Here is a 55,772-nt window from a genome sequence, read left to right as displayed (position 1 = left end):
GGATTCCTCGACCGCGCCAAGGAGCAGGCACAGCGAGGCCTCACCCAGGGCAAGCAGAAACTGGACGAAGTACAGGCGCAGCGCGCCGGGCACGACCTCCTCAGGAGACTGGGCGCGGCTTACTACGCGGAGCAGCGCGGCAACGGTGACCCGCGGGCCACTCTGCAGGCGCTGCAGGCCGTCGAGAACCACATCGCCACGCATGGGGACGGGTGCCTGCGCGGCTGACGCGCCGCCAGACAGCGCCAGGGCAGCGGGGGATGACCGGGTCGGCTTGTTCAGTGTCCGAACAGGATGTACCGGACGTCTGCATTCCGGGTACAAGCAGCGGTACGAGGCGGTCCGCGTTCGGCGGCCGTCGCGCCCCGCAAAGGAGACGGCCATGGCCCCACCCATGTCCGCCGGCAGATTCCTCGACGTACTCCGTGACGAAGGACTGACCGTCGTCCAGGTCGGTGAATGGCGTACCCACAACCGCAATCACAAGGGGCCCTGGGGCCCGGTGCACGGCGTGATGATCCATCACACGGTCACCAAAGGAACAGCGAACACCGTCCGTATCTGCCGGGACGGTTATGCCTCCCTGCCCGGGCCGCTGTGCCACGGGGTGATTGCCAAGGACGGCAGAGTCCATCTCGTCGGCTACGGACGCGCCAACCACGCGGGGCTGGGCGACGACGACGTACTGCGCGCCGTCATCGCCGAGAAGGCTCTCCCCCCGGACAACGAGGCCAACACCGACGGAAACCGCCACTTCTACGGCTTCGAGTGCGAGAACCTCGGCGACGGCAAGGACCCGTGGCCCACTGCCCAGCTCGAAGCGATCGAGAAGGCATCGGCAGCGATCTGCCGCCACCACGGCTGGACCGCGAGGTCGGTCATCGGCCATCTCGAATGGCAGCCGGGCAAGATCGACCCGCGCGGCTTCACGATGAATTCGATGCGCGCGCGCATCCACGAGCGCCTGAAGTGACGGCTGAAGTGACAACGACAGGGTGACGCCCCGGAAAGCGCCCGGCCTCGCCGCGCTGCGGCCGCGACTGCCCCGCGCCGCCACAGCCGGCCGAGGACGAGCGCTTCACCGCCCGGTTCGCCCCTGTTGCGCTCACGCCGCCAGGGCGGCGGCACAGGTCCGAACGGTTCGGGAGCTGGCCGGGAGCTGTGGAGCCCTGCCCTTCCGGTGGCGACAATGGACGGGTGAACGACCCCGCAGCTCTCGCCACCGCGCTTGCGCCCCGTCCGCCGTCCCCCCTGCAGGAGGTCCGGGACGAGCGCTTCGCCCGCCGGGGCGTGCGGCTGCTGCTCAAGCGGGACGACCTCATTCATTCGTCCCTGCCGCGGGACACCGATGCGCTCGGACCGGCCGAGCTGTTCCCTCTCGGCAACAAGTGGCGCAAGCTGGCACCGAATCTGCGGGCCGCCGCCGAGGCGGGCGCGCGCACCCTCCTGACGTTCGGCGGGGCCTATTCCAACCACCTGCGGGCAACCGCCGCCGCGGGCCGGCTGCTGGGCTTCGCGACGATCGGCGTCGTACGCGGCGACGAACTGGCGGACCGTCCGCCGAACCCGTCGCTGGCTCAGTGCGTGGCGAACGGCATGCGTATGCACTTCATCACCCGCACGGCCTACCGCCGCAAGGCGGAACCGGAGGTTCTGTCCCGCATCCTCCGTGCGGCCACCGCCGGGGAGGCCGGCGAACTTCACCTCATACCCGAGGGCGGGAGCAATGTGCCGGCCGTGCAGGGCTGCGCCGAGCTCGGCCGCGAACTGAGCGGGCTGGCGGAAGTCGTCGCCGTCGCCTGCGGTACCGGCGGCACGCTGGCCGGCCTGGCCGCGGGCCTGGCACCGGGCCAGCGGGCAATCGGCGTCCCTGTCCTGAAGGGCGGCTTCCTCGGCGCCGGGATACGTACGCTCCAGGACGCCGCATTCGGTGCCCCCACCGGCGACTGGTCCCTCGACGAACGCTTCCACTTCGGCGGCTACGCCCGCACGACACCCGAACTCGCAAGCTTTGCCGCGGACTTCGAGGCCCGGCACGGGCTCCGCGTCGAGCGTGTGTACGTCGCCAAGATGCTGTACGCGCTCACCACCCTCACCGAGGAGGGCGCCTTCCCCCGCGGTGCCACCGTTGCCGCGGTGATCACAGGTCAGCCGGAGCCGGGCGCTTCCCGGTAGGCCGACGCCTCCTCCAGGTCCAGCCGGCGCAGCAGCGTCCGCAGCATTTCGTCGTCGATCCGCCGCTGGTCCCGCAGGTCCACGAAGACCGCGCGCTCGGCGCCGATCATCTCCGCCGACAGCCGCCGGTAGGTGTCGTCGGCCGACTCCCCCGTCACCTCGTTGACCGGGCCGAGCCGTTCCCACACCGAGTTGCGCCGCCTCTCCAGCACCGTGCGCAGCCGGTCCGCGAGCGGCTGCGGCAGCGCGTTGCGTTCATCGGCCAGCAGCTCCTCCAGCCGCTGCTCCGAGGCCCGCGAGGCCTCGCTCTGCGCCTGCGCCTCGACCAGTGTCTCGGCGCGCTCGTCACGCCCGGACAGCTTCAGCAGCCGGATCAGAGACGGCAGCGTGAGTCCCTGCACGACCAGGGTGCCGATGACGGTCGTGAAGGTCAGGAAGAGGATCAGATTGCGCTGGGGGAACTCCTCGCCGTTCACGATCGTCGGGATCGAGAAAGCGATCGCCAGCGACACCACCCCACGCATCCCGGCCCAGCCGACGATGATGGGGGCGGTCCAGTCGACATCCGGTTCCCGCTGCCCGATCCGGTTGGAGAGGACTTGGGGCAGGAAGGCGGCCGGGAACACCCAGACGAACCGCGACACCACCACGGCCAGGAAAACGGCGACCGCGTACCAGGCCGCTTCCAGGCCCTCGTACGCGCCGAGCCCGTCCAGCACCACCGGCAGCTGGAGTCCGATCAGCGCGAACACGACCGACTCCAGGACGAAGGCGACCATTCTCCAGACCGCCGCCTCCTGCAGCCGGGTCGCGAAGTCGACCTGCCAGGCCCGGTGCCCGAGGTACAGGGCGACGACGACCACGGCGAGTACTCCGGAGGCATGCACTCGCTCTGCCGCCGCGTACGCGACAAAGGGGATCAGCAGCGAGAGGGTGTTCTGGAGCAGTGGCTCCTTCAGATGCGTACGCAGCCAGTGCAGCGGCACCATCAGCAGCAGCCCGACCGCTACCCCGCCGACCGCCGCGATCAGGAACTCCGAGATCGCGCCGCCCCAGCCTGCGCTCTCCCCGACCGCGGCGGCCACGGCGACCTTGAACGCGGTGATCGCGGTCGCGTCGTTCACCAGGGACTCACCCTGGAGGATCGTGGTGATGCGCGACGGCAGCCCGAGTTTGCGCGCGATCGCGGTGGCGGCCACGGCGTCGGGCGGGGCGATCACCGCGCCCAGCACCAGCGCCGCCGTGAGCGGCAGCCCAGGGATGATCAGGTGCGCCGCGTACCCGACGACCAGGGTCGCGAAGAGCACATAGCCGATCGACAGCAGGGCGACGGGCCGCATATTGGCCCGCAGGTCCAGGTACGAGCTGTCGACCGCGGCGGTGTAGAGCAGGGGCGGCAGCAACAGCGGCAGCACGATATGAGGCTCGAGCGCGTACTCCGGAACGCCCGGCACGTACGAGGCCAGCAGCCCGGCGGCGACCAGCAGCAGCGGTGCCGGCACCGGCGTCCTGCGGGCCGCTCCGGCGATGGCGGCGCTCCCCGCCACCAACGCCACCAGGTGCAATACGTCCATCGGCCGAGCCCCGTCCTTCTCCACAGGTCCGTCGTAACCTGGCCATCATGAGCGAGTGCATGCATGTTCCCGAACTGCCGCGCCCCGAACCGGTGCCGCTCGGCGACACCTGTCTCGAGTGCGCGAAGGCCGGTAGCCACCCCGTCCACCTGCGGCTCTGTCTGGTCTGCGGGCATGTGGGATGCTGCGACTCCTCGCCCATGCGGCATGCGAGCGGCCATTTCCGGGAGACCGGGCATCCCGTCATTCGGAGCTTCGAGCCGGGAGAGGAATGGCGCTGGTGTTTTGTGGACGGTTCGATCGTCTGACGCCTGGGTACGTCAACCCTCCGCCTGTTCTTCGCAATTGGGCCCGCAGACCCCTAGCCACTGTCCGTACCCGTAGACTTACCATGAGTGACAGCGGCAGGGCCCGGCGACAACGGGGCCCGCGACAGGACGGCTCGGATCGCGATAGCGTCACCGGCGAACATCGTGCTGTACCGGCCCGGGGGGCGACTCCTGGGCCCGGAAAAGAGCTTGTACCACCTTGGAGGTGAGGGTGTCCCAGATCGCAGGCGAGCCCGGGACCCAGGACTTCGTGGAAGTCCGGCTGCCCGCTGCGGGTGCCTACCTGTCGGTGCTGCGTACGGCCACGGCCGGCCTCGCGGCGCGTTTGGACTTCACCCTCGACGAGATCGAGGACTTGCGCATCGCCGTCGACGAGGCCTGCGCGATCCTGCTCCAGCAGGCCGTTCCCGGCTCCGTACTCAGCTGTGTCTTCCGTCTCGTCGACGACTCGCTCGAGGTGACGGTCTCGGCCCCGACGACGGACGGCCGCGCGCCGGAGCGTGACACCTTCGCCTGGACGGTGCTCTCCGCCCTGGCGGGCAAGGTCGACTCGACGGTCGCCGAAGACCGTACGGTCAGCATCAGCCTCTACAAACAGCGCGGCGCGGGACCCGGGCCGGCGTGAGGGACGGGGAAGGTCCGGTGCGGAACGACGAACGCATCCCACGGGTGCTACACGCCCCGGAGGGCATCCCGGAGCAGCAGGCCCGGCCGCACCCGGTAGACGGCTTTTCGGACTCGGCGGAGCAGGCAGAGCGGGCGGGCCCCATGAGCGAGCACCAGCATCACAACGAGCAGCAGCACGATCCGCGCGACCGCAGCGGAGCGCGTGCGATGTTCATCGAGCTGCGCAAGCTGCCCGACGGTTCGCCCGAGCGGGCCCAGCTGCGCAACCAGCTGGTGCGCATGCACCTTCCGCTCGTCGAGCACCTCGCGCGCCGGTTCCGCAACCGTGGTGAGCCGCTGGACGACCTCACCCAGGTCGCCACGATCGGCCTGATCAAGTCGGTGGACCGCTTCGATCCGGAGCGGGGCGTCGAGTTCTCGACGTACGCCACCCCGACCGTCGTCGGTGAGATCAAGCGGCACTTCCGCGACAAGGGCTGGGCGGTGCGGGTGCCGCGCCGGCTCCAGGAGCTGCGGCTCGCCCTGACGACGGCCACGGCGGAGCTCTCCCAGCAGCACGGCCGGTCCCCGACGGTCCACGAGCTGGCCGAGCGCCTGGGTATCTCCGAGGAAGAGGTCCTGGAGGGCCTGGAGTCCGCGAACGCGTACAGCACGCTCTCGCTGGACGTGCCGGACACGGACGACGAGTCGCCGGCGGTGGCGGACACACTGGGCGCCGAGGACGAGGCGCTGGAGGGCGTCGAGTACCGCGAGTCGCTGAAGCCTCTCCTGGAGGATCTCCCGCCACGGGAGAAGCGGATCCTGTTGCTCCGGTTCTTCGGCAACATGACCCAGTCACAGATCGCTCAGGAGGTCGGCATCTCCCAGATGCACGTCTCGCGCCTCCTGGCCCGCACTCTCGCGCAGCTGCGCGAGAAGCTGCTGGTCGAGGAGTAGCCGAGCAGCGGACCGGACCTACGCGCCCCGGGGGTCCCGGGGGCCGATGCCCAGTGCCCGCGTGGCCGTCGGGTTCACGAGCAGCGCCAGCACGGCCGCCGCGACCACGCCGAGGGCGATCCCGGCGGCGGTCATCACGCCGCCGGTCTGGACCAGCGTCCAGACGACCGGGACCGCGATCAGCTGCATGATCAGCGCCGGACCGCGGCTCCAGCGCCGGCACAGTCGCAGCCCTCGCGCGGCGGCCAGCGGGATCACGGCGAGGGCGATCAGCGTCAGGCCGCCCGTCTCGGCCTGCTGCGCCGAGTCGGGATCGCCGAGCAGTCCCATGACCAGGAGGTACACCCCCACGGCTGCGAGGGCGATGCCCTCGAGCGCGGTGAGCGCGGCCGCGGCGGTCAGCCGGGCGGGCGGGGTACCGCCAGGACGGAGCCCGGGGGACGGTCCGGTGGGGGCGGGGGTCTGCTCAGTACTCACCCCAGAAGCGTAGCCGCGGCACGCGGCCCGAGAGGGGTCCGGTCCCTGGACCGGGCTGGGCCAGGTACCCGACGGTAGGTAGTCTGACGCGCATGCGTGCACTCCTCGTGGTCAATCCGGCGGCAACCACCACCAGCGCGCGCACGCGTGACGTACTCATCCACGCCCTGGCCAGCGAGATGAAGCTGGAGGTCGTGACCACCGAGTACCGGGGCCATGCCCGCGATCTGGGCCGGCGGGCGGCGGAAAGCGCGGACACCGAGCTGGTCGTCGCTCTCGGTGGCGACGGGACGGTCAACGAGGTCGTGAACGGGCTGCTGCACGACGGCCCGGATCCGGAACGGCTCCCCGGGCTCGCGGTCGTCCCGGGCGGTTCTACCAATGTCTTCGCTCGCGCACTGGGGCTGCCCAACGACGCGGTGGAGGCGACCGGCGCGCTCCTGGACGCGCTGCGTGAGCGTCGCGAGCAGACGGTAGGACTGGGCCTGGCCGCCGGCACGCCGGGCACGGAGGACGAATCGGTCCCGGCGCGCTGGTTCACCTTCTGCGCGGGCTTCGGATTCGACGCGGGCGTGGTCGGCCGGGTCGAACAGCAGCGGGAGCGCGGGAAGAGATCCACGCACGCCCTGTACGTGCGCCAGGTGGTACGCCAGTTCCTCGAGGACCCCCACCGGCGACACGGCGCGATCACGCTGGAGCGGCCCGGTTCGGACCCGGTGGCCGACCTCGTGCTGTCCATAATCTGCAACACCTCCCCCTGGACCTACCTGGGCAATCGCCCGGTGTACGCGTCCCCGGAGGCCTCCTTCGACACTGCCCTGGACGTGCTCGCGCTGAGCAGACTGTCCACCCCCGCGGGGGCGCGTTACGCCACCCAGCTGCTCACTTCGAGCCCCGAGCGCGGCCCGCACGGCAAGCACGCCCTCTCTCTGCACGATCAGACGGACTTCACCTTGAATTCCAAGGTGCCGCTTCCGTTCCAGATGGATGGTGACCACCTCGGACTGCGTACGAGCGTGACGTTCACAGGCGTTCGCCGTGCACTGCGTGTGATTGTGTGAGTAGAAGGGCCAGACGGCCTTTCACTCGAACGTTTAGGCTGGCATCCACCCCATAGAAGTACGGCTGTGACCTAGCCGACACCGAGGAATCAAAAAAAACTTTCCGCAAGGGGTTGTATCCGCCGCCGAGGTTTGCGAATCTCTACATGGCGCTCGGGACGGCCCGCAACATCGGCCCCACAGAGCGCCAGAACCCCACCTCAAAACCCAGGACCACGCCAGGCGACTGGTCAGTCGGCCCTTCCGTTGCGGGGGGATTCGTGAAAGCGTTCACATTCACAAGCAATCTGCATGTAATACCAAGGAGAGGTAGCAGCCATGGACTGGCGTCACAACGCCGTTTGTCGTGAGGAAGACCCCGAGCTGTTCTTCCCCATCGGCAACACCGGTCCTGCGCTGCTGCAGATCGAGGAAGCCAAGGCCGTCTGCCGCCGCTGCCCCGTCATGGAGCAGTGCCTGCAGTGGGCGCTCGAGTCCGGCCAGGACTCCGGCGTCTGGGGTGGCCTCAGCGAGGACGAGCGCCGCGCAATGAAGCGCCGCGCCGCTCGCAACCGGGCGCGCAACGCCAGCGCCTGACACCCCGCTACGAGCCTGAGCCCGGCGGCGCGTACAGCGAGTACGCACCACCCGCCCCGAGCCGCAGCGCGCAGTACCCCGAAGCGCTCAGAAACGTGACAATGTGCCCCGGACCACACCATGGTCCGGGGCTCATTGCTGTGCCGGCCGGCGCCGGCTCACTTCTCGGCCTGGACGGGGACGTCGAGGACGACCCGGGTTCCGCGGTCCGGCGCCGGAACCATGTCGAACGAGCCGCCGAGTTCACCCTCCACCAACGTGCGCACGATCTGCAGCCCCAGATTGCCGGTGCGCTGCGGGTCGAAGGCCTCGGGCAGTCCGCAGCCGTCGTCCTGGACCGTGATCAACAGCCGCGCGTCGTCGCGTGAGCCGCCCCGCACCGCGGACACCTCGACCGTGCCCCTCTCCCCCGGCGCGAACGCGTGCTCGAGGGCGTTCTGGAGTACCTCGGTGAGCACCATGGACAGCGGAGTCGCGACTTCGGCGTCCAGGATTCCGAAGCGGCCCGTCCGGCGGCAGCTGACCATGCCGGGTGAGATCTCGGAGACCATCGCCAGCACCCGGTCGGCGATCTCGTCGAACTCGACGCGCTCGTCCAGGTTCTGCGAGAGCGTCTCGTGGACGATCGCGATGGAACCGACGCGGCGGACCGCCTCGTTGAGCGCCTCCCGGCCCTGTTCGGAGTCCATCCGGCGGGCCTGCAGACGCAACAGGGCCGCAACCGTCTGAAGATTGTTCTTCACCCGGTGGTGGATCTCGCGGATGGTGGCGTCCTTGGTGATCAACTCACGCTCACGACGGCGCAGTTCGGTGACGTCCCGGCAGAGTACGAGTGAGCCGATCCGGGTGCCTTTGGGCTTGAGCGGGATCGCACGCAACTGGATCACCCCGCCGTTGCCCTCGACCTCGGTCTCCCTGGGGGCCCAGCCGCTCGCCAGCTTCACCATGGCTTCGTCCACCGGGCCGCGGGACGGGGCGAGTTCCGCGGTGGCCCGGCCGAGGTGCTGGCCCACGAGGTCGGAGGCGAGGCCGAGCCGGTGGTAGGCGGAGAGGGCATTGGGGCTGGCGTACTGGACGAGCCCGTCGGCGTCGAGACGGATGAGGCCGTCGCCGACGCGTGGCGAGGCGTCCATGTCGACCTGGTCGCCGGGGAAGGGAAAGGACCCGGCGGCGATCATCTGGGCCAGGTCGGACGCGCTCTGCAGGTAGGTCAGTTCGAGCCGGCTGGGGGTGCGTACCGTCAGCAGGTTCGTGTTGCGTGCGATGACGCCGAGGACCCGGCCCTCCCGGCGCACGGGGATGGACTCGACCCGCACGGGGACCTCCTCGCGCCACTCCGGGTCGCCCTCGCGGACGATCCGGCCCTCGTCGAGAGCGGCGTCGAGGAGCGGGCGACGGCCGCGGGGAACCAGATGGCCGACCATGTCGTCCTGGTAGGAGGTGGGGCCGGTGTTCGGCCGCATCTGCGCCACGGAGACATAGCGGGTCCCGTCCATGGTGGGGACCCACAGGACGAGGTCGGCGAAGGACAGGTCGGAGAGCAGTTGCCACTCCGAGACCAGCAGGTGGAGCCACTCGAGGTCGGTGTCACTCAGAGCGGTGTGCTGGCGGACGAGGTCGTTCATGGAGGGCACGTCTGCGAGCGTACCCGCGGATCGAACCGGCCGGGCCTGCGGTACGTGCCTCGGAGAAGCGGGGGTAGATTGAGCCGTCACACGCATGGACACCGAAGAATGGTCTAGTCCACAATGAACAGGTAAAGCCTCCGCCCTCCCCGCACAGGAGGGCGGACCGAGGTAACCGGCGCTCTCTGCCCTGACTGCGCGGGTCCTCCATACGGCCGCGGGAACGCACACCCGCCGGCCGGTCAACTCCGGGCTGCGGTGCCGGACGGGCTGAGGGTCCCGTCCCGGCGCCGCGGCCCGCGGGTGTTTCCGGGGCCGTTCCGCGGGCGCCGAAGGAGCCGCCCTAGCGCGTCTCGGTGACCTTGGCCAGCGCCCGGGGTGCGTCCGGGTCCTGGCCGCGGGCGATCGTCACCTCGTACGCGAGCCTCTGGAGCGGCAGGATCTCCAGGACCGGCTGCACCTCTTCCGCGACGCCCTCCGTGGGCAGGGCAAAGCCCGCCGACGCCGCTTCGACCTGAGCCCGGGGACCGACCACCACCAGGTCGGCGCCGCGGCCGCGCAGCCGGTCCAGAACGGGCTGGAGGGCCTCGCCGCCCTTGCCGTCCGGCACGACGGCGATGACCGGGGAGATGTTGTCGACCATCGCGAGCGGACCGTGCAGGAGGTCCGCGCCGGAGTAGGCCAGGGCCGGGATGTAGCTCGTCTCCATGAGCTTCAGCGCGGCCTCCTTCGCGGTCGGATAGCCGTAGCCGCGCGAGGTGATGACCATGCGCTCGGCGAACCGGTACCGCGCGGCCAGCGCCCGCACTTCCGCCTGGCGGCCGAGGATCTGTTCGGCGAGCCCGGGCAGCACCTCGGCAGCCGAACCGTCACCGCCCCGCAGGCCCTCGACGAACAGGTAGAGCGCGAGCAGGGAAGCCGTGTACGTCTTCGTCGCCGGCAGCGCCTTCTCGGGGCCCGCCAGGATGTCGATGTGGTGCTCGGAGACCCCGGCGAGCGGCGAGTCCGCGTTGTTCGTGACCGCGAGGGTGATCGCACCGGCCTCCCGCGCCGCCTTGGTGGATGCGACCAGGTCCGGCGAGCCCCCGGACTGGCTGACCGTGATCACCAGTACGTCGGCCAGCTGAGGCTTCGCGCCGTACGCCGTCGTGGTGGACATGGAGGTCAGACCGCAGGGCAGGCCGAGTCGCACCTCCAGGAGGTACTTCGCGTAGAGAGCCGCGTTGTCGGACGTGCCGCGGGCGGTGAGCAGCACGAAACGCGGACGCTTCGCCGTGATGCGCTCGGCGGCCTCACGGATCCTGGGTGCTCCCTGCTCGAGGATGCGGCGCAGTACCGCGGGCTGCTCGGCCATCTCGCCGGCCATGATCCTGCCCGGCTGCTCGCTGGCAGACATGCTGGGGCCTCCAAGTAGCTGACGGTGCACACGTTCCGGGAGGGAGCGGTCCCAGTCGACCATCTCCGCACACGCCACGCCACCTCTGCTAGATTGGTCTATACCACATGAGACCACTCTCCAGATCGGCAGGCCCAGCGTGGAAGTTGTCATCGTCCCGGACGCAAAGGCAGGCGGCCAACTCATCGCGGAGGCCATCGGTGCCCTGCTGAGCCGCAAGCCCGACGCTCTGCTCGGCGTGGCCACCGGCTCGACCCCGCTGCCCGTCTACCAGGCCCTGACCGCCGGGGTCCGGTCCGGCACCGTGGACGCCTCGCACGCCCGCATCTGCCAGCTCGACGAGTACGTCGGCCTGCCCGCCGGGCACCCGGAGTCGTACCGCTCGGTCGTCCTGCGCGAGGTCGTCGAACCGCTCGGGCTGGCCGAAGGCTCCTTCATCGGCCCCGATGGCACCGCCGATGACGTCCAGGCCGCCTGCGAGGCGTACGACCGCGCGCTGGCCGAGGCCGGCGGCGTGGACCTCCAGCTGCTCGGCATCGGCACCGACGGGCACATCGGCTTCAACGAGCCGTGCTCCTCGCTCGCCTCCCGTACCCGGATCAAGACCCTCACCCAGCAGACCCGTGAAGACAACGCCCGGTTCTTCGACAGCCCCGACGAGGTGCCGCACCACGTCATCACGCAGGGCATCGGGACCATCCTGGAGGCCCGTCATCTGGTGCTGCTCGCCACCGGCGAGGGCAAGGCCGATGCCGTCGCCCAGTCCGTCGAAGGACCTGTCTCCGCCCTGGTGCCGGCCTCCGCGCTGCAGTTGCACCCGCACGCGACGGTCGTGGTCGACGAGGCCGCGGCGGCAAAGCTGAAGCTCGCGGACTACTTCCGCGCCACCTACGCCGCGAAGCCCGCCTGGCAGGGGCTGTAACAGCCGGTACGAAGCCGGTGCGCAGCCGGTACACCGAAGGCCGAGGTGCCCGATGGGCGCCCCGGCCTTCGGCGTTCGGCGTCACGCTCCGGCGATGACCTCCGCCGCGGCCCGTCCGCAGACGCGCGCGGCGCCATGGGTCGCGATGTGCAGGACGCCTCTGGGAGCCGCCTGCGGCACGCCCATCTCCACCACGACCGTGTCGGGGCGGGCGTCGAGCAGGGCGTCCAGCGCGCCCGCCATCCACGCGTGGCGGTGGACGTCACGTACGACGGCGACGATCCGGCGGTCTCCCGCGTCCTGCAGCACGGTCTCCGGCGACAGCGGGGCGGCGTACGTGCCGGTCTCGGTGCCCGGGAGCAGGCGCGCCAGCTCGGCGGCCACGCCCCAGGGGGTCTCGTCACCGACGGCGATGTTGGCGACCGGGGTGAGGGCCGCGACGTACGGGGCGGCCGTGAGCGGCTCGAAGCCGGCCCCGGGCGATCCGGGTGTGACGCGCAGGGCGCGCCGGGCGGCCGTCAGACCGATGCCGGTGCCGGTGCCGGGCGCGGTCCCCTCCTGTGAAGCCGCGCCCGGCCCCGAAGCCCCCCTGGTCCGCCGCGTCCACTCAGCGAGCCCGCGGACCCGGGCTGCCGCATCGGCCAGCCGTTCCTCGGGCAGGTTCCCCTCGCGTACCGCACGGACCAGCGCGTCGCGCAGGCGCAGTACGGTCTCCTCGCCGGCGAGGCCGCCGCCCACACAGATGGCGTCGGCGCCCGCGGCGATCGCGAGGACACTGCCGCGCTCGATGCCGTACGTGGCGGAGATGGCCTGCATCTCCATGCCGTCCGTGACGATCAGTCCCTGATAGCCCAGTTCTTCACGCAGCAGACCGGTGAGTATCTGCGGGCTGAGGGTCGCCGGGCGGGTGGGGTCGAGCGCGGGAAGCAGGATATGCGCACTCATCACCGCTTTCGAGCCCCCGGCGATGGCGGCGCGGAAAGGTACCAGCTCACGGGCGTGCAGTGTGTCCAGATCCACATCGATTCGGGGCAGCGCGTGGTGCGAATCGACGGCCGTGTCGCCGTGGCCGGGGAAGTGCTTGGTGCAGGCCGCGACACCGGCGGACTGGAGGCCCTCGACGTACGCGGCGGTGTGCCGGGCGACGAGCTCGGGGCCGGCGCCGAAGGACCGTACACCGATGACCGGATTGTCCGAGTTTGAGTTGACGTCGGCGGAAGGTGCCCAGTTGAGGTTGACGCCGCAATCGGCGAGGCGCCGGCCCAGCTCGCGGGCGACCTCGCGGGTCAGACCGATGTCGTCGACCGCGCCCAGCGCGAGATTGCCGGGAAACGACGAGCCGTTTCGGACCTCCAGGCGGGTGACGTCGCCGCCCTCCTCGTCGATCGCCACGAGTACGTCGTCCCGCTCGGCCCGCAACTGCGCCGTGAGTGCCGCGAGTTGCTCGGGAGAGGCGATGTTGCGGCCGAACAGACCGACGGAGGAAAGGCCTTCACCGACCCGGCGCAGCAGCCAGTCGGGGGCGGTGGTGCCGAGGAATCCGGGCTGAAGGACGGTGAGGGCGTCACGGGTGAGCCCATCCTGGGAGGACTCGGCCGTGCCGTACGCGAGGGTCGTCATGGGGAGGCGTTATCCCTTCACTGCGCCGGCGGTCATCCCGCCGACGGCCCGTCGCTGGAGGAAGAGGAAGACGATGAGCACGGGGACGGCGAAGAGCGAGGAGGCCGCCATCGTGGCGCCCCAGTCGCTGCCGAAGGCCGTCTGGAACTGGGTCAGCCACAGCGTCAGGGTCTGGGCTTCCCTGTCCTTGTTCAGGATGAGGACCATGGCGAACTCGTTCCAGGCCGTGATGAAGCCGAAGAGCGAGGTGGACATCAGACCGGGCGCGAGCAGCGGGAAGATCACCTTGAAGAACGCCTGACCGCGGTTGCAGCCGTCGATCAGAGCGGCCTCCTCCAGCTCCACCGGGACGGCGGCGATGAAGCCGCGCAGGGTCCAGATGGTGAAGGGCAGCACCATGACGAAGTAGATGGCGGTGAGCAGCGGGATGCTGTTCAGCATGTCTCCGTCGCGGGCGATCAGGTACATCACGATGACCATGACTTCCCAGGGGGCCATCTGAGCCATCATCACGGCGAGCACGAGGCCCTTGCGGCCCTTGAACTTCATCCGGGCGATGGCGAAGCTCGCGGCCAGGGCCACGACAAGGGCGAGCAGCACCGCGCCCACGGTGACGATGAAGCTGTTCTGGACGTATGTCCAGAACAGTTCGACGTTCGTCGCCTTCGTGTAGTTGTCGAACGTCGGCGTGAAGAAGAAGACCGGGTCCTTGCTGAGGATCTCGCTCTGCGGCTTCAGCGAGGACGAGAACATCCAGTAGACCGGGAAGACGAAGACGGCGGCGAGCACGAGCGCGGCGGCGTTCTTGCCGATCGCGCCGAACCGGATGGGCCGCTTGGTGCGGCGGGCGCCGGGGGACACGCGGACGCCAGAGGACACGTTGCTCACTGCTCCTCCTCCTGCTTCAGGATCAGGCGGAAGTAGAAGGACATCAGGACGACCAGGATGAGGATGGTCAGCACCGAGATCGCCGCGGCGAGACCGTAGTGGCCCTGGCCCTGGCCCTCGATGTAGGCGAAGACGGGCAGGATCTCGGAGGCGCGGTCCGGACCGCCCTGGTTCATCGCGTACACCTGGGTGAAGGCCTTGAAGACCCAGATGATCTCGAGGAAAGTGGTGATCAGGAAGAACGGCTTCAGGCTGGGGAAGACCACGGACCAGAAGATCCGCCAGCCGCCCGCGCCGTCCATCCGGGCCGCCTCGTACAACTCGCTGCCGATGGTTGTCAGACCCGCGTACATGTTGAGCGCGACGAAGGGGATCGAGCCCCAGACCACCAGCACGGTGACGATGGTCAGGGTCGAGAGGCCCGTCTCGAACCAGTTGTGCTGGTCGTATCCCGCGAAGCCGAGCACGCGCATCAGCCAGTTGGCGACGCCGAACTGCTCGTCGAAGAGCCAGCGGAAGACGGTGACGGAGGCGACGATCGGCATGGCCCAGGCCATCACCAGCGCCACGGAGAGCACCAGCCGCATCTTCTTGCCGAGGCGGTTGAGGAGGACGCCGATGAGGGTGCCGACCGCCATGATCAGGACCACGTTCGCGGCGGTGAACGCGAAGCTCCGGACGACCACCGTCCAGAAGTCGGGATCGCCCAGCAGCTCGGTGTAGTTGCTGAAGCCGGTCCACACCGTCTCGCGTGTGATCAGCTCCTTCCGGTTGACCTGCTGGAAGGAGAGGATCACGTTGCGGACGAGCGGGTACAGCAGGAGCAGCGCGCCGCAGACGACCGCGGGGGCCACCAGCAGGTACGGCAACAGCCCGGCGGGCAGGGCGCGTCTGCCGCGAGGAGGCTGAAGGACTTTCTTGGAACCGGAAGGGGGCGGCGGAGACTTCGACTCCGTTGCCGCCTTCCCGGGCGCATCCTCCGGAGCGGAGGTCGCCACTCCCTGGGAGTGCACGGTCATGGTTTTCTTCCTCGCGGTTCTGGGGCTCCCGCGCCCACCGGGCCGGCGGCACCGACAACGGCCGCCGTCACTGCAGAATCCGGTGGTCGTGGCCGGCGCGATGAGCGCCGGCCACGACCACCGGTCACGACTACTGCTGGTTGATGCGCTCGGTGATGACCTTGTCGGCCGCCTCGCCCGCCTTCTTGGCGTCCTCGCCCTTGAGCACCTTGGTCATGTACTCCTTGATCGGGTTGGGCGCGGTCTCCACATTCGCCCAGCCCGGGGTGACCGGGGTGATGTTGCCCGCGGCCGCGGCCTTGGCCATGGCCTCGGCGAACGAGCCGGCCTCCGGCTTGAACTGCGCCGCGTCGTTGTTCGGCAGCAGCGCCCCGGTGACGGCCGCGCTGTACTTGGTCATCTGGTCCTTGCCGGCGGCCAGCGCCAGCCACTCCTTGGCGAGGTCCTTGTTCTTGGACCGCTCGGAGATGGCGAGGTTCGAGCCGCCGAAGAACACGCTGCCCGGCTTGTCCGCGGTCTTGCCCGGGATCGGGAAGTAACCGAAGTCCGCCGTCTTGCCGGCCTTCTTCATCGCGTCGATGGCGCCGCCGGCCTCCCAGCCGAGACCGATCCACGAGGCGACGCCGCCCTTGGGGACGATGTCGGTGGACTGCTGCGGGGTGGCCTCGTCCTTGTCCTTCGGAGCGGTCGAGAAGGACTGCAGCTTCTTGTAGAACTCCATCGCGGAGGCGGCCTCGGGGGTGGAAAGGGTGCCCTTCCACTTGTCGCCGTCCTTGACGGCGAAGTCGCCGCCCTCGTCCCAGATGAATCCGGCGAGCACGTACCAGCTCTGGCCGGGCAGGTAGATCGGCTGGGACTTGCTGTCCGCGGCCTTCAGCTTCTCCAGGCCGGCGATCCACTCGTCGCGGGTCTTCGGCGGGGTGACCTTCGCCTTCGCGTACGCCGCCTTGTCGTAGACGACGACACGGTTGGCCGCGTACCAGGGAGCGGAGTAGAGCTTGCCGTCGTACTCGGCCGACGCGAGCATGCCCTTGTTCCAGCCGTCGCCGCCCAGTTCGGCCTTGTCGGCGGAGAGGTCGGCGAGGCCGCCGGTAGCCGCGTATCCCGCGGTCTGGGTGTTACCGAGCTCGAGCACGTCCGGCGGGGTGTCCTCGGAGAGGGCGGTGGTGACCTTCTCCTGGATACCGTTCCACTGCTGGGTCTCGACCTTGACCTTGACGCCCTTGTGCTTGGCCTCGAAGTCCTTGTTGACCGCCTCGAGCCACGGGGCCGGAGCCGAGCCGTCCATCACCCAGACGGTCAGGGTCTTGTTGCCGTTCGCGTCCGTGGTGCCCTTGCTGTCGCTGTCGCTGCCACAGGCCACTACGCCGACCATCATGCCCGCGACGCCTACCGCCGCGATGAGCTTGCGCTTCACGCCACCCTCCTCAGGGATGCCTGCAATCCACTGCCCGCCGCGGTGACATAACGCCAAGTACTGCCGTGGGGCTGGGACCTGGTCTTTAATGGTTTAGACCAGTACCCGGAGCTTGGCCTAGACCTTTAGGGGTGTCAAGGGTGTATAAGAAGGGCAGTCGCGTCCGTTATCGGACCGACACCTGAGGGAGGGCGACGTCCTCGGACCGGCCCGTGTCACGATGTGAGCCGCTACGTACGGAGGAGCCGGTGACGGCAACAGGACAGGAGTCGGGAAGGCGGGGCATGGCCACCGACGGGGGAAGCACGGATCCCGAGAGCAGTACGGCGGGGCCAGCCACCCGCACCGCACGCGTGCCCAAGTACTACCGCCTCAAGCGGCATTTGCTGGACATGACGGAGACAATGCCGCCCGGCACACCCGTGCCGCCGGAGCGGACGCTCGCCGCCGAGTTCGACACCTCGCGCACCACAGTGCGGCAGGCACTGCAGGAGCTGGTCGTCGAAGGCCGGCTGGAGCGAATTCAGGGCAAGGGCACCTTCGTCGCCAAGCCCAAGGTCTCCCAGGCTCTCCAACTCACCTCCTACACGGAGGACATGCGGGCCCAGGGCCTCGAACCCACCTCACAGCTCCTGGACATCGGCTATGTGACGGCGGATGACACGCTCGCGGGACTGCTCGACATCACCACGGGCGGGCGCGTACTGCGGATCGAGCGGCTGCGGCTCGCGAGCGGTGAGCCGATGGCCATCGAGACCACTCATCTGTCGGCCAAGCGCTTCCCGGCGCTACGCCGCTCGCTGGTCAAGTACACGTCCCTCTACACGGCTCTGGCCGAGGTGTACGACGTCCACCTCGCCGAGGCCGAGGAGACGATCGAAACCTCGCTGGCCACCCCACGCGAGGCCGGCCTGCTCGGCACCGATGTCGGCCTGCCGATGCTGATGCTCTCGCGGCACTCGCTGGACGCGAACGGCGAGCCGGTGGAGTGGGTGCGCTCGGTCTACCGCGGTGACCGGTACAAGTTCGTGGCGCGGCTGCAGCGGCCGACCGGCTGATCGTTTCGCCGCCGAGGCCTCCACGCGCGTCCCAACGCCTCCGGGCACATGCAGAGGCATTCGTACTGTTCACGGCCCCGCCGGGCACACCCGGCGGGGCCGTTCCGCTGCCCGGCCGGCCGTCCGGTACAACATCGTTCCCGTACCGATATACGGACGGGGGTGACGCCTGCGAGAGGGTCCCCTAGATTTCCTGCGCATTAAGCAGGTGATCAGCGAGGGGACGGAACACCATGCCAGAGTCGGCATCACCCACAACCGCTCAACGCGGACTTACCCCGAAGTCGATCGCTGTCTGGTCACTCGTCGCCCTCGTGGGCGCGATCGGCTGGGCCGTGCTCGCGCTCTCCCGCGGCGAGGACGTCTCCGCCGCCTGGATGCTCGCGGCCGCGCTGGGCTCGTACGCGATCGCGTACCGCTTCTATTCCCGCTTCATCGCCAACCGCGTACTGAAGGTCGACAAAACGCGGGCCACCCCCGCGGAACGTCTTGACAACGGTGTCGACTTCCATCCCACCGACCGTCGTGTGCTCTTCGGGCATCACTTCGCGGCGGTCGCGGGCGCGGGTCCGCTGGTCGGCCCCGTCCTCGCCGCGCAGATGGGCTACCTGCCCGGCACGATCTGGATCGTCGCGGGCGTCATCTTCGCCGGCGCGGTCCAGGACATGGTGACGCTCTTCTTCTCGACGCGCCGCAACGGCCGCTCTCTCGGCCAGATGGCCCGCGACGAGATAGGGCCCTTCGGGGGCGCGGCCGCGCTGGTCGCCGTCTTCGCCATCATGATCATCCTGCTCGCCGTGCTGGCGCTGGTCATCGTCAACGCCCTGGCCGACTCGCCGTGGGGCGTGTTCTCCATCGGCATGACCATCCCGATCGCCCTCTTCATGGGCGTCTATCTGCGCATACTGCGGCCGGGCAAGGTCACCGAGGTCTCCGTCGTCGGCGTGGCGCTGCTGCTGCTTGCCATCGTCGCGGGCGGCTGGGTCGCCGATTCGTCGCTCGCCGACTTCTTCACGCTGGAGAAGGGCACGCTCGTCATCTGGATGATCGTGTACGGCTTCCTGGCCTCCGTACTGCCCGTCTGGATACTGCTCGCGCCGCGCGACTACCTCTCCACCTTCATGAAGGTCGGCACCATCGTGCTGCTCGCGCTGGGCGTCGTGATCGCCCTGCCGACCCTGAAGATGGACGCCGTCACCGAGTTCGCGAGCCGCGGGGACGGACCGGTCTTCGCCGGCTCGATGTTCCCCTTCGTCTTCATCACCATCGCGTGCGGTGCGCTCTCCGGCTTCCACTCCCTGGTCTCCTCGGGCACCACGCCGAAGATGGTCCAGAAGGAGACCCAGATCCGGATGATCGGCTACGGGGCCATGCTGACCGAGTCGTTCGTCGCCATCATGGCGATGATCACGGCCTGCATCATCGACCCCGGCCTGTACTTCGCCATCAACTCCCCCGCGGGCGTCGTCGGCACGACCGTCGAGTCCGCCTCCCAGGCGGTGGCGAACCTCGGATTCACCATTTCTCCCGAGCAGCTGGCGAAGGCGGCCGCCGACGTCGACGAAGCCAGCCTGCTGTCGCGGACCGGTGGTGCGCCGACCTTCGCGCTCGGTATGTCGGAGATCTTCTCCGCCGTGATCGGCGGCACCGCGCTGAAGGCCTTCTGGTACCACTTCGCGATCATGTTCGAGGCGCTGTTCATCCTCACCACCGTGGACGCGGGGACGCGCGTCGGGCGCTTCATGCTCCAGGACATGCTGGGCAACGTCTACAAGCCGTTCCGCCAGGTCAGCTGGAAGCCGGGCGTCTGGTTCGCCAGCGCGGTCGTCGTCGGCGGCTGGGGCTACTTCCTGTGGGTCGGCGTACACGACCCGCTGGGCGGAATCAACCAGCTCTTCCCGCTATTCGGTATCGCCAACCAGCTGCTCGCCGCCGTGGCGCTCGCCGTGTGCACCACGCTCCTGGTCAAGTCCGGGCGGCTGAAGTGGGCGTGGGTCACTGCTGTCCCGCTCGCCTGGGACGTCGCGGTCACGCTCACGGCGAGCTGGCAGAAGATCTTCTCGGACGACACCAAGCTCGGCTTCTTCGCACAGCGCGAGAAGTACCAGGCGGGCATCGACGCCGACAAGGTGCTGCCGCCCGCCAAGTCGATGGACGACATGCACACCATCGTCACCAATGCCACGGTCGACGGCGTGCTGTCGGCGCTCTTCGCGGTCCTCATCATCGTGGTCATCGCCGACGCAGCGCGGGTCTGCTTCCGGGCCATCAGCAATCCGGAGGGCGTCCGGCTCGCCGAGGTCCCGTACACCGAGTCCAAGCTGCTCGCGCCGGCGAGCATGCTGGCCACCAAGGAGGAGAAGGCCGAGTTCGCCGCGGCCGGACTGGGCCCGGACGGCGGTGTCCGCAAGGACACCGTCCCGGCAGGGACCGGCCCGGCATGATCCGGCGGGCCTCCGCGACGAGGGTCCGGCGGGTGGTGGACCGGGTCCGCTGGTTCGTGCGCGAGCTGTCGGGCGAGGCGGTGTACGACAAGTACGTCGCCCACGCCCGGGCCTGCAACCCGGACGCCGAGGTGATGACGCGGCGCGAGTTCGAGCGCAGCCGCACGGACGCGCGGGAGGCCGATCCACGGGACGGGTTCCGCTGCTGCTGAGCCTCCGGAACGGCCCGACGGGCCGTCGCAGCCCCTCCTGGGGGCATGCGGCGGCCCGTTGCCGTATCCCCGGACCCCGGCCGGCGTATCCCTGCTGCCCGGGACCCTGCTGCCGGACCCCTGCTGTCCAACCCCTGCGGCACACTTCGAACATGGACATCGCGATCAGGCGGGCCACGCCCGAGGAGTACGAGCAGCTGGGTGAGATCACCGCCCAGGCGTATCTGGGGGACGGACTGCTGGACTCCGGGAAGGACGACGACTACATCCACCTCCTGCGGGACGTGGCCCGGCGCGCGGCCGCCGCGGAGGTGCTCGTCGCGGTGCAGGACGGGGAGCCGCTGGGCAGTGTGACGTTCGCGCCGCCCGGCAGCGCGTGGGCCGACATCGCGCGGGACGGCGAGGCGGAGTTCCGGATGCTGGCGGTCGCCCGGGAGGGGCGGGGGCGCGGCGCGGGGGAGGCTCTTGTGCGGGCGTGCATCGAGCGGGCGCGGGCCCTGGACGGCGTCGAGCGGCTCGTGCTGTCCACCCAGCCCAGCATGCGCGGAGCCCACCGGATCTACGAACGGACGGGCTTCACGCGCACTCCGGAGCGGGACTGGAAGCCGATACCGGGCATCTCGCTCCTTACCTACGAGTTGGAGCTGTAGCGACCTACGACCGACCCACGACACAACATGTGGGGGGTGCCGCAACGCCCGCCCCCCACATGTATGCTCATGCTCGCTGTCGCCGCAGGGGAATCCGGTGAAAATCCGGAACTGTCCCGCAACGGTGCATTGGTGCGCTTTCACGCACCCAGGAGTCCGAACACCTGCCGACGGCGCGTCCGGTTCGACCGATCCGGACGCCGATACGTCCGGGCCTCGCGGATAGGCCGGTGGACGCTGCGTGGCGTGCTGCCCTGTGCCGGTTGCACACGCCCGAAGCGCCCCCGCTTCCCTGTGGCCCCGAGCCGAGCGAGGGAGAGCACCCCCGTGACCATCGCGCCAGCCGGTCCTGCTTCAGCACAGGTTGCCGACGGACCGGGGACCGCACTGCTGCGGACCCTGACCGACCTCACCGCCGACCTGCCGGACGCCGACCCCGGCAGGGTCGCCGCGGCCGCGCTCCGCGGCCGCAACGCGAGGTCGGACGAGGCCGAGCTGCGGGGCCTGGCCACCGAGGCGGCCGCGGGTCTCATCTCCGAGGACCCGGCCTACTCGCGGCTCGCCGCGCGGCTGCTGACCCTCGCGATCGCGGACGAGGCGGCGGGCCAGGGGGCGGTGTCGTTCTCCGCTTCCGTCTCGGTGGGCCACCGGGAGGGCCTGATCGCCGACCGTACGGCCGAGTTCGTCCTTACGCACGCGGAGCGGCTGGACACGCTGGTCGACATGTCGGTCGCCGACGGGGCGAACGACCGCTTCGGCTACTTCGGTCTCCGGACGCTGCACAGCCGCTACCTGCTGCGCCACCCGATCACCCGTCAGGTGATCGAGACGCCCCAGCACTTCATGCTGCGGGTGGCCTCGGGCCTGGCCGAGGACGCCGGCCCGCGCGCGGTCGACGAGGTCGCCGCTCTCTACCGGCTGATGAGCCGCCTGGACTACCTCCCCTCCTCCCCCACCCTCTTCAACTCGGGCACCCGCCACCCGCAGATGTCCTCCTGCTATCTGCTGGACTCGCCGCTGGACGAGCTCGACTCGATCTACGACCGCTATCACCAGGTCGCGCGGCTCTCGAAGCACGCGGGCGGCATCGGACTGTCGTACTCCCGTATCCGCTCCCGCGGTTCGCTGATCTGCGGCACGAACGGCCACTCCAACGGCATCGTCCCGTTCCTGCGCACGCTCGACTCGTCGGTCGCGGCGGTCAACCAGGGCGGCCGGCGCAAGGGCGCGGCCTGCGTCTACCTGGAGACGTGGCACGCGGACATCGAGGAGTTTCTGGAGCTGCGCGACAACACCGGCGAGGAAGCCCGCCGTACGCACAACCTCAACCTCGCGCACTGGATCCCGGACGAGTTCATGCGCCGCGTCGAGGCCGACGCCGACTGGTCGCTGTTCTCGCCGGCCGATGTGCCCGCACTGGTCGACCTGTGGGGCGACGAGTTCGACCGCGCCTACCGCAAGGCGGAAGACGACGGCCTGGCCCGCACCACCGTCCCGGCCCGCCAGCTGTACGGCCGGATGATGCGTACCCTCGCCCAGACCGGCAACGGGTGGATGACCTTCAAGGACGCCTCGAACCGCACGGCCAACCAGACCGCCGAGCCCGGCAAGGTCGTCCACTCCTCGAACCTCTGCACCGAGATCCTGGAGGTGACGGACGACGGCGAGACCGCGGTCTGCAACCTGGGCTCGGTCAACCTCGGCGCGTTCGTCCTCGGTGACGTCCGCGACGGGGAGGATGCGATCGACTGGGAGCGGCTGGACGAGACCGTCCGTACCGCCGTGACCTTCCTCGACCGGGTCGTCGACATCAACTTCTACCCGACCGAGCAGGCCGGCCGCTCCAACGCCAAGTGGCGCCCGGTGGGCCTGGGGGCGATGGGCCTGCAGGACGTCTTCTTCAAGCTGCGCCTGCCGTTCGACTCCGCGGAGGCGCAGACGCTCTCCACGAAGATCGCCGAGCGCATCATGCTCGCCGCGTACGAGGCGTCCTGCGACCTCGCCGAGCGCAACGGCCCGCTCCCGGCCTGGTCCCAGACCCGATCCGCCCGCGGTGTGCTGCACCCCGACCACTATGGCGTCGAGGTCAGCTGGCCGGAGCGCTGGGCCGCGCTGCGCACTCGTATCGCTTCCACGGGCATGCGCAACTCCCTCCTGCTCGCCATCGCGCCGACCGCGACCATCGCGTCGATCGCCGGCGTGTACGAGTGCATCGAGCCGCAGGTCTCCAACCTCTTCAAGCGCGAGACGCTCAGCGGCGAGTTCCTCCAGGTGAACGCCTACCTGGTGAACGACCTGAAGAAGCACGGCATCTGGGACGCCCGGACCCGCGAGGCGCTGCGCGACTCCAACGGCTCGATCGAGGGTCTGAACTGGATCCCCCAGGAGATCCGAGCCCTCTACCGGACCGCGTGGGAGCTGCCGCAGCGCGCGCTGATCGACATGGCCGCGGCCCGTACCCCCTATCTCGACCAGAGCCAGTCGCTCAACCTCTTCATGGCCTCGCCCACCATCGGCAAGCTCAGCTCGATGTACGCGTACGCCTGGAAGAGGGGCCTGAAGACGACGTACTACCTGCGCTCCCGCCCGGCGACCCGCATCGCCCGAGCGGCCGGCGCGGCGGCGACCGGCGCGGCCACCGTCCCCGTCCAGCAGGTCGCCTCGCCCGATGCCGAGGCCATCGCCTGCTCCCTGGAGAACCCCGAGTCCTGCGAGGCATGCCAGTAATGAGCTCCACCCCCGCCAAGGCCGAGAAGAACCTTCTCGACCCGGGCTTCGAACTGACCCTGCGCCCCATGCGCTACCCCGACTTCTACGAGCGCTACCGGGACGCGATCAAGAACACCTGGACGGTGGAGGAGGTCGATCTCCACTCCGACGTGGCCGATCTCGCCAAGCTCTCCCCGGCCGAGCAGCACATGATCGGCCGCCTGGTCGCCTTCTTCGCGACGGGCGACTCGATCGTCTCCAACAACCTGGTGCTCACGCTCTACAAGCACATCAACTCGCCCGAGGCGCGGCTGTATCTCTCCCGCCAGCTCTTCGAGGAGGCCGTGCACGTCCAGTTCTATCTGACGCTGCTGGACACCTACCTCCCGGATCCGGACGACCGGGCGGCCGCCTTCGACGCGGTGGAGGAGATCCCGTCGATCCGGGAGAAGGCCCAGTTCTGCTTCAAGTGGATGGACTCCGTAGAGAAGATCGAGCGTCTGGAGACGAAGGCCGACCGCCGGCGTTTCCTGCTGAACCTGATCTGCTTCGCGGCGTGCATCGAGGGCCTGTTCTTCTACGGTGCCTTCGCGTACGTGTACTGGTTCCGCTCCCGCGGCCTGCTCCACGGCCTCGCGACGGGGACGAACTGGGTCTTCCGCGACGAGACGATGCACATGAACTTCGCGTTCGAGGTCGTGGACACCGTCCGCAAGGAGGAGCCCGAGCTCTTCGACGACGCCCTTCAGCAGCAGGTCACCGACATGCTGAAGGAGGCCGTCGAGGCGGAGCTCCAGTTCGGCCGCGACCTGTGCGGTGACGGCCTGCCCGGCATGAACACGGAGTCCATGCGCGAGTACCTGCAGTGCGTGGCGGACCAGCGCCTGACCCGGCTGGGCTTCGCGCCGGTATACGGCTCGGAGAACCCGTTCTCCTTCATGGAGCTTCAGGGCGTGCAGGAGCTGACGAACTTCTTCGAGCGGCGCCCGTCGGCGTACCAGGTCGCGGTCGAGGGCACGGTCGGCTTCGACGACGACTTCTGAGCCTGCCGGGTGTGAGCCTGTTGGCTTTGAGCCTGTTGGGTCCGCGGGCGGGCGGACCGGGCGGCGGCTGCCTTCAGCTGCCGGTCGATCCGCCGGTCGTGGAGGTACCCGATGAGCGAGGGAGCGGCCAGCAGTGCGACGACGGCGAGGACGAGGAGGGAGTTCAGCAACGTGTTCATGGCTCCACTGTCGTCTTCCACGCGCGGAAAAGTCAGTGGCAGGACTGTCATGGAACGTCGAATTACTGCCACACTCATTGCATGCTCAAAAACGTGGCTGTGGCCGTCGTCGACGGAGTCGCCCCCTTCGAGCTCGGTGTGATCTGCGAGGTCTTCGGCATCGACCGGAGCGATCAGGGACTGCCTGTCTACGACTTCGCGCTCTGCGCGGCCGAGCCCGGACCTCTGAACGCGAAGTCGGGCATGTTCGGCATCTCCGTACCGTACGGACTGGACCGGCTGGAGTCAGCCGACCTCATCGCGGTGCCGGCCGACCGGCCCCGCGACCCGGGGGACTATTCCGAGCCCCTGCTCGACGCCCTGCGCCGGGCCGTGGACCGAGGCGCCCGGGTACTGAGCGTCTGCACGGGAGCCTTCACGCTGGGGGCGGCCGGACTGCTGGACGGGCGGCGGTGCACGACCCACTGGATGCACGCGCCCGAGCTCGCCCGCCGGTATCCGGGGGCACTGGTCGATCCGGACGTGCTGTACGTGGGTGACGGCCAGGTCACCACCTCGGCCGGGACGGCGGCGGGGATCGACGCGTGCCTGCACATAGTGCGCCAGGAGCACGGGCCGGACGTCGCCAACACCATCGCCCGGCGGATGGTGGTGCCGCCGCACCGGGACGGCGGGCAGGCGCAGTACATCGAGCGTCCGCTGCCACGCACGGCATGCGACACGGTGGGCGACGTCCTGGCGTGGATGGAGCGTCACCTCGACGCGGAGATCACCGTCGAGCAGCTGGCGGACCGGGCGCACATGTCGACCCGGACCTTCGCCCGGCGGTTCCTGCAGGAGACGGGGACGACGCCGTACCGCTGGCTCCTGCGCCAGCGGGTGCTGCTGGCGCAGGAGTTGCTGGAGGCGACGGACGACACTGTGGACGCGATCGCCGGGCGAGCGGGCTTCGGCAACGCGGCCGCACTGCGACACCACTTCCTGCGGACGCTCGGCACGACCCCGAACACGTTCCGCCGCACGTTCCGCGGCACGGCCCGCGCCGCCTGAGGTGTTCCGGGACGCGGGTCGTGCCGGGAAGCGGGTCGTGCCGGTTGGCGGGTCGTGCCGGTTGGCGGGTCGTGCCGGGACGCCGGCCGGATGCCGCCTCGGGTCAGATGCCGCAGCTCGACGCGGACCAGAAGCGGCTGCCCCGGTGGTCGAGGTGGGTGTGGTCGCCGTGGCCCGGATAGCCCGGGCCGAGGATGCCGTTGAAGCCGTGGTTGCGGGCCTGCTTGGCGAGGGTGCACAGGGAGTGCGGGCCGGCGCCCAGGTCGGCGGCGTCGCCGTAGAGGTGGCGGCTGTCCGACGCCCCGCCGACCGCGTCGTTGCAGGCACGGGACCGGAAGCCGCTCGTGACGGTGATGGGCTGGTCGCCCAGTGCGTGCCGCAGCGCTTCCAGCTTCCACATGGTGCGCAGGGCGTTGGACTTGGCGGTCGCGGCGCTCACGGCCCCGCCCGACCAGGTGGAGTTGCAGTCGTTCAGCTCGGCGTACGTGAAGTGGACGGGTGTGCAGTCGTCGTCCTGGAGGGCGTAGAGCTTGCTGAAGGTGGCGGGGCCGGCGACTCCGTCGGCCGACAGTCCGTACGCCGACTGGAACCGCTTGACCGCGGCCGTGGTGGCAGGCCCGTAGGCGCCGTCGGCCGCCAGCACCGCGCCATACCCCGGATAGCCGCCGACCCGGATCTGAAGCTGGGTGACGTCGGCGCCGGAGGCGCCCTGGGAGAGCGTCCGGGACCAGGTGTAGCAACCGTCGGCGTGTGCGGTGCCGGCGGTGGCCACGACCCCACCCGAGGCAGCAATCATGACCATGACAATGCTGAGCACATATCTCGCCGTACGTCGGAACGTTGGGCCTCCATACCGGGGAAGGGCGACACGGCCGAGACTGGCGGCCCGCCGGACGCGCGTCAACAGAGCGGGGCGAGAGTCATTTGTCCGACCAATGGCGACGCCCCGCCCCGGAGCGCTGCCCGGCCGGACTCGCCTGCGGGAAAGGTGGATTGAAGAATCAAAAGGTGTACCCCGCGCCGCCGCACTACTGACCACGCGTGACGGAGGTCGCCGCTCCGGTGGAACCCGGTGCGGCGCCCTTGTCCAGCGAGTGCGTACGCCGCGGATCAGGCGTTCGGGACCGTCTCGTAGCGCGGCGTGCCGTCTTCCATCTGGCGCAGGGCGTCCTTGCGGTCCCGCTTCGAGAGCCGGTCGATGTACAGGTATCCGTACAGGTGGTCCGTCTCGTGCTGCAGGCAGCGCGCGAAGTAGCCCGTGCCCCGCACCTTGATCGGGTTGCCCTTGGCGTCCCGGCCGTGCACCACGGCGTAGTCCGGGCGGGCCAGCGACGCGTACGCGGTCGGGACCGAGAGGCAGCCCTCGTTGGAGTCGTCCAGAACGCGCTGGTCGGCCGGCAGGTCCTCCAGGACCGGGTTGATCACGACACCGGTGTGCCGGACGCCGTCGTCGTCCGGGCAGTCGTAGACGAACACCTTGAGATCGACACCGATCTGGTTGGCGGCAAGCCCCACACCCTCGGCGGCCCGCTGGCTGGCGAACATGTCGTCGATAAGCGTGGCCAGCTTGTCGTCGAACTCGGTGACGTCCTTGCACTCCTTGTGCAGCACCGGGTTGCCGACGACGGTGATCGGGCGGGCGGTGCCTCGCTCACGGTAGGCCGCCTCGCGCTGCTCGCAGTTCTCGGTGTCCACGGCAAACCCGTCGTCGTCCACGCTCAACTGCTGGTCCGTCTCCTGCTGCGCCATGTCCGCCGTAGGCCTTCCGTAAGTCACGATGTGTGCCTGTACAGCCTAAGGGCAGCTCTCAGCAGACTTCCTCGAGATCGCGCCACTCACGGGTGTCCGGACTGTCCGCGACCCAGCCGTCGAGCAGGCCGCGCACCAGCCCGGTGGGCGCCGCGATACCGCACTCACGCTCGGGGACCCACAGCTCACCGGCCGTGCGGTGACCGAGCGGGCCCGGGTGTCCGGGCTCGCTGTGGTCGTGCGGGTCCAGATGCTCGCCCTCGCCCTCGTCGCTCGGCATCCGGCTCTCCGAACACAGCCGGCACAGCAGCCGCACGGACGAGGACCAGTCCTCGGCGGCGAATCCGGCGTCGGAGGCCAGCTGCTCCAGAGCGTCCCGGTCGTCCTCTGTCGCGGCCTCGAGCAGCACCACCCAGGTGGGTACGGGAGAGGGGGCCCACAACTCGATCTCGTCGAACACCGGGTAGGAGGGGCCCGCCGCCGTGACCCGCTCGCCGTGCGGGACGCCGTCGTGGAGCACGACCTCGCCCCAGCGCCGCCCGGAGGAGGGCAGCGGGATGGACAGCACCTCTATCCGGGCCGGGTCGAGCCGGCGGCCCCACACGACCTCTGCCTCGCCCTCGGGCGACAGCCGGACGGCGGCACTGCCCAGCTCCATGCCGACGGGCTCGGCGTTTCCTGCGGACTCGCCGGGCACCTTCAGCCCGTACGCCTGCCAGGCCCGGCGCGCCAGCGGCCAGTCCTGGAGGGCGGTGGCGGCGATCCCGACGTTCCACCAGTCCGGGGCGCCGGTCTCCCGGTCGAGGAGCGCCACGGCGCGCAGCCCGGCCGCACGCGCCTGCTCCCAGTCGTGCCGGAACTTGTGCAGCAGGGCCAGGTTGAACCAGGACTCGGACAGCCAGGGTTCGAGGTCCGCCGCGCGCGTCAGCAGCGCACCCGCGTCCTCGTACCGGCCGTCACCGATCAGCGTGAACGCCCGGTCGGTGGCCTGCCGCCACGAGGCGGAGGGCCGATGCCGTACCTTCCCGAAGATCCTCACGTTTCCCGCCTGCCGGTCCCTACGGTGCAGTCCTGCGGACACCTCTTCTTCGCATCCAACCATGCCCGGTTGGACGACCGCTCATTACCCATGGGTTACCCAGGCGGGGACTGGGTCAGGCCTCGGGAAAGTACGCGGGCGAGGCTCTCCACGACCTCGGGCTGATAGTCGTGTCCGGTGCCCAGGCGCAGCTGTTCGAGGGCCTCCAGCGAGCCGCCGAGCCGCCCGGTCCCGGTACCGGTCCCGCCGACGAGATCGTCGTACGCGTTGACCGTCCGTACGATCCGGGCGGTGAGCGGCTGGTCCCGGTACGGATCGGCCTGCCGCTCCACCACGACCGCCACCTCCGGCGGGACCCCGGTCTGGCGGACGACGGCGCCGCCCAGCAACGCGATGCGGCGCTGTTCCCCCGCGGGCAGGGGCGCCGTGGCCCCGGCCGGCACGGGATCCACCAGCGACAGTTGCCCGATGTCGTGCATGAGGGCCGCGTACTCGAGCACGGTGAGGTCCGGCTCCGACAGGCCCAGCTCCCGGCCGACCGCGCAGCTGAGCGCCGCGACCCGGCGCGCGTGGCCGTGCGGGGTGTAGCCGGCGATCTCGGTCGAGCGGGCGAGTGAGGTGATCGTCTGCCGGTACGTCGTCCGTACGGCCGCGATACGGCGGAACGACATCTGGGTGAGCAGCAGCGGGACGCTGAAGACCGGCAGTGCCCAGAGTCCGGCGACGGCCACCGCGAGCGCCATCACGGCCCCGGTGGCGCAGATCGCGGACCCGATGCCGAGAAGTGCGCGCAGCTCGTCGCGGAGCAGGGGGCCGAACGGCCAGCGGGTACGGGCCCGGGTCATCGCGGCGGCGAGTACGGCGTCGCACAGGGCGGTGAGGACGAGTATCAGGACGAGGAAGCCCGCGTAGGACGGGCCGTGGCCGAACCACTCGCCAAGGTTGCCCGAGCTGGACAGGGGCTGGAAGCAGACAGCGGCGAACCCGACGCTGAGGACCCTGCGCGAGACATGGTCCAGCGCGGGGCCGCGGCCGAGGGCGACGTGGGGGACGATGCCGACCAGGGCCGCCGCGACAACGACGGCGATGATCTGGAGGACGCCGTGGGCGGTCGCGTTGCCCGCGTTCTGGCCGAGCAGCGCGTACGCCAGGGCCCCGGCGCAACCGAGCGGCGCGGGCTCGCGGTCGCCGGGGGTCTCCCGCGCCCCGCGGCGGGCCAGCTCCCCCACGGTGATGAGAGCGCCGAAGACGAGCGCGGTGCCGGGTTCGGCGAGGCCGTGCCACAGGGTCCAGCCGAGCGCGAGCGCGGTGAGCGCGGCGGCGGCGGAGTGGACGATCACCAGGGTGAGCGGCGGAAGCCCGGCCCGCCCCCCTCTCACGGCCCCACCCCGGCGGACCAGGACGGCCATGCGGCGTCGCCCCGGGGAGGGGGGCCGGTTTTCGCCTCGGTGGCCTGCCGCACTCGGCCGCCGGGGGTCACGCCGGCCCGCCGTCGCCGGGACCCGTCCCCGCCACGCCTGTCCGGTTCCGCTCGGGCGCCGCCGTGGCGCCCGGATCCTCCGGCCGCGATGGCGGGACGTTTCCGCGGGCCGCGGGGTGCCGCTCCTCGGCCGTCACCGCGGGGTGCCACCCATGACGTTCGATGGCCCGCACCAGTGCCCGCACCATCTGCGGGTCGAACTGGTCGCCCGCACATCGTTCGAGCTCCCGCACGGCCGCCTCCACCGGCCGGGCCCGCCGGTACGAACGGGTCGACGTCATCGCGTCGAACGCGTCCGCGACGGCCACCACCCTGGCGAACTCCGGGATCTGGGGCCCGGACAGACCGTACGGATAGCCGCTGCCGTCGATCCGTTCGTGATGGTGCAGGATCGCCTCCCGCGCCTCCCCGAGGAAGCCGATTCCCCGCACCATTTCGTGGCCGTACTCCGGATGCAGTTCGATGACCCGGCGCTCCTGCGGGGTCAGTGGCCCGTCCTTCCGCAGGAGCCGGGTGGGTACTCCGAGCTTCCCCACGTCGTGCAGGATCCCGGCGAAACGCAGCACCTCGAGGCGGTCCTCCGACATGCCCAGCTCGCGGGCGATCATCGTGGACGCCTGGCCGACGCGCTCGCTGTGGCCGCGCGTATACCGGTCCTTGATGTCGACGGCCTGGACCAGGGCTCGGATGGTCGCCTGATGAGCGGCGCGCTCCCGGTGGTACTGGGCGAAGATCCAGCAGGAGATGTACATCGGGAGCAGCACGAGCAGTGCCGCGGGCGGCCCGTAGGGGCTGCGCCAGAGGACGGCCATCATCAGACCGGCCAGCCCGTGTACGCAGTGGGGGGCGAGCGAGCGCGGCAGCCCGCGCCAGGCGGTCAGGGCGGGCAGGCGTTCGGCGGTCACCAGAATGCCGCAGTCGAGGGCGGTCAGGACCAGGCAGAAGACCAGGACCGAGGCAGCCGCCGGGGCCAGGACGTACGGGAAGTCGGGCGCCGAATTCAAGGTGCCGCCGCCGAGCGCGGCCGGACCGCGCAGCACTCCGTACACGCCGGCGGCGGCCCAGGTGGCAAGCGCGTGCTGAGCCGCGTGCCAGACGCGCCGGACCCAGGCGGGGCGCTGTTCGATACGGCCGGCGAGCGCGCCGGGCACGGCGACGAGCGCGGCGGCGGCCGGTGGCAGCAGGAAGACGGCGGCGAGCACCACCGGGAAGAACGAGCCGATTCCGACCGGTACCCGGTGCCCCATGAAGGGGCATATCTTGACGAGCTCGCAGACGGCATACAGAGCACCCAGCAGGGCGACGGCACCCCACGGGGTGTTGTGACCAGCCGTCAGCGCGGGGGCGGCGCACAGAAGGCCGCCCGCCACGGCGCACAGGATGTAAGCGCGAGCCCCCGGCGGAAGTGCCCGCATGGCGCCTCTCCTCCCCGTGACCCTGGGCCAGCCCTAACGGGCTCATACAGGATGGGGAGAATATGCGCGCCACGGGCCCTCGGGGGCCGCATTCACGGATTGTGCCGTCCGGCTCCCCCGGATTAGCACCTTCGGGTGAACGAAGCCGCGTTACGGGGCAGATGTTCGGCCAAAGTTCATTCCTGTACGGCGGTCACGTCGTGATCAGGAAAGGCTTGTCCCGAGCGGATCAGTTCGATGCGGCTCATGACCTTCGACCGGAGGTCGGTCGGCACGTCGTCGTGGCCGCAGCAGCGCTTCACCAGCTTCTTGACCGCCTGCTCGAGCCCGTACTTCTCCAGGCACGGCGAGCACTCCTCGAAATGCAATTCGAACTTCGTGCAGTCACTGTCGGGCATCTCGTGGTCGAGAAACTCGTACAGATGGTCCAGGACCTCTGAGCAGTCCGTCTCGTGCGGCTCTCCGCAGCTCATGAGCCCGAGCCTTTCAAATCGTTCGACTCTCCCGCACCGGCCGGGACGAGCCCGCGGTCGCGGGCGTAGTCCTCGAGCATGCCGCGAAGTTGGCGGCGGCCCCGGTGCAGGCGGGACATCACCGTACCGATGGGTGTACCCATGATGTCCGCGATCTCCTTGTAGGCAAAGCCCTCTACATCAGCGAGATAGACCGCAATGCGGAACTCCTCGGGGATCGCCTGCAGGGCTTCCTTCACGTCGGAATCCGGCAGATGGTCCAGCGCCTGCGACTCGGCGGAGCGCAGTCCGGTCGACATGTGCGACTCGGCGCGGGCCAGCTGCCAGTCCTCGATCTCCTCGGCGGCGCTGCGCTGTGGTTCGCGCTGCTTCTTCCGGTACGAGTTGATGAACGTGTTGGTCAGAATCCGGTACAGCCACGCCTTGAGGTTCGTCCCCTCACGGAACTGGTGGAAGGACCCGTACGCCTTGGCATACGTCTCCTGCACCAGATCCTCGGCATCAGCCGGATTGCGTGTCATGCGCAGCGCGGCCGAGTACATCTGGTCGAGGTAGCCGAGGGCGTCCCGCTCGAAGCGGGCGTTGCGCTCCACGGTCGTCTCCTCCGAGGTCGTCTCCTCCGCGCGGCCGTCGTCGGTCCCAGTGACAGGACCCACCTCCTCCAACACCGTGGTGGGGCCGAGAGCGGACCCACTCCAATCGGAGAATAGTCGACCTTCCGGGGATGGTCCCTGCCGATTCGGTCCACTCACCGCCGTGACAGGGGCGGTCTTCGCCCCAGGCAGCACCGTCCACTCCAGGTCAGCGGCGTGCGGACGGCTGGGGCAGATGGTCGATGCCATGCGTTCCCTCTCCTCGTGCGATGCCTCTCCATACAGACGCACCGCACAACAGTGGTCACGCCCTGAACATTCCCGCGGCCCTGGTTCCGGGGTCATACCCGCAGGCCGTCGAGCCAGCTCCCCACACCCTCGGTGATGATCTTCAGGGCGTCCTCCTGACTGATCTCCGCCCGTTTCGGCACGGCGAACGCGTGATCCCCGTACGGCACCTCCAGCGGCTCGTACCCCTCGGGGAACTCGGCGGGCCGGCCGAAGGGGTCGTTCCCGCCCTGAACGACGAGCGTGGGCACCCCGGCACCGGTCAACTCGGCGGCCCGGGACTTCTCCGGCCTGCCGGGCGGGTGCAGCGGGAAGCTCAGCGCGAGGACGGCGCACGCACCCAGTTCCCGGGCCGTACGACAGGCCACCCGCGCCCCCGCACTGCGGCCCCCGGCGACAACGGGGAGCCCAGGCTTCGCCAGCGCGGGCCACAGCCCCCGCCAACCCTCGTCCAGGGTCTTCGGCGCGGGCGCGAGCTTCTTGCCGGCCACCCGCCACGGCTGCTCGACCAGCGCGACGGTCACACCCAGGGCGGGCAGCGACGAGGCGAGCGCCTGCAGGTCCCGGGCCTCGATCCCGCCGCCCGCCCCATGGCTGACGGCGAGCAGGAGCCGCGCCTTGCGGGCGGCGGGCACCCAGGTGATGCGGGCCGCCCCCGCGGGCGTCTCCACGGTCTCAACGGCTTCAGCGGTCTTGATCCGGCTCACAGAGCCATCCTGCCGCCTGAGCGTTCAGAACAGCGTGCCCTCCTGCGGCGCGGCCAGTTCCTCGAGCAGTTCCGGACCGTTGTTACGGACGTTGCTGACGTCCGTGGAGACCGGATAAGCCCGCATCAGGCCCGGCGGAGGCGGCGCCAGCAGCTCCCGGATGCCGTCCACGTCCGTACGGGCCGGGTCCAGCCAGGCGTCCCAGCGGTCCGGGGTGAGCATCAGCGGCATCCTGGGGTGGATGTCCGCCAGCGCCCGGGGGCCGTCGGCAGGGGCGACGGCAAGCGGGGATTTCTCCGCCTCGGTGGTGACGACCGTGCACGTCACCCACCAGGCCCGGGGATGGTCGTCGGGCAGGGTCCGGTCCCGCCAGAACTCGTACAGGCCGGCCATCGCCATCACGGAGCCGTCGGCGGGCGTGACGAAGTACGGCTGCTTGCGCGGCCGCTTCTTCTTGCCCTGCTCCTCCAGCTGCCGTTCCCCCACCCCGGTGACCCACTCGTAGTAGCCGTCCGCGGGTACGACACAGCGTCGCTGGGCGAAGGGCCGCCGGAAGGACGGCTTCTCGTGCAGGGACTCGGCGCGCGCATTGATCATCCGGGCCCCGCCTTCCGGCGACTTGGACCACGAGGGAACGAGTCCCCACTTCAACGCCCGCAGCTGGCGAACCGGACGAGGGTCATCGGCGTCCTTGAGAGGACGCTCGAGAATCGCGAAGACGTCCTTCGTCGGAGCCACGTTCCAGTCGGGAGCGAGGTTCTCCGTCGGCTCCCACTTCTGGACCTCGAAGAGACCGACCAGGTCCTCCGGTTTACGACTCGCTGCATACCGTCCGCACATGAGTGCCACACTGCCACTTCCGCCCGCCACCGGACCACACCCCTGGATGACGGGGGACGACAGGAGCCGGCCCTACATGCAGCCCCACCGGGAGACCGACTGATGGACAGCACAGCACTGGCCGACCTCTGGGACCGCGTCTTCGGGGCCCAGTCCGACCCCGCCACCTGGCTGGTGATAGCCACCGCCGTGGCCGCCCTCGCCGTCGTTCTGCCACACAACGCGTGGCGGTTCTCCCGGAACGCCGTCACCATCGCGCACGAGGGAGGCCATGGCCTCGTCGCCCTGCTCACCGGTCGCCGCCTGGACGGCATCCGTCTGCACTCGGACACCAGCGGCCTCACCGTCAGCCGGGGCAAACCGACCGGGCTCGGCATGATCCTGACGGCCGCGGCCGGCTATACGGCACCTTCGCTGCTCGGCCTCGGGGGCGCCTGGCTGCTCGCCGCGAACCACATCACCCTGCTCCTGTGGCTGGCGACGGCCCTGCTGCTCGTCATGCTGGTCATGATCCGCAACGCGTACGGCGTACTCACCGTCGTCGTCACCGGCGGCGCCTTCCTCCTGGTGTCGTGGCTGACCTCGGCGACCGTCCAGGCGGCGTTCGCCTACGGGGTGGTGTGGTTCCTGCTGCTCGGCGGCGTACGGCCGGTCTTCGAGCTCCAGGCCAAGCGCCGCCACGGGGGCGCCGCCGACTCGGACGCCGACCAGCTGGCCAGGCTGACCCATGTGGCACCCGCGATGTGGCTCTTCCTCTTCCATGCCGTCTCGCTGTGCTCTCTGGTGGGCGGCGGCCGCTGGCTGCTCGGTCTGTGACTTCCGACTGTGACCTCGGGCCCCGTACCACCTCATCGTTACGCCCCGGTTTCACCGTATATGATCAAGATCGGTGCTCTCACCGAGCCATTAAAGTGAGAGCCATGACCGAGACCCCCGCGTACACCGCACTCTGGCCCGCCCCGCACGCGAGCGGAGCCGTCGACGCCACGGTCACCGTGCCCGGATCGAAATCGGTCACCAACCGGGGCCTCGTCCTCGCCGCGCTCGCCGCCGAGCCGGGCTGGCTGCGCCGCCCCCTGCGCTCGCGCGACACCCTGCTGATGGCCGAGGCGCTGCGTGCCCTGGGCGTCGGCATCGAGGAGACCGTGCCGTCCAGTTCCTCGGTCACCGGGGGCCCCGACCACATCGGAGAGGTCTGGCGGGTCATCCCGTCCGGGCTGCACGGCCCCGCCCAGGTCGACGTCGGCAACGCGGGTACGGTCATGCGCTTCCTTCCCCCGGTCGCGGCGCTCGCCGACGGCCCGGTCCGCTTCGACGGCGACCCGCGTGCGTACGAACGCCCGCTGCACGGCGTGATCGACGCCCTGCGGGTGCTCGGCGCCCGTATCGACGACGACAGCCGCGGTGCGCTGCCGATGACCGTGCACGGCGGCGGCGCCCTGGACGGCGGCACGGTGGAGATCGACGCCTCCTCGTCCTCCCAGTTCGTCTCCGCGCTGCTGCTGTCCGCGCCGCGCTTCAACCAGGGCGTGGAGGTACGGCATGTGGGCGGGCCCCTCCCGTCCATGCCGCACATCCGGATGACCGTGGACATGCTGCGGGTGGCCGGCGCCCAGGTGGACACCCCGGAATCGGGCGGCGAGCCGAACGTCTGGCGGGTCACCGCCGGCGCGGTGCTCGGCCGCGACCTGGTGGTCGAGCCGGACCTCTCCAACGCCCAGCCGTTCCTGGCGGCTGCGCTCATCACCGGCGGCCGGGTCACGATCCCGGACTGGCCCCGGCGGACCACCCAGCCCGGTGACGCGCTGCGCGCGATCTTCACGGAGATGGGCGGCAGCTGCGAGCTGACCGACCAAGGTCTTACCTTCACCGGCACCGGCCGCATCCACGGCATCGACGTCGACCTGAGCGAGGTCGGCGAGCTGACACCGGGCATCGCGGCGGTCGCCGCCCTCGCCGACTCCGAGTCCGTACTGCGCGGTGTGGCGCATCTCCGCCTGCACGAGACCGACCGGCTGGCCGCCCTCACCAAGGAGATCAACGAGCTCGGCGGCGATGTCACCGAGACCGAGGACGGACTCCACATCCGCCCGCGTCCGCTGCACGGCGGGGTCTTCCGCACGTACGACGACCACCGGATGGCCACCGCGGGCGCCGTCATCGGCCTCGCCGTCGAGGGTGTGCAGATCGAGAACATCGCGACAACCGCCAAGACGCTGCCCGACTTCCCAGACATGTGGACCGGCATGCTCGCCGGCGCCGGCACGGGTCCAGGCACAGGTACGAGCACGGGCACGGGCACGGGCACGGGAGCCTGACGCGATGCGCCGCTACGGCAAGAACCCCGACGAGGACGACATCCGGGTCCGCCCGAACCGCAAGGGCAACCGGCCCCGCACGACCATCCGCCCGAAGCACGAGGACGCCCTGGAAGGGTTCGTCCTGACCGTGGACCGCGGCCGGCTGACCTGCCTTGTCGAGAACCGTACGGTGATGGCGATGAAGGCCCGCGAACTGGGCCGCAAGGGCGTCGTCGTCGGCGACCGGGTCGGCATCGTCGGCGACCTGACCGGCGACAAGGACACGCTGGCGCGCATCGTGCGGGTCCACGAACGCTCGTCCGTCCTGCGGCGCACCGCCGACGACGACGATCCGTTCGAGCGGGTGGTCGTGGCCAATGCCGACCAGCTGGCGATCGTCACGGCCCTCGCCGACCCGGAGCCGCGCCCGCGCCTGATCGACCGCTGCCTGGTCGCTGCTTACGACGCCGGTCTGGAACCCCTCCTGGTACTGACCAAATCCGACCTCGCGTCGGCGGACGAACTGCTGGAGACGTACTCGACCCTCGGCGTCAAATACGTCGTCACCAACCGGGACGAGCTGAAGAGCGGTGAGGCGGCGGACCGGGTCCGCGAGAGCCTCACCGACCGGATCACCGCCTTCGTCGGCCACTCCGGCGTCGGCAAGACCACCCTCGTCAACGCCCTGGTGCCGCAGGACCGGCGGCGCGCGACGGGCCACGTCAACGCCGTCACGGGCCGCGGCCGGCACACCACCACCTCGGCGCTTGCCCTGCCGCTCCCGGACGAGACGGGGTGGGTGATCGACACTCCGGGCATCCGGTCCTTCGGACTGCACCACGTCGACCCGTCGCGTGTGATCCTGGCCTTCCCCGACCTCGTACCGGGTACGGAGGGCTGCCCGCGGGCATGCAGTCACGACGAGGAGGAGTGCGCCCTGGACGCGTGGGTGGCCGAAGGCCACGCGGAACCGGCACGGCTCTACTCACTGCGGCGGCTGCTGGAAACGCGCGAGCGACGCGAAGGGGACTGAGCCAGAACGTTTGCCGCCCCCCACTGCTGGTAAGTGCATAATCGCACCAAGCGAGACGAAGCAGTCAGGCAAGCAGTCACCGAACGCGGGAGGACTCACTCATGGCGTGGCTGCTGGTGGTGGTCGCCGGGCTCCTCGAGACGGGTTTCGCCGTGTGCCTCAAGCTCTCGCACGGGTTCACCAGACTGTGGCCCACGGTCGCGTTCTGCGCCTTCGCGCTCGGCAGTTTCGGCCTGCTGACCCTCGCCCTGAAGAAGCTCGACGTCGGTCCGGCGTACGCGGTGTGGACCGGCATCGGCGCGGCCGGCACCGCCGTCTACGGGATGGTCTTCCTCGGCGACCTGGTGTCCACTCTCAAGATCGTGTCGATCACCCTGGTGATCGTCGGCGTCATCGGACTGCAGCTCTCGGGCTCGGCCCACTGACCCCGGGCCCACCGGCGCACGGCCCACCGGCGCCCGTCCTCCCGGCACCCTGCCCGCCGACGCGCAGCGCGGTGCGTACCAGCCGCCCCACGTCCTCGCCGCCCGGCGCGATCACGTACGACAGGGCGAGCCGCACCACGAGTTCGCAGCGTTGCGCCAGTTCGCCGCTCCCCTCGTCGGTACGCCCCTTCCCCAGAGCCGCTGCCGCCCGGTCCCGTACTGCAGCGGACAGCTGGGCCGGGGAGAGCATCCCGGCATCGGCCCGGCGCTGAGCCGGTACGAGAGCCTGCGAGCGAGACGGAGCGGGCCTGGGAGCGGGCATCCGCTCGCTCCAGCAGCCCGTGAGCAGGGCGCGGACGAGAGGGTTGCCGCGAGCCGCCCGGACGGTCCACTCGGCGACCGCCGCAAGCCGGTCCCCCGGGGCGGTACCGGCGCTCAGCGCCTGGTCGACGCCGCGAAGATAGGCGTCGGTCTCCCGTCGTGCCAGCGCCCGGGCCAGACCGTCCTTGCTGCCGAACTCGTTGTAGAGGGTCTGCCGCGAAACCCCGGCCGCGGCCGCGACATCGACCATCCGCACCATGGGCCAGGGTCGGCCCGCGAGCGCCACGAAGGCGGCGTCGAGTAAGGATTCCCGCGCTGTCGGCATCGTTGCCTCCCGCTGCTCTGCGGTCAGAGTTGACGGACGGCATGGCGGTGTCAATAGTTCGCGCGGGCCGGCGTACGGCCGGGCGGGTCGCCCGCGGGCGATGCCGTGTGGTCCGTGCTATTGAGTGTCGATACTGTTTCGCCATGCCCGACTTTCACGATGACCTGCGCCTCGCACATGTACTCGCCGACGCTGCCGACGCGGCGACGATGGACCGGTTCAAGGCCCTGGACCTCAAGGTCGAGACCAAGCCGGACATGACGCCGGTGAGCGAGGCGGACAAGGCGTCGGAGGAGCTGATCCGAGGCCAGCTGCAGCGTGCACGGCCCCGCGACGCCATCCTCGGCGAGGAGTACGGCATCGAGGGCACGGGCCCGCGCCGCTGGGTCATCGACCCGATCGACGGTACGAAGAACTACGTGCGGGGCGTTCCCGTCTGGGCGACGCTGATCTCGCTGATGGTGCAGGGGGAGGGCGGCTACCAGCCGGTGGTGGGCGTGGTGTCCGCCCCGGCGCTGGGACGCCGCTGGTGGGCGGCGCAGGGCGGCGGCGCGTACACCGGACGCAGCCTGACCTCGGCGACCCGGTTGTATGTCTCGAAGGTCGGCCGGATCGCGGACGCCTCGTTCGCGTATTCCTCGCTGAGCGGCTGGGAGGACCAGGGGCGCCTCGACGGCTTCCTCGACCTGACCCGGGACTGCTGGCGGACCCGCGGCTACGGCGATTTCTGGCCGTACATGATGGTCGCCGAGGGCTCGGTGGACATCTGCGCGGAGCCCGAACTCTCGCTGTGGGACATGGCCGCGAACGCGATCATCGTCCAGGAGGCGGGAGGCCGTTTCACCAGCCTCGACGGGGTGCCGGGCCCCGGCGGTGGCAATGCCGCCGCGTCCAACGGCCTGCTGCACGAGGATCTGCTGGGTTACCTGAACCAGCGTTACTGACGACAAGTTCGAGACGAGGGGCGCGGGGCGGTCGGCTGCGCGCTCTCTTGTTGACCCTCCGTACTCGTGCAACTCTGAGAGCCCCCACTTGTGAACTTGTGAATCCATTCTCCAAGAGGGGACCGGATTCACGAAGGAGGTGGCTCCATTCATGCTCGTCCGTGACGCCATGAGTACGGTGGTCCTGACCATCGGACCCGCCCATACGCTCCGCCAGGCAGCGCGGCTGATGGCCGCCCGCCGTGTCGGCGCAGCCGTCGTTCTCGACCCCGACACCAGCGGGCTCGGCATTCTCACCGAGCGCGACATCCTCATCTCCGTCGGACTGGGGCAGGACCCCGACCGGGAGCACGTCGCCTCGCACACCACGACCGACGTCGTCTTCGCCTCGCCGGCCTGGACCCTGGAGGACGCGGCGGACGCCATGGCGCACGGCGGCTTCCGGCATCTCGTCGTACTCGACGGGAGCGAGCCCGTCGGCATCGTCTCCGTACGCGACATCATCCGCTGCTGGGCCCCCAGCAAGCGCAGTTCGGCCGCCCTGGCCGGCTGACGGGCTCCGGCAGACCCACCGACCGGCCCTGGAAAGTCTGGGCGCCCCGGTCACGCCGACGGGCCGGATTCCCCCGGAGGAATCCGGCCCGTCACCCACGACAAGCGATCCGGTCAGCCGCGCAGGGCCTGGACCGCGGCGTCCAGCCGCTTGCCGAAGTCGCCGTCTGCCTGACGGAAGTTGTTGACCGCCCGCTCGACGATGTCGTCGCGCGACACCTTGGAGATGAACTGGGCGAGGTTGTCGATCAGGCGGCCCTTCTCGTCCTCGGACATCAGGCGGTAGAGGTTGCCCGCCTGGACGAAGTCGTTGTCCTGGGGGTGGTTCGGGGCTTCGTGGTTACCGGTACCGCCGGTGACCGGAACCGACTGCCACAGCGGCCGGTCCGTCTGGAACGGGCCGCCGAAACTGTTCGGCTCGTAGTTCTTCGCGCGCCCGTGGCGGCCGTCGTAAAGAAGGCCGTCGCGGCCGTTGGTGCGAGCCTCGGTGGCGTGCGGGCGGTTCACCGGCAGGTGGTCGGCGTTGATGCCGACGCGGTAGCGGTGCGCGTCGCCGTAGGCGAAGAGACGGCCCTGCAGCATCTTGTCCGGCGAGGGACCGATGCCCGGCACGAAGTGGGCCGGCGAGAAGATCGACTGCTCGACCTCGGCGAAGATGTTCTCCGGGTTGCGGTTGAGCTCCAGCTTGCCGATCTCGATCGGCGGGTAGTCCTCGTGCGGCCAGACCTTGGTCAGGTCGAACGGATTGAAGCGGTACGTGGCCGCCTCCGCCGCAGGCATGATCTGCACCTGCACGGTCCAGGACGGGAACTCGCCGCGCTCGATGGCCTCGCGCAGGTCGCGCTGGTGGCTGTCGGGGTCCACGCCGGAGAGGCGGTTCGCCTCGTCGGTGGTGAGGTTCTTGATGCCCTGGTCGGTCTTGAAGTGGTACTTGACCCAGAAGGCCTCGCCGGCCTCGTTGTTCCACTGGTACGTGTGCGAGCCGTACCCGTTCATGTGGCGCAGCGTCGCCGGGATGCCCCGGTCACCGAACAGCCAGGTCACCTGGTGGGTCGACTCGGGCGACAGACCCCAGAAGTCCCAGACGTTGTCCGCCTCCTGCGAGCCGGTGTACGGGTCGCGCTTCTGGGTGTGGATGAAGTCGGGGAACTTGATGGCGTCCTTGATGAAGAACACCGGGGTGTTGTTGCCGACGAGGTCGTAGTTCCCCTCCTCGGTGTAGAACTTCAGCGCGAAGCCGCGCGGGTCGCGCACAGCGTCGGCCGAGCCGAGGTTGCCCGCGACGGTGGAGAACCGCAGGAACGTCTCGGTCTGCTTGCCGACCTCGGAGAGGAACTTGGCACGCGTCCACTGCGAGACGTCACGGGTCAGCGTGAACGTGCCGTACGCACCGGCTCCGCGGGCGTGCACGATGCGCTCCGGGATGCGCTCCCGGTTGAAGTGCGCCAGCTTCTCGAGCAGCAGCTGGTCCTGGAGCAGCACGGGACCGCCGACGCCAGCGGTCTCGCTGTTCTGGTTGTCGGCGACCGGAGCTCCGGCCTCCGTGGTGAGCGGTCCCTGCGTCACGTGCGCCTCCTGCGTCATTCCTGCAAAGTCCTGTCCTTGGCGTTCGCCGTCCTCGATCCTACGATGGACTTTGTCTAAGTCAAGTGAGGATCCAAAGTCACACCCGTTCGGAACTTTGTCCCCCCGCTGTTAGGCTGACCCTTATGAGTGACCTGCTGGAACGACTTCGCGGACGCGGATGGCGCATGACCGCACAGCGGCGTGTCGTGGCCGAGGTCCTCGACGGCGAACACGTCCACCTGACGGCCGACGAGGTCCACGCGCGCGCTGTGGCCAAGCTGCCCGAGATCTCCCGGGCGACCGTGTACAACACGCTGGGCGAGCTGGTAAGCCTCGGCGAGGTCCTGGAGGTCTCCACGGACCGCCGCGCGAAGCGGTACGACCCGAACGCCCACCAGCCGCACCACCACCTGGTCTGCGCCCAGTGCGGCGCGATCCGCGACGTCCACCCGGCCGGGAACCCGCTGGCGGACCTGCCTGCCTCGGAACGCTTCGGCTTCACCGTTTCCGACGTCGAGGTCACCTACCGCGGCATCTGCCCGAGCTGCTCCTCCGCCTGACGGCGCCCAGGCGACTTTGCGGGCGGGCGACTCCCGGACCCGCTTCCGGACCGCGGCAGGGGCCCCCGCGCACACAGTGCGGGGGCCTCTGCCGTAGGTGCACGCATACGGCAAAGGCCCGGATCCATCAGGATCCGGGCCTTTGCCTCTGAGTAGCGGGGACAGGATTTGAACCTGCGACCTCTGGGTTATGAGCCCAGCGAGCTACCGAGCTGCTCCACCCCGCGTCGGTGAACCCAACCTTACGCCGGGGCGCCGACCAGCGCAAATCGCTATGACGCAGGCCACAGCGGCTCAGGCCGTGAGCTCCTGGTGCAGCGCCTCGCGCAGTCGTGCGGCCCGCTCCGCGACCTCCGGCGGCCCCAGCTCCACGGCGCGTGCACACCACTGCTGCCCCTCGGCCAGATCGCCGTGGCGAGCGGCGAGCAGCCCGAGCCGCAACGCGGCGCGCCCGTGCCCTGCCATGGCTGCCCGGGTCCACCACAGGGCGGCCTCCGGCTCGCTGCCCTCGCGTGCGAGCAGCAGCCCGAGGTTGAAGGCGCCGTTGCGGCTGCCCGCCTCGGCTGCCTCCCGGTACCAACGGGCGGCCTCGACCAGGTCGCCGCGGCCGGCGGCCAGCATGCCGACCCGCACCTGGGCGCGTCGGTGCCCCTGCTCGGCGGCCCGCTCGTACCACTCTTCGCACTCCGACTTCTCGGTCACCGGCTCGCCGAGCCCCACCGGCTCGGGCGGCGGCTGCAGGGAGTCCAGCAGGGCGCCGAGCCGGAAGGCCGCCTCGGCGCTGCCACCGCCCGCCGCGCACCGCAGGTGACGCTCTGCGGCCCGCTCCTCACCGTCTCTGACCAGCGCGATGCCGACCTGGAGGGCGGCCTCGGTGTGCCCGGCGGCCGCCGCCCGCTCGTACCACTTCAGAGCCGTACGGTCGTCGTCGCGGCTCGCGTGCAGGATGCCGAGGTTGAACGCGGCGTCCACACTGCCCGCCTCCGCCGCCTTGGAGAACCAGGGCTCGGCACCGGCCGCGTCCCCGCCCTGCAGCAGCAGGATGGCGAGCGCGTTGGCGGCCTCCCGGTGACCGGCGTAGGCGGCACGGCGGTACCACTGTTCGGCCTGCGCGGTACGGTCCTGGGCAGCGCAGAGCAGCCCGAGGTTGTACGCCCCGTTGTCGTCGCCGGCGTCCATGGCGGCGCGGTACCAGCGCTCGGCGGTCTGCGTCTCCCCGCGGGCCGCGTGCAGCGCGCCCAGGGCGTTGGCGGCGTTTCCGTCGCCTTCCTGGGCGGCCCTGTGCCACCACACGGCCGCGCTGTCCTCGTCGCCCGCGTCGCGCAGCAGGAAGCCGAGGGCACAGGCGGCGCGGGTCTCGCCGTCCTTGGCGGAGGTCAGGTACCAGCGGCCGGCCTCCTTCAGCTCGCCGCGTCCCTCGAGGATGGAGCCGAGGTGCAGGGCGGCGCGGCGGTGCCCTCGCGCGGCGGCCTGGCGGTACCACTGCTCCGCCTCGTCCACCCGCTCGTCGTCCGTCCTGCGCAGGTGCTGGGCGAGCCGGTACGCGGCCTCCCGGTGGCCCTGCTCCGCGGCGGCGCGCAGCCACCGCTCCGCGCCGACGTCGCCACGGTGCTCCAGCAGATCGGCGAGAGCGTACGCGCCGAGGGCGTGACCGGATTCGGCGGACTGCCTCAGCCAGTACTCGGCAGCGGGCTCGTCGCCGCGCTCGCGGTAGTGCCGGCCGAGGGCATGGGCCGCGGCCGCGGAACCGGCGACGGCTGCGATGCGCCACCAGCCGGCCGCCTCGTCGGCGTAACCGCGCTGGTGCAGGAGGACGCCCAGGTTGTTGGCAGCGGCCCGGTCACCCTCCGCGGTGGCGGCACGCAGATGGGGCTCGGCACCGTCGAGGTCACCGCGGCGCAGGAGCAGGGCGCCGAGAACACTCATCGACGCGATGTCGCCACGCTCGGCGGCGCGCCGGTGCCGCGCCTCGACTTCGGCGTCGGCGGTGTCCGCAGTGCTCTCCGTGACGTCCGGGTCCTCCCGCACAAACCGCCCTGTCTCCAACAGAGTTGACCTGTCCCCCATAATTTCCATCGTCGCACCACCTGCAACCCGCGTACACCTGGTATACCGCAGCCAGTGAGGTCACTACAGCGTTTTGTCGACATGCCCACAGATGGACAAGTCAAACACGTCCCGAGCCCAACTCCCCCCATCTGAACCGCGTTTCGCCGCATCAGCACATGCAAAAGGCCCGGATCCAGAAGGATCCGGGCCTTTAGTCTTCAGTAGCGGGGACAGGATTTGAACCTGCGACCTCTGGGTTATGAGCCCAGCGAGCTACCGAGCTGCTCCACCCCGCGCCGTTGTGCTGCAACCGTACCACGGTGCGGAGGGGGGCCTGACCGGCCGCCGGAGCGGCCGGCCGGGCCGTCCCGGTCAGCCGCTGGGCTTCGGGGCGGGCGAGGTACTGGCGCCCGGTGCGGCACCCGGCTTCGCGGCCGCCTTGGCCTCAGCGTCGGCGGCCCGCTTGAGCGCCGCCGCGAGCTCGTCCTGAGCCTTGCCGTACGCCGCCCAGTCGCCCTCCTGCAGTGCCTTCTCGCCGTCGTCGAAGGCCTTCTGCGCGTCGGCCAGCGCCTGCTTCACCGTCGGGTCCTGGGGAGTCGTCGGCGGCTTGGTGGTGCCGTCGCCGGGCGGTGGCTCGGTGGTGTCCTGGCCCTCCGCCCCGAAGACCTTGTTCAGGGCCTCGCCGAGGGTGTCCTCGAAGGCGGTCTCCTTGCCGTACGAGACCAGCACCTTCTTGAGCAGCGGATAGTTGACACCGCCACCGCGCACATAGACCGGCTCGACGTACAGCAGGTCGCCGTCCAGCGGCAGCGTCATCAGGTTGCCGTACTCCACCTCGGAGTCGCCGCCCTTGAGCAGCCTGATCTTCTCCGCGATCACCTCGTCGGAGTTGAACTGGCTCTGCACCTGCTTGGGTCCGGCGACCGTGGTGCTGGCCGGCAGCTTCAGGATCTCGATCCTGCCGTAGTCCTTGGCGTCCGCCTCCGCGTTGACCGCCATGAACGCACTCAGGTTGTCGCGGCCGTTCGGGGTGAACGTCGTCGTCAGCGAGAACGCCTGCTCGGCCTGCTTCGGCATCTTCATGGACAGGTAGTACGGCGGAACGGCGTTGCCCGACTTGTTGGTCGGGTCGTCCGGAACCTGCCACGCCTCACTGCCGCTGAGGAACGTCTGCGGGTCGGTGACGTGGTAGCGGGTCAGGAGTTCGCGCTGCACCTTGAACAGGTCCTGCGGGTAGCGCATGTGCTCCTTGAGCTTCGGAGCGATCTCACTCTTGGCCTTGACCGTGCCGGGGAACGCCTTCATCCAGGTCTTGAGGACCGGGTCCTCGGTGTCCCACTCGTAGAGGTTGACCGTGCCGTCGTACGCGTCGACGGTCGCCTTCACCGAGTTGCGGATGTAGTTGACCTGGTTCTCCTGCGCGACGACCGCGCGCTGGCTGTCGGTGAGCGAGTCGGCCGTGGTGTCGCCCAGCGTCGTACGCGAGGCGTACGGGTAGCCGTTCGACGTGGTGTACGCGTCGACGATCCACTGGATCTTCCCGCCCACGACTGCCGGATAGGCGTCGCCGTCGATGGTCAGCCAGGGGGCGACCGCCTCTACGCGCTCCTTGGGCGTGCGGTTGTAGAGAATCCGCGAACCGTCGCCGATGGCACCGGAGTAGAGGATCTGCGGTTCGCTGAAGGCCAGGGCGTACGCGGCCCGGTTGAGCGGGTTGGCGAGGTTGACGCCGCTCTTGCCCTTGTAGCTGGTGGTCTTCTCACCCTGGTCGTCCGAGTAGTCCAGCTCGGTCTGCGGACCGCCGACGATCGAGTACTGCTCGGTCTTCTCGCCGTAGTAGATCTGCTGCCGGAACGTACCGAGCTGCCCCCGGGACGGCAGGTCGGACTCGATGAAGACCGGCTTGCCCTCGGAGTCGGTGGTCGTGCCCTTGGCCGCGACCACGCCGTAACCGTGGGTGAACTTGAAGTGGTCGTTGATCCAGTTGTTCTTCGGGATGCCCTCGAGGTTCAGCTCACGCAGGCCGATGACGGTGTCCTGGCTGTTGCCGGCCGGATCCTTGTAGCGGTCGACGTCCAGCGTGGCAGGGAAGGTGTAGTAGCCCCTGATCTGCTGGAGCTGCTGGAAGGTCGGCGAGACGATGTTCGGGTCGAGCAGCCGGATGCTGGCCGTGGTGTCGGCGTCCTTGCGCTGCTGCGCCTTGTCCTTCGAAGCGGGAACGCCCGGGTAATCCGTCACCTTCGAGTTGTCGATGCCGTACGCGTTGCGCGTGGCCTCGATGTTCTTCTCGACGTACGGGGACTCCTTGGCCTGCTCGTTCGGCTGGACCTGGAACTTCTGCACGATGGCCGGGTAGAGCCCGCCGATCAGGATCGCGGAGAGCACCATCAGGCCGAAACCGATCACCGGCAGCTGCCAGGTGCGGCGCCACAGTGTCGCGAAGAACAGCACGGCACAGATGACGGCGATGCAGAACAGGATGGTCTTCGCCGGCAGGTAGGCGTTGGCGTCGACATACCGCAGACCGGTCCAGTTGTCCGCGGCCCTGAAGTCACTCGACTTCACCGCGAGCCCGTACCGGTCGAGCCAGTACGCGACAGCCTTGAGCGACACGAAGAGGCCGAGCAGAACGGACAGATGGCCGGTGGCCGCGCCCGTCGCCCGTGCGCCCGGGCTGGTGATCCGCAGACCGCCGTACAGGTAGTGCACCAGGGCGGCGGCGATCAGCGAGAGCACGGTGGCCGCGAAGCCGAAGCCGAGCAGGAAGCGGTACCAGGGCAGCTCGAACGCGTAGAACGCCACGTCCATGTGGAACTGCGGGTCCTTCTGGTTGAACGGCACGCCGTTCACCCACATCAGCCAGGTACGCCACTGCCCGGACGCGGAGGCGCCCGCGATCAGACCGATCAGCGCGGTGATCCCCAGGAGCAGCCACCTCTTGTACGGGGCGATGCTCATCCGGTACCGGTCGAGGCTCTGCTGCTCCATGGACATCGCGCTGAGTGGCGGTCGGAGCCGGTGAGCCAGCCAGATGTTCAGACCGACGGCAGCCGCCATCAGCAGTCCGAAGACGGCGAACAGGCCGATCTTGGTCCACAGGGTGGTCGTGAAGACCGATGAGTACTTGACGGAGCGGTACCAGAGCCAGTCCGTCCAGAACCCCGCGAACATGACGAACGCCATGGCCAGCACGGCCAGCACGCCCAAAGTCATGAGCAGGGTCCGGACGCGCCGGGACGGGCGGCCGACTCTGATTCGTGGCCCGGACGGGCCTCCGCCGCGGTCCGGCATCTGGAAAGCCAAGGTGCGCACCTCGAAAGTCGCTGTTGGTTGAGCAGGCCCCGCGATCGTAGAGCCCACTCATGCAACTTACTGAAGCTTTACTCAGTTCCCGCTCCCGGGTCCCAAGGAGGCAGGATGTTCGCCATGTCCAACGTTTCTCCTTCCGGCACCCCCATGGCCGCGAGTCCCCTCACCCGTGCTGTCCTCGAAATCGACGACTACGCCTCCGGGCTCGGCTGGGACCAGCCCGCCCGGCTCTTCGCCCTCGTCGACACCGCGCAACTGCGCACCCAGGAACCGGGGCTCGCCGCCCAGCTCGGTCTCCAGGCCGACGAGGCCGCGGCAGCCTCCCTCACCCCCGTCGAGCAGGAGGAGCTGCCGAAGGGGACCGCCCTGGACGAGTTCCTCGGCACGATCGCCTGGCCGGACGCGGTGGCCGGGTGCGCGATGACCGTGGAGCGGCTGATGCTGCCGCCGTCCGCCGAGGCGTCCGTACCGGAGGGGATGAACGAAGCCCAGCTGGCCAAGTGGGTGGCAAAGCACCCGGACCGTCAGGAGGTCCGGATGACGGTGGCCGTGCTGCGCAACGGTGCGCGTGAGTCGGCGCTGCGGCTGCGCGAGAAGGACTCCCCCACCGAGGTCCTCACCGGGGCCGACCTGGTGCCCGGTCTCGCCGAGGCGCTGGCCGCGACCTTCGAGGCGTAACGCCTGGACGGCCCGAGGGGACGGCTCCGGTCAGCTCGCGCTGCACCGGGGCAGCCCGGCCGTTTTCCCCTTGCCGATGTCCTCGAGGGACTTCACCGCGTCATCGATGGTCTTCACCTTCACCAGGGTGAGACCGGCGGGCACGTCGGCGGCCGCCGAGGCGCAGTTCTCCGCGGGAGTCAGGAAGAACTTGGCGCCCGCGTCGCGCGCGCCCACCGTTTTCATCCGGATACCGCCGATGGGCCCGACCTTGCCGCTCTCGTCGATGGTGCCCGTGCCCGCCACGAACTTTCCGCCGGTCAGCTGCCCCGGGGTCAGCTTGTCGACAATGCCGAGGGCGAACATCAGGCCCGCGCTGGGGCCGCCCACGTCGGCCAGCTTGATGTCGATGGTGAACGGGAACGTGTGGTCCGTTCCGGCCTGGATGCCGACGATCGCCCGGTTGGCGTCGGGAGCCTTCTGCGTGGTGACGGTGATCTTGTCGTTGCCCACGGGCTCCTTGCCTGCCTTCTCCGCCGCGACCGCGTCCGCGGCCGGGACGACGGTGAAGACGACGTCCTCGCCGGGTGTGTGGCGGGTGACCAGCTTCGCCACGTCGGCCGGCTCCGTCACCGGCTTACCGTCGACGGTCTTGATGACGTCCCCGGCGTGCAGCTTCCCCTCCGCGGGGCTGCCCTTGATCACCGTCGAGACGACGACCCGCGTGGACACCGGGATGCCGAGTTCCTTGAGTGCGGCCACCTTGGCGCTCTCCTGGGACTGGCTGAACTCCTCGGCGTTCTCCTGGGTCGATTCCTCTTCGGACTTGCCATCGGGGTAGAGGGTGTCGTGCGGGACGACCACGTTGTCGTGCGCGAGCCAGCCGTAGACCGCCTCGACGAGGTTCATCCGGTAGTCGGCGCCGGTAACACGGACGGTCGTCATGTTGAGGTGACCGGCGGTCGGATAGGCCTCGCGGCCCGAGATCTGCAGCACCGCGTCGCCGTCGACGTCTCCGAGGGTGTTCACCGTCGGCCCGGGAGTCATCTCCGCGTACGGCACTTTGATGAGTACACCGGCGCAGAGCAGCGCGATCAGCATCAGAGTGGAAGCGAGCATCGTCGCGGTGCGGCGTGGCATGGAACGACAGTACGGGACGGCTCTTGAGGAGCACCCGTGGGGCCGGTCCGTACGGGCACTCGCGGGACGCGTCAGGCGGCGTCGGAACCGGAGTGCGCCTTCTTCTCCATCGCTTCACGGAACCTTGCATAGCCCGCGAGCTCGGATATGTCACCGGAGGTGCGATTGCGGGCAGCCCAGCTCGCCCATATCGCAGCACCGATGGCGGCGAAAAGCGGTATCAGCAACCACGCGAGTGACGCCATCCCGACCTCCCTACCCCTGAACGACCGCAACGGATTGATCAGCAGATTAGTCATCCGCCGGTTCAACGCTCATGGCAGGGACCGGGTTACGCAAATCGGGGCGCCCGGCCGTCGCACCGGTTTACGCGCCCGTCCGTCCTCCCGACGCCCGGCGACCACCCCTCGACGACGGTCGCTACGCGCCCACCCACTCCTCCGTGCCGTCGGAGAACTGCTGGTGCTTCCAGATCGGGACCTCGTGCTTGAGGTCGTCGATCAGCTTGCGGCAGGCGTCGAAGGCCTCCCCGCGGTGCGGACAGGAGACCGCGACGACCACTGCGAGATCGCCCACCTGCAGGTCACCCACTCGGTGGACGGCCGCGAGGGCACGCACCGGAAATTCCGCGACGACCCGTTCCGCCACTCGGCGCATCTCCACCTCGGCGGAGGGGTGGCAGGAGTACCCGAGGGCGTCGACGTCGGCGCCGCCGTCATGGTTGCGCACGGTGCCGACGAAGAGCGCGGTGCCGCCCGCGGACTCGTCGCCGACGGCCTTGAAGACCTCGTCGACGGAGAGCGGGGTCTCGCGGATGGCGAGCAGCCGGACGGGGTCCTGAGCCGCGTGCTCGCCGGGGTGGTCGATCTTCGGTGCCATGCGGACCATCGTGCCGTACCCGGCCGACATTGTGGAATAGCCGATCCGCCGGGGGTGGCGGCCCGCGTATGGAGCCTCCTACAGCCCACTCCGGGGGACCGGCCGGCCCTGCCCGCGGGTACTCAGCGCCTGCGCGCCTTGCGGGCTCGGCGTACGACGGCCGCCGCGCCCAGCAGGGCCACGGTCGCGCCCGCCGCGCCCGCGGCGGTGGCGTCTTTGCGGCCCAGCCGGCGGCCCGCGACGGTGTGCCGGCCCGCCACCTCCTCCAGCAGTTCGGCGAGGACCTCCTCATTGGTCCACGTCGGGCGCCAGCCGGCGTCGTGCAGCCGCCCGACGCTGACCACCCACGGGTGCATCGTGTACGCGAGGTCGCCCGCCGGGGACGGGGTGAGGCCGATGCGGTGCAGCCGGGCGGCGGCGCCGAGGGCGACCGCGGAGGGCAGCTCCATCCGGCGGATGCCACTGAGCTCCTCGACCTCCTCCTGTTCCAGCCAGCCGTCGCAGCCGACGGCGAGCTCCCCCTCGACCTTCTCCAGCGCGGCATACTCCAGCGCGCCGACCAGGTCTTCCACATGGCAGAACTGCCAGGTGGGACGGGACCCGGTGACAACCAGCAGACGCGGGGACTCGAAGTAGCGGGTGAGCGCGGTGTCCGTACCGCCGACCAGCACGGCGGGCCTGACCACTGTGACGTTCAGACCGGGGTGGGCGCGGGGTGCGCGGCGGCCGAGGCGCTCGATCTCCAGCAGGTCGCCGACGCCCGTGGCCTCGGCGGTGGCGCGGAGCTCGGAGTCCTCGGAGAGCGGAATGTCGTTGTCCTGCAGTGCCCCGTAGACCATGGCGGAGGTGCACAGCACGACGCGGTGCACTCCGGCGGCCGCTGCCGCGGTGAGCACGGTCTGGGTGCCGCGCACGTTGTACGCCGTCCGCGCGGCCGGGTCGGTCTCCAGGTCGAGGTCGAGTGCCAGGTGCACCACGACGTCCGCGCCGCGCAGCTTCTCGGCGATCGCCGGATCGCGTACGTCGAGGATGTGCCAGAGCGCCTCGGCACACTCCCCACGGCGCTCGTCGATGGCCACCACCTGCTTGACCTCGTCGGATGCGGCGAGGCGCTGAGCGAGCAGCGCGCCGACCCCGGAGGCGGCACCGGTGATCGCGACGACGGGGCCGCGGCCGGCCGGGATCGAATGGTTTCGCCTCTGGCGAACTTCGGCGCTGTGCGGTGCGCGAACCTGCGGATCTGGGGAACTCACCAGGCGTCTCCAGCGGTTGTCTTCAGTACGTACGAGCTGTGACGCGTACGTACCAGGTGGCGTCCATCCTGCCGCAGGCCACGTGTCCGCGGAGCACTGAGCCCGGAAGCGGGTGTGGTGTCTACGCTGGGTGGTGTTGTCGGGCAATCGCCGTCGACTCCCGTCGGCGGCCTTACGAGCCGAGGAAACCCGTGAGTGACTCCCCATTCGGATTCGGCCTTCCGCCGGAGGAGCCGGAGAACGGCGACGAGGGCAAGAAGAAGGGCAATGAGGGCGGCCAGGGCGGCCCGGCGAATCCGTTCGGGTTCGGCGGGGCAGGCGGCGCGGACAATCCGTTCGCCGCGATGTTCGGTTCGCTGAACCCGAACGATCTGGGTGCGGCCTTCCAGCAGCTCGGCCAGATGCTCAGCTACGAGGGCGGTCCCGTCAACTGGGACATGGCTAAGGACATCGCGCGGCAGACCGTCGCGCAGGGCACCTCCGACGGGAGCAAGGACGCCAGCGTCGGTCCCGCCGACCGGTCCGCGGTCGAAGAGGCCGTGCGCCTCGCCGACCTGTGGCTGGACGGGGTGACGTCCCTGCCGTCCGGTTCCGGTTCGGCTGTGGCGTGGAGCCGCGCCGAGTGGGTCGAGGCGACCCTGCCGGTGTGGAAAGACCTGGTCGACCCGGTCGCAGAGCGCGTCGGCGCGGCCATGGGTGACGTACTGCCCGAGGAGATGCAGGCCATGGCGGGCCCGCTGCTCGGCATGATGCGGTCCATGGGCGGCGCCATGTTCGGCCAGCAGATCGGGCAGGCCGTGGGCGTCCTCGCTGGCGAGGTGGTCGGCTCGACCGACATCGGCCTGCCGCTGGGGCCGGCGGGCAGGGCCGCGCTGCTGCCGGTGAACATCGAGGTTCTCGGCAAGGACCTGGGCGTGCCGAAGGACGAGGTCCGGCTGTATCTGGCGCTGCGCGAGGCCGCCCACCAGCGGCTGTTCGCCCATGTGCCGTGGCTGCGCTCGCATCTGTTCGGCGCGGTCGAGGGATATGCCCGGGGGATCAAGGTCGACACCTCGAAGCTGGAGGACGTCGTCGGCCAGCTCGACCCGACGCACCCGGAACAACTGCAGGACGCCTTGCAGCAGGGCATGTTCCAGCCCGAGGACACCCCGGAGCAGAAGGCGGCACTGGCCAGGCTGGAGACGGCACTGGCGCTGGTCGAGGGCTGGGTGGACGCCGTGGTGCACGAGGCGGCCAAGCCCCGGCTCACCTCCGCCGACGCGCTGCGCGAGACGCTGCGCAGGCGCCGGGCCTCCGGTGGTCCGGCGGAGCAGACGTTCGCGACGCTGATCGGCCTGGAGCTGCGCCCGCGCCGGCTGCGGGATGCCGCGCGGCTGTGGGCGTCGCTGACGGACGCACGTGGTGTAGACGGCCGGGACAACCTGTGGGAGCACCCGGACATGCTGCCGACGGCTTCCGACCTGGACGACCCGGACGGGTTCGTGCACCGGGAGCACCTGGACTTCTCGGAGCTGGACAAGATGCTGGGCGAGGCCGCGCCCAGGGACGACCGGGGCGACGCGGACGACAGCGGCGACAAGGACGACAAGGACGACAACCAGAAGTGAGCCTGCACGACGACGCCGTTCTCGTACTCAAGAACTTCGAGGCACAAGGGCAGCAGGAGCAGCTGCGCCAGGCCTACCTGGACCATCTGTCGGTCCATCCGGACGGGATGTGGAAGGCCTGCCGGGCCGGACACATCACGGCCAGCGCGCTGGTGATCGACCCGTCCCGCGGCCGTGTGCTGCTCACCCTGCACCGGAAGCTGCAGATGTGGCTGCAAATGGGCGGGCACTGCGAGCCGGATGACTACACGCTCGGGCAGGCGGCGTTGCGCGAGGCCACCGAGGAGTCCGGTGTGCCCGGGCTGACCCTGCTGCCGGGCGGCCCGGTGACGCTGGACCGGCATCCGATTCCGGCGCCGTGCAACTGGCACCTGGACGTGCAGTACGCGGCACTGGCCCCGGCCGGCGCGGTGGAAGCGATCAGCGACGAGTCGCTGGATCTGCGCTGGTTCGCCTACGACGAGGTGGCGGGCGTGGCCGACGAGTCGGTGGTACGGCTTCTCGAGCGCACGCGCGCGGCGCTCTGACGGCATGGGCGAGGGGCGGGGCTCACAGTTGAGCCCCGCCCCCTCACCCGCGAGACCGCCCCACCAGGGGCCTAGCTCCAGGCGTTGTTCTGGTTCTGCGCGTGCGAGCCGTGCTGGCCCACTCCGAACTGGGCGCGGGCGCCCTGGCCGATCAGCGCGTTCTGCGGCGGCAGCACCTCGCTGGGCTGGACCAGGGCGAAGCCCTGCCCGAGGAAGCTGAGCTCCCACCCCTCGCCGGTGTTGCCGCGACGGCGCCACACTCCGGTGGAGTGCGTCTGGGCCTGCATCTGCACACGCAGCGAGGTGGACCAGGCGACGATGGCGTCCGCGTCGACGTTGACGTACTTGTCCGGCGTCACGTGCATCATCAGCGGCTGACCCGAGGTCATCAACGCGACCTTGCCCTGCCCGGAGATGTTGAGCTGATACTTGCCGGAGCCGGAAATTCCGTACTGGCTGTCCACCGCGATGACTTCGGTGTTCAGCGTGGAGTCCAGTGCGAGGACATAGCTGCTGTCCACGGTCATGCCCTCGCGCTCGACATCCACGACGTGGACGTACTGCGCGAGGTTGGCGAGGTAGACCGTGCCCTGGCCCGAGCAGCGCATCAGATCGAGGCCCTCACCGGTGCGCGCGCGGGCGCGGCGCTGGCCGCTCGACTGATACTCGCCGTCGAAGTCGATGAGCCCCTGGTACGCGACCATCGCCCCCTTGCGGGCGAGGACGTCGTCCTGCCCGGTCAGGGAAACCCGCAGGAGTTGCGGGTTCTGTACGACATAGCGGTCCAGGGACTGCTGCTCCGTGTTGCTGAAAAGTGCGCTCTGCATGGTGTCTTCGCTCCCCCTCAGCCCCGGACCCGAAGGCGGTCCGTGCTGTCCTCGCTCGGCTGTACGACGACGATCCCCTGGCCGGAGAAGGCCATCTGGTACGCCTCACCGCTGCCCCGGCCGATCACCGAGGAGGCCTTGAAGCTGCGCTTGCCCTTCACCTTGAGGTTCGGGGACCAGGCGACGAGCGCGTCCGGGTCGACGTACGTCTCGTCCTCGCCCCGCCCGCAGTCGACGACGATCGGGGTGCCGCGGGAGGTCAGGGCGACCCAGCCGGTGCCCGCGATCTCAACGTTGAACAGACCCTGCCCGGCGAACTTGGCCAGGCCCTTCACCTTCTCCACGCCCCACTGGAGGTGCGCGTCGAACGCGAGGAGGTTGGTGCCGTTGACCGACAGCGAGTCGTTGTTGAGGTTGATGACGACGACGTCCGCGCCGTAGTCGGCGAGATAGAGCAGGCCGTCGCCGGTGCACTTCATGATCGGCGCGCCTTCGCCGGTCACCCACTGTGCGGCCATCTGCCGTACGGCGGGCGGGTTCGGCTCGTACTGGATGAAGCCCTCGTACGCCACCATCGAGCCGGTGCGCGCGAAGAGGTCCTGGCCGCTCTGCATGGCGACCTTGAGCATGCTGCGGCCGTGGTTCTCCATACGGGCCGCGATCGGGGTCGGGACGTAGCCCGCGAGTTGCTGGTTCATGACGGGCTCCCTCAGACCTCGTAGGGCTGGACGACGATGAAGTTGCCCGGGGCACCGCGGAACTGGAGGTTCACGGTCTCACCGCTGTGGCCCGGGTAGGCGTTGCGGCGCAGCCGCACCTGGCTGGAGATGATCACCTGCGAGGCGGACGACCAGGCGACGATGGCGTTGCTGTCCGCGAACGTCGTCGGGGTGACCGGCAGAACCACCGGGACGCCGTGTGTCTTGA

The 55,772-nt window shown here is 69.9% G+C and carries 54 protein-coding genes, 2 tRNA genes and 1 riboswitch (2 of these 57 only partly in view); of the genes, 26 read left to right on the top strand and 30 right to left on the bottom strand.

Annotation, left to right across the window (positions count from 1 at the left end; genetic code table 11):
• The 3 genes from AB0M62_RS12980 to AB0M62_RS12970 all read left to right on the top strand — a co-directional run.
• Positions 1 to 228, top strand: the 3' portion of a protein-coding gene (locus AB0M62_RS12980; protein ID WP_366074214.1) for a hypothetical protein. 6 nt of this gene lie to the left of the window's left edge; only the last 228 of its 234 coding nucleotides appear in the window; the start codon falls outside the window, past its left edge; it ends in the stop codon at positions 226 to 228.
• 154 nt (positions 229 to 382) lie between these two features.
• On the top strand, positions 383 to 973 hold the full coding sequence (locus AB0M62_RS12975; RefSeq protein ID WP_366074213.1) for an N-acetylmuramoyl-L-alanine amidase: 591 nt from the start codon (positions 383 to 385) through the stop codon (positions 971 to 973).
• A gap of 224 nt (positions 974 to 1,197) precedes the next feature.
• Entirely contained in the window at positions 1,198 to 2,175 is a 978-nt protein-coding gene (locus AB0M62_RS12970; RefSeq protein ID WP_366074212.1) for a pyridoxal-phosphate dependent enzyme, read from the top strand.
• Here the strand turns inward: AB0M62_RS12970 and AB0M62_RS12965 are convergent.
• Positions 2,148 to 3,749: a Na+/H+ antiporter gene (locus tag AB0M62_RS12965; RefSeq protein WP_366074211.1), complete on the bottom strand. Its 1,602-nt coding sequence runs from the start codon at positions 3,747 to 3,749 to the stop codon at positions 2,148 to 2,150. The two genes, AB0M62_RS12970 and AB0M62_RS12965, sit on opposite strands and share 28 nt — an antisense overlap.
• Positions 3,750 to 3,796: 47 nt before the next feature.
• Between AB0M62_RS12965 and AB0M62_RS12960 the strand changes: the two genes are divergently transcribed.
• The 3 genes from AB0M62_RS12960 to AB0M62_RS12950 all read left to right on the top strand — a co-directional run bounded on the left by AB0M62_RS12960 (position 3,797) and on the right by AB0M62_RS12950 (position 5,641).
• Positions 3,797 to 4,057, top strand: coding sequence for a UBP-type zinc finger domain-containing protein (locus AB0M62_RS12960; protein WP_366074210.1), 261 nt, complete (start codon positions 3,797 to 3,799; stop codon positions 4,055 to 4,057).
• A 232-nt stretch (positions 4,058 to 4,289) separates the two neighbouring features.
• The gene (locus AB0M62_RS12955) at positions 4,290 to 4,703 is read left to right on the top strand and encodes an anti-sigma regulatory factor (protein WP_307661212.1); all 414 of its coding nucleotides are present in this window, start codon (positions 4,290 to 4,292) and stop codon (positions 4,701 to 4,703) included.
• Positions 4,700 to 5,641, top strand: coding sequence for an RNA polymerase sigma factor SigF (locus tag AB0M62_RS12950; RefSeq protein WP_366074208.1), 942 nt, complete (start codon positions 4,700 to 4,702; stop codon positions 5,639 to 5,641). The genes AB0M62_RS12955 and AB0M62_RS12950 overlap by 4 nt, the downstream gene beginning before the upstream one ends.
• A gap of 18 nt (positions 5,642 to 5,659) precedes the next feature.
• Here the strand turns inward: AB0M62_RS12950 and AB0M62_RS12945 are convergent, their stop codons facing one another.
• On the bottom strand, positions 5,660 to 6,118 hold the full coding sequence (locus AB0M62_RS12945) for a hypothetical protein (protein ID WP_366074207.1): 459 nt from the start codon (positions 6,116 to 6,118) through the stop codon (positions 5,660 to 5,662).
• Positions 6,119 to 6,210: 92 nt separating this feature from the next.
• On the opposite strand from AB0M62_RS12945, the gene AB0M62_RS12940 reads away from it, so the two are divergent.
• Both AB0M62_RS12940 and AB0M62_RS12935 read left to right on the top strand, forming a co-directional pair.
• Positions 6,211 to 7,179: a diacylglycerol kinase family protein gene (locus AB0M62_RS12940; RefSeq protein WP_366074206.1), complete on the top strand. Its 969-nt coding sequence runs from the start codon at positions 6,211 to 6,213 to the stop codon at positions 7,177 to 7,179.
• 318 nt (positions 7,180 to 7,497) lie between these two features.
• On the top strand, positions 7,498 to 7,755 hold the full coding sequence (locus AB0M62_RS12935; RefSeq protein ID WP_003953983.1) for a WhiB family transcriptional regulator: 258 nt from the start codon (positions 7,498 to 7,500) through the stop codon (positions 7,753 to 7,755).
• A 158-nt stretch (positions 7,756 to 7,913) separates the two neighbouring features.
• On the opposite strand, the gene AB0M62_RS12930 is transcribed toward AB0M62_RS12935, so the two are convergent.
• Positions 7,914 to 9,380 (bottom strand): PAS domain-containing sensor histidine kinase, encoded by a 1,467-nt coding sequence (locus AB0M62_RS12930; RefSeq protein ID WP_366074238.1) that lies wholly within the window; start codon positions 9,378 to 9,380, stop codon positions 7,914 to 7,916.
• Positions 9,381 to 9,723: 343 nt separating this feature from the next.
• Positions 9,724 to 10,776: an SIS domain-containing protein gene (locus tag AB0M62_RS12925; RefSeq protein WP_366074205.1), complete on the bottom strand. Its 1,053-nt coding sequence runs from the start codon at positions 10,774 to 10,776 to the stop codon at positions 9,724 to 9,726.
• A gap of 139 nt (positions 10,777 to 10,915) precedes the next feature.
• Between AB0M62_RS12925 and nagB the strand changes: the two genes are divergently transcribed.
• Positions 10,916 to 11,698, top strand: coding sequence for a glucosamine-6-phosphate deaminase (nagB, locus tag AB0M62_RS12920; RefSeq protein WP_366074204.1), 783 nt, complete (start codon positions 10,916 to 10,918; stop codon positions 11,696 to 11,698).
• Between the two features lie 81 nt (positions 11,699 to 11,779).
• Here nagB and AB0M62_RS12915 read toward each other — a convergent pair whose 3' ends face one another.
• The 4 genes from AB0M62_RS12915 to AB0M62_RS12900 all read right to left on the bottom strand — a co-directional run bounded on the left by AB0M62_RS12915 (position 11,780) and on the right by AB0M62_RS12900 (position 16,642).
• A complete protein-coding gene (locus AB0M62_RS12915; RefSeq protein ID WP_366074203.1) occupies positions 11,780 to 13,318 on the bottom strand; it encodes a glycoside hydrolase family 3 protein in 1,539 nt (512 codons plus the stop codon).
• A gap of 9 nt (positions 13,319 to 13,327) precedes the next feature.
• Positions 13,328 to 14,146, bottom strand: coding sequence for a carbohydrate ABC transporter permease (locus AB0M62_RS12910; RefSeq protein WP_366074237.1), 819 nt, complete (start codon positions 14,144 to 14,146; stop codon positions 13,328 to 13,330).
• A gap of 56 nt (positions 14,147 to 14,202) precedes the next feature.
• Entirely contained in the window at positions 14,203 to 15,225 is a 1,023-nt protein-coding gene (locus tag AB0M62_RS12905; RefSeq protein ID WP_366074202.1) for a sugar ABC transporter permease, read from the bottom strand.
• 130 nt (positions 15,226 to 15,355) lie between these two features.
• Positions 15,356 to 16,642: an extracellular solute-binding protein gene (locus AB0M62_RS12900; protein ID WP_366074200.1), complete on the bottom strand. Its 1,287-nt coding sequence runs from the start codon at positions 16,640 to 16,642 to the stop codon at positions 15,356 to 15,358.
• Between the two features lie 284 nt (positions 16,643 to 16,926).
• On the opposite strand from AB0M62_RS12900, the gene AB0M62_RS12895 reads away from it, so the two are divergent.
• From AB0M62_RS12895 to AB0M62_RS12865, 7 genes are all read left to right on the top strand, one after another.
• Positions 16,927 to 17,700, top strand: a complete 774-nt coding sequence (locus AB0M62_RS12895; protein ID WP_366074199.1) for a GntR family transcriptional regulator — start codon at positions 16,927 to 16,929, stop codon at positions 17,698 to 17,700.
• Between the two features lie 233 nt (positions 17,701 to 17,933).
• The gene (locus AB0M62_RS12890; protein WP_366074198.1) at positions 17,934 to 20,144 is read left to right on the top strand and encodes a carbon starvation CstA family protein; all 2,211 of its coding nucleotides are present in this window, start codon (positions 17,934 to 17,936) and stop codon (positions 20,142 to 20,144) included.
• Positions 20,141 to 20,356 carry a YbdD/YjiX family protein gene (locus tag AB0M62_RS12885; protein WP_366074197.1) on the top strand — a complete coding sequence of 72 codons (216 nt, stop codon included), beginning with the start codon at positions 20,141 to 20,143 and terminating at the stop codon, positions 20,354 to 20,356. Before AB0M62_RS12890 ends, AB0M62_RS12885 begins: the two co-directional genes overlap by 4 nt.
• A gap of 152 nt (positions 20,357 to 20,508) precedes the next feature.
• Positions 20,509 to 21,006 (top strand): GNAT family N-acetyltransferase, encoded by a 498-nt coding sequence (locus AB0M62_RS12880; protein ID WP_366074196.1) that lies wholly within the window; start codon positions 20,509 to 20,511, stop codon positions 21,004 to 21,006.
• 56 nt (positions 21,007 to 21,062) lie between these two features.
• Positions 21,063 to 21,193, top strand: a riboswitch (cobalamin riboswitch).
• 140 nt (positions 21,194 to 21,333) lie between these two features.
• On the top strand, positions 21,334 to 23,733 hold the full coding sequence (locus tag AB0M62_RS12875; protein WP_366074195.1) for a ribonucleoside-diphosphate reductase subunit alpha: 2,400 nt from the start codon (positions 21,334 to 21,336) through the stop codon (positions 23,731 to 23,733).
• Positions 23,733 to 24,758 (top strand): ribonucleotide-diphosphate reductase subunit beta, encoded by a 1,026-nt coding sequence (locus AB0M62_RS12870; RefSeq protein ID WP_366074194.1) that lies wholly within the window; start codon positions 23,733 to 23,735, stop codon positions 24,756 to 24,758. The genes AB0M62_RS12875 and AB0M62_RS12870 overlap by 1 nt, the downstream gene beginning before the upstream one ends.
• A gap of 260 nt (positions 24,759 to 25,018) precedes the next feature.
• A complete protein-coding gene (locus AB0M62_RS12865) occupies positions 25,019 to 25,987 on the top strand; it encodes a helix-turn-helix domain-containing protein (RefSeq protein ID WP_366074193.1) in 969 nt (322 codons plus the stop codon).
• A 103-nt stretch (positions 25,988 to 26,090) separates the two neighbouring features.
• Here the strand turns inward: AB0M62_RS12865 and AB0M62_RS12860 are convergent, their stop codons facing one another.
• The 9 genes from AB0M62_RS12860 to AB0M62_RS12820 all read right to left on the bottom strand — a co-directional run bounded on the left by AB0M62_RS12860 (position 26,091) and on the right by AB0M62_RS12820 (position 34,571).
• Positions 26,091 to 26,783 (bottom strand): D-Ala-D-Ala carboxypeptidase family metallohydrolase, encoded by a 693-nt coding sequence (locus tag AB0M62_RS12860; RefSeq protein WP_366074192.1) that lies wholly within the window; start codon positions 26,781 to 26,783, stop codon positions 26,091 to 26,093.
• 314 nt (positions 26,784 to 27,097) lie between these two features.
• Positions 27,098 to 27,736, bottom strand: a complete 639-nt coding sequence (gene def, locus AB0M62_RS12855) for a peptide deformylase (RefSeq protein WP_366074191.1) — start codon at positions 27,734 to 27,736, stop codon at positions 27,098 to 27,100.
• A gap of 58 nt (positions 27,737 to 27,794) precedes the next feature.
• Positions 27,795 to 28,775, bottom strand: coding sequence for a hypothetical protein (locus tag AB0M62_RS12850; protein WP_366074190.1), 981 nt, complete (start codon positions 28,773 to 28,775; stop codon positions 27,795 to 27,797).
• A 95-nt stretch (positions 28,776 to 28,870) separates the two neighbouring features.
• Positions 28,871 to 30,112, bottom strand: coding sequence for an HD domain-containing protein (locus AB0M62_RS12845; RefSeq protein ID WP_366074236.1), 1,242 nt, complete (start codon positions 30,110 to 30,112; stop codon positions 28,871 to 28,873).
• 139 nt (positions 30,113 to 30,251) lie between these two features.
• On the bottom strand, positions 30,252 to 31,670 hold the full coding sequence (locus AB0M62_RS12840; RefSeq protein ID WP_366074189.1) for an HD-GYP domain-containing protein: 1,419 nt from the start codon (positions 31,668 to 31,670) through the stop codon (positions 30,252 to 30,254).
• 176 nt (positions 31,671 to 31,846) lie between these two features.
• Positions 31,847 to 32,143, bottom strand: coding sequence for a mycothiol system anti-sigma-R factor (rsrA, locus tag AB0M62_RS12835; RefSeq protein WP_366074188.1), 297 nt, complete (start codon positions 32,141 to 32,143; stop codon positions 31,847 to 31,849).
• Positions 32,140 to 32,799, bottom strand: coding sequence for a sigma-70 family RNA polymerase sigma factor (locus AB0M62_RS12830; RefSeq protein ID WP_366074187.1), 660 nt, complete (start codon positions 32,797 to 32,799; stop codon positions 32,140 to 32,142). Before AB0M62_RS12830 ends, rsrA begins: the two co-directional genes overlap by 4 nt.
• 278 nt (positions 32,800 to 33,077) lie before the next feature.
• On the bottom strand, positions 33,078 to 33,731 hold the full coding sequence (locus AB0M62_RS12825) for an alpha/beta family hydrolase (protein ID WP_366074185.1): 654 nt from the start codon (positions 33,729 to 33,731) through the stop codon (positions 33,078 to 33,080).
• A 24-nt stretch (positions 33,732 to 33,755) separates the two neighbouring features.
• Complete coding sequence (locus AB0M62_RS12820) at positions 33,756 to 34,571, bottom strand: SOS response-associated peptidase (RefSeq protein WP_366074184.1); 816 nt, start codon at positions 34,569 to 34,571, stop codon at positions 33,756 to 33,758.
• Positions 34,572 to 34,673: 102 nt separating this feature from the next.
• On the opposite strand from AB0M62_RS12820, the gene AB0M62_RS12815 reads away from it, so the two are divergent.
• The 4 genes from AB0M62_RS12815 to AB0M62_RS12800 all read left to right on the top strand — a co-directional run bounded on the left by AB0M62_RS12815 (position 34,674) and on the right by AB0M62_RS12800 (position 38,329).
• Entirely contained in the window at positions 34,674 to 35,387 is a 714-nt protein-coding gene (locus AB0M62_RS12815; RefSeq protein ID WP_366074183.1) for a M50 family metallopeptidase, read from the top strand.
• Between the two features lie 104 nt (positions 35,388 to 35,491).
• On the top strand, positions 35,492 to 36,889 hold the full coding sequence (aroA, locus tag AB0M62_RS12810; RefSeq protein WP_366074182.1) for a 3-phosphoshikimate 1-carboxyvinyltransferase: 1,398 nt from the start codon (positions 35,492 to 35,494) through the stop codon (positions 36,887 to 36,889).
• Positions 36,890 to 36,893: 4 nt separating this feature from the next.
• On the top strand, positions 36,894 to 37,904 hold the full coding sequence (gene rsgA / locus AB0M62_RS12805; RefSeq protein WP_366074181.1) for a ribosome small subunit-dependent GTPase A: 1,011 nt from the start codon (positions 36,894 to 36,896) through the stop codon (positions 37,902 to 37,904).
• 101 nt (positions 37,905 to 38,005) lie between these two features.
• Positions 38,006 to 38,329: a multidrug efflux SMR transporter gene (locus AB0M62_RS12800; protein WP_366074180.1), complete on the top strand. Its 324-nt coding sequence runs from the start codon at positions 38,006 to 38,008 to the stop codon at positions 38,327 to 38,329.
• Here the strand turns inward: AB0M62_RS12800 and AB0M62_RS12795 are convergent.
• A complete protein-coding gene (locus AB0M62_RS12795) occupies positions 38,295 to 38,975 on the bottom strand; it encodes a TetR/AcrR family transcriptional regulator (protein WP_366074179.1) in 681 nt (226 codons plus the stop codon). The genes AB0M62_RS12800 and AB0M62_RS12795 overlap by 35 nt on opposite strands.
• Positions 38,976 to 39,118: 143 nt before the next feature.
• Between AB0M62_RS12795 and hisN the strand changes: the two genes are divergently transcribed.
• Entirely contained in the window at positions 39,119 to 39,919 is an 801-nt protein-coding gene (hisN, locus tag AB0M62_RS12790; protein ID WP_366074178.1) for a histidinol-phosphatase, read from the top strand.
• A 151-nt stretch (positions 39,920 to 40,070) separates the two neighbouring features.
• Positions 40,071 to 40,472 (top strand): CBS domain-containing protein, encoded by a 402-nt coding sequence (locus AB0M62_RS12785; protein WP_366074177.1) that lies wholly within the window; start codon positions 40,071 to 40,073, stop codon positions 40,470 to 40,472.
• 113 nt (positions 40,473 to 40,585) lie between these two features.
• Here the strand turns inward: AB0M62_RS12785 and AB0M62_RS12780 are convergent, their stop codons facing one another.
• Entirely contained in the window at positions 40,586 to 42,055 is a 1,470-nt protein-coding gene (locus AB0M62_RS12780; protein WP_366074176.1) for a catalase, read from the bottom strand.
• A 125-nt stretch (positions 42,056 to 42,180) separates the two neighbouring features.
• Between AB0M62_RS12780 and AB0M62_RS12775 the strand changes: the two genes are divergently transcribed.
• Positions 42,181 to 42,597, top strand: a complete 417-nt coding sequence (locus AB0M62_RS12775; RefSeq protein ID WP_366074175.1) for a Fur family transcriptional regulator — start codon at positions 42,181 to 42,183, stop codon at positions 42,595 to 42,597.
• A 153-nt stretch (positions 42,598 to 42,750) separates the two neighbouring features.
• Here the strand turns inward: AB0M62_RS12775 and AB0M62_RS12770 are convergent.
• The 4 genes from AB0M62_RS12770 to AB0M62_RS12755 all read right to left on the bottom strand — a co-directional run bounded on the left by AB0M62_RS12770 (position 42,751) and on the right by AB0M62_RS12755 (position 47,937).
• Positions 42,751 to 42,824, bottom strand: a tRNA-Met gene (locus tag AB0M62_RS12770).
• 67 nt (positions 42,825 to 42,891) lie between these two features.
• Complete coding sequence (locus AB0M62_RS12765) at positions 42,892 to 44,664, bottom strand: tetratricopeptide repeat protein (protein WP_366074174.1); 1,773 nt, start codon at positions 44,662 to 44,664, stop codon at positions 42,892 to 42,894.
• A gap of 204 nt (positions 44,665 to 44,868) precedes the next feature.
• Positions 44,869 to 44,942 (bottom strand) — tRNA-Met (locus tag AB0M62_RS12760).
• Between the two features lie 76 nt (positions 44,943 to 45,018).
• Positions 45,019 to 47,937, bottom strand: coding sequence for a UPF0182 family protein (locus AB0M62_RS12755; RefSeq protein WP_366074235.1), 2,919 nt, complete (start codon positions 47,935 to 47,937; stop codon positions 45,019 to 45,021).
• 126 nt (positions 47,938 to 48,063) lie between these two features.
• On the opposite strand from AB0M62_RS12755, the gene AB0M62_RS12750 reads away from it, so the two are divergent.
• Positions 48,064 to 48,633 (top strand): PPA1309 family protein, encoded by a 570-nt coding sequence (locus AB0M62_RS12750; protein ID WP_366074173.1) that lies wholly within the window; start codon positions 48,064 to 48,066, stop codon positions 48,631 to 48,633.
• Between the two features lie 30 nt (positions 48,634 to 48,663).
• On the opposite strand, the gene AB0M62_RS12745 is transcribed toward AB0M62_RS12750, so the two are convergent.
• The 4 genes from AB0M62_RS12745 to AB0M62_RS12730 form a co-directional block, all read right to left on the bottom strand.
• Positions 48,664 to 49,752 carry a PDZ domain-containing protein gene (locus AB0M62_RS12745; RefSeq protein WP_366074172.1) on the bottom strand — a complete coding sequence of 363 codons (1,089 nt, stop codon included), beginning with the start codon at positions 49,750 to 49,752 and terminating at the stop codon, positions 48,664 to 48,666.
• Between the two features lie 71 nt (positions 49,753 to 49,823).
• Positions 49,824 to 49,997 carry a hypothetical protein gene (locus AB0M62_RS12740; RefSeq protein WP_366074171.1) on the bottom strand — a complete coding sequence of 58 codons (174 nt, stop codon included), beginning with the start codon at positions 49,995 to 49,997 and terminating at the stop codon, positions 49,824 to 49,826.
• 175 nt (positions 49,998 to 50,172) lie between these two features.
• Entirely contained in the window at positions 50,173 to 50,631 is a 459-nt protein-coding gene (locus tag AB0M62_RS12735; protein WP_366074170.1) for a molybdenum cofactor biosynthesis protein MoaE, read from the bottom strand.
• A 122-nt stretch (positions 50,632 to 50,753) separates the two neighbouring features.
• The gene (locus AB0M62_RS12730) at positions 50,754 to 51,884 is read right to left on the bottom strand and encodes an SDR family oxidoreductase (protein ID WP_366074169.1); all 1,131 of its coding nucleotides are present in this window, start codon (positions 51,882 to 51,884) and stop codon (positions 50,754 to 50,756) included.
• 191 nt (positions 51,885 to 52,075) lie between these two features.
• Between AB0M62_RS12730 and AB0M62_RS12725 the strand changes: the two genes are divergently transcribed.
• Entirely contained in the window at positions 52,076 to 53,491 is a 1,416-nt protein-coding gene (locus tag AB0M62_RS12725; protein ID WP_366074168.1) for a zinc-dependent metalloprotease, read from the top strand.
• Entirely contained in the window at positions 53,488 to 54,018 is a 531-nt protein-coding gene (locus AB0M62_RS12720) for an NUDIX hydrolase (protein WP_366074167.1), read from the top strand. The genes AB0M62_RS12725 and AB0M62_RS12720 overlap by 4 nt, the downstream gene beginning before the upstream one ends.
• Before the next feature lie 71 nt (positions 54,019 to 54,089).
• Here the strand turns inward: AB0M62_RS12720 and AB0M62_RS12715 are convergent, their stop codons facing one another.
• The 3 genes in view from AB0M62_RS12715 to AB0M62_RS12705 are tightly spaced (at most 17 nt apart) and all read right to left on the bottom strand, a layout consistent with a single transcriptional unit that may run on beyond the window.
• On the bottom strand, positions 54,090 to 54,845 hold the full coding sequence (locus AB0M62_RS12715) for an AIM24 family protein (RefSeq protein WP_366074166.1): 756 nt from the start codon (positions 54,843 to 54,845) through the stop codon (positions 54,090 to 54,092).
• Positions 54,846 to 54,862: 17 nt separating this feature from the next.
• Entirely contained in the window at positions 54,863 to 55,543 is a 681-nt protein-coding gene (locus AB0M62_RS12710; protein ID WP_366074164.1) for an AIM24 family protein, read from the bottom strand.
• 11 nt (positions 55,544 to 55,554) lie between these two features.
• On the bottom strand, positions 55,555 to 55,772 hold the 3' portion of the coding sequence (locus AB0M62_RS12705) for a TerD family protein (RefSeq protein ID WP_366074163.1). Its footprint extends 1,357 nt past the window's final position; only the last 218 of its 1,575 coding nucleotides appear in the window; the start codon falls outside the window, past its right edge; it ends in the stop codon at positions 55,555 to 55,557.

This window comes from Streptomyces sp. NPDC051219 (assembly GCF_040682335.1).
GTDB lineage: Bacteria > Actinomycetota > Actinomycetes > Streptomycetales > Streptomycetaceae > Streptomyces.
Note: the sequence above shows the minus strand (reverse complement) of the source record. Positions and strands in the feature narration are given on the sequence as shown.

Bases quoted from the DNA above. Each gene is read 5' to 3' on its own strand.
- AB0M62_RS12975 (WP_366074213.1), top strand. From the start codon at position 383: ATGGCCCCACCCATGTCCGCCGGCAGATTCCTCGACGTACTCCGTGAC.
- AB0M62_RS12965 (WP_366074211.1), bottom strand. From the start codon at position 3,749: ATGGACGTATTGCACCTGGTGGCGTTGGTGGCGGGGAGCGCCGCCATC.
- AB0M62_RS12960 (WP_366074210.1), top strand. From the start codon at position 3,797: ATGAGCGAGTGCATGCATGTTCCCGAACTGCCGCGCCCCGAACCGGTG.
- AB0M62_RS12940 (WP_366074206.1), top strand. From the start codon at position 6,211: ATGCGTGCACTCCTCGTGGTCAATCCGGCGGCAACCACCACCAGCGCG.
- AB0M62_RS12935 (WP_003953983.1), top strand. From the start codon at position 7,498: ATGGACTGGCGTCACAACGCCGTTTGTCGTGAGGAAGACCCCGAGCTG.
- AB0M62_RS12930 (WP_366074238.1), bottom strand. From the start codon at position 9,380: ATGAACGACCTCGTCCGCCAGCACACCGCTCTGAGTGACACCGACCTC.
- AB0M62_RS12925 (WP_366074205.1), bottom strand. From the start codon at position 10,776: ATGTCTGCCAGCGAGCAGCCGGGCAGGATCATGGCCGGCGAGATGGCC.
- AB0M62_RS12915 (WP_366074203.1), bottom strand. From the start codon at position 13,318: ATGACGACCCTCGCGTACGGCACGGCCGAGTCCTCCCAGGATGGGCTC.
- AB0M62_RS12905 (WP_366074202.1), bottom strand. From the start codon at position 15,225: ATGACCGTGCACTCCCAGGGAGTGGCGACCTCCGCTCCGGAGGATGCG.
- AB0M62_RS12895 (WP_366074199.1), top strand. From the start codon at position 16,927: ATGGCCACCGACGGGGGAAGCACGGATCCCGAGAGCAGTACGGCGGGG.
- AB0M62_RS12890 (WP_366074198.1), top strand. From the start codon at position 17,934: ATGCCAGAGTCGGCATCACCCACAACCGCTCAACGCGGACTTACCCCG.
- AB0M62_RS12885 (WP_366074197.1), top strand. From the start codon at position 20,141: ATGATCCGGCGGGCCTCCGCGACGAGGGTCCGGCGGGTGGTGGACCGG.
- AB0M62_RS12880 (WP_366074196.1), top strand. From the start codon at position 20,509: ATGGACATCGCGATCAGGCGGGCCACGCCCGAGGAGTACGAGCAGCTG.
- AB0M62_RS12870 (WP_366074194.1), top strand. From the start codon at position 23,733: ATGAGCTCCACCCCCGCCAAGGCCGAGAAGAACCTTCTCGACCCGGGC.
- AB0M62_RS12865 (WP_366074193.1), top strand. From the start codon at position 25,019: ATGCTCAAAAACGTGGCTGTGGCCGTCGTCGACGGAGTCGCCCCCTTC.
- AB0M62_RS12860 (WP_366074192.1), bottom strand. From the start codon at position 26,783: ATGATTGCTGCCTCGGGTGGGGTCGTGGCCACCGCCGGCACCGCACAC.
- def (WP_366074191.1), bottom strand. From the start codon at position 27,736: ATGGCGCAGCAGGAGACGGACCAGCAGTTGAGCGTGGACGACGACGGG.
- AB0M62_RS12840 (WP_366074189.1), bottom strand. From the start codon at position 31,670: ATGCGGGCACTTCCGCCGGGGGCTCGCGCTTACATCCTGTGCGCCGTG.
- rsrA (WP_366074188.1), bottom strand. From the start codon at position 32,143: ATGAGCTGCGGAGAGCCGCACGAGACGGACTGCTCAGAGGTCCTGGAC.
- AB0M62_RS12820 (WP_366074184.1), bottom strand. From the start codon at position 34,571: ATGTGCGGACGGTATGCAGCGAGTCGTAAACCGGAGGACCTGGTCGGT.
- AB0M62_RS12815 (WP_366074183.1), top strand. From the start codon at position 34,674: ATGGACAGCACAGCACTGGCCGACCTCTGGGACCGCGTCTTCGGGGCC.
- aroA (WP_366074182.1), top strand. From the start codon at position 35,492: ATGACCGAGACCCCCGCGTACACCGCACTCTGGCCCGCCCCGCACGCG.
- rsgA (WP_366074181.1), top strand. From the start codon at position 36,894: ATGCGCCGCTACGGCAAGAACCCCGACGAGGACGACATCCGGGTCCGC.
- AB0M62_RS12800 (WP_366074180.1), top strand. From the start codon at position 38,006: ATGGCGTGGCTGCTGGTGGTGGTCGCCGGGCTCCTCGAGACGGGTTTC.
- AB0M62_RS12795 (WP_366074179.1), bottom strand. From the start codon at position 38,975: ATGCCGACAGCGCGGGAATCCTTACTCGACGCCGCCTTCGTGGCGCTC.
- hisN (WP_366074178.1), top strand. From the start codon at position 39,119: ATGCCCGACTTTCACGATGACCTGCGCCTCGCACATGTACTCGCCGAC.
- AB0M62_RS12785 (WP_366074177.1), top strand. From the start codon at position 40,071: ATGCTCGTCCGTGACGCCATGAGTACGGTGGTCCTGACCATCGGACCC.
- AB0M62_RS12780 (WP_366074176.1), bottom strand. From the start codon at position 42,055: ATGACGCAGGAGGCGCACGTGACGCAGGGACCGCTCACCACGGAGGCC.
- AB0M62_RS12775 (WP_366074175.1), top strand. From the start codon at position 42,181: ATGAGTGACCTGCTGGAACGACTTCGCGGACGCGGATGGCGCATGACC.
- AB0M62_RS12765 (WP_366074174.1), bottom strand. From the start codon at position 44,664: ATGGGGGACAGGTCAACTCTGTTGGAGACAGGGCGGTTTGTGCGGGAG.
- AB0M62_RS12755 (WP_366074235.1), bottom strand. From the start codon at position 47,937: ATGCCGGACCGCGGCGGAGGCCCGTCCGGGCCACGAATCAGAGTCGGC.
- AB0M62_RS12750 (WP_366074173.1), top strand. From the start codon at position 48,064: ATGTTCGCCATGTCCAACGTTTCTCCTTCCGGCACCCCCATGGCCGCG.
- AB0M62_RS12745 (WP_366074172.1), bottom strand. From the start codon at position 49,752: ATGCCACGCCGCACCGCGACGATGCTCGCTTCCACTCTGATGCTGATC.
- AB0M62_RS12740 (WP_366074171.1), bottom strand. From the start codon at position 49,997: ATGGCGTCACTCGCGTGGTTGCTGATACCGCTTTTCGCCGCCATCGGT.
- AB0M62_RS12735 (WP_366074170.1), bottom strand. From the start codon at position 50,631: ATGGCACCGAAGATCGACCACCCCGGCGAGCACGCGGCTCAGGACCCC.
- AB0M62_RS12715 (WP_366074166.1), bottom strand. From the start codon at position 54,845: ATGCAGAGCGCACTTTTCAGCAACACGGAGCAGCAGTCCCTGGACCGC.
- AB0M62_RS12710 (WP_366074164.1), bottom strand. From the start codon at position 55,543: ATGAACCAGCAACTCGCGGGCTACGTCCCGACCCCGATCGCGGCCCGT.